The following is a 57,671-nucleotide window of genomic DNA, read 5'->3' as shown; positions in this document are numbered from 1 at the left end:
GGCTGACGCCCGAACAGTTCGGAGCCGAGATGGCGGCGGCCGGCGGGGACTTCGCCGTACTCTCCGACACCGTGGCCGCGCGCGACGCCGCCCTGCCGATCGCCGAACACCTGGACGCCCTGCGCTCCCCGCGGCTGCACGCATGGCAGCCGCCGGGCGGCGGCGCGGCCGGCGCGCTCAGCCACGCCGTCATCCACGCCCTCGACGTGACGATCGCGCTCGGTCGCCCGGCCGTTGCTCCAGAAGAGGCCGTGACCGCCATCCTCGACCAGCTCACCGCCGCGAACGGCGCGTGGTTCGGGCTCGACCTGACCGGTGTCCGTCTCGAGGCCACCGACACCGGCTGGAGCTGGGGCAGCGGCGAGGTCGTGCGTGCCGAGAGCGGTGCTCTGGTGGCGCTCCTGAGCAGCCGCACCCTTCCCGACGGCCGAGCCCTACCCCGCAGCTGACCCACCGAGGCCGACGACCGAGCGGCTGTAGCCGGACCCGATCAGCCTTGCTCACCTCCTGGAACGCTCCGCCGTTACGCTCGATCACCCGTCGCCGGCCGGGATCGGCATTCCGCAGACCAGCGCGGCACCCAGCCAGAAACCCAGAACGCCCCGGACCAGGTGGTCCGGGGCGTTCTGCCATTCTGCGAAGGGTCTCCGCACATTCTGCGAAGACCCCGACGTGGAGGTGCCGGGAATCGAACCCGGGTCCTTCGCCGTGTTGCCAGGGCTTCTCCGAGCGCAGCTCGCTGTGCCTCTACTCGGCCCTACCGATCACGCGAGCGAGTCGGTATGACGGGCCCAGTCGCGATTGATCTCGCCGCACGAGCCCCGCGACCGGGCTCGATTGGCCAGCCTTCTAGCTGATGCCGGTGAACCGGGGCGAAGGCGTCCCCGGACCGACAAGCTCGCTACCTAGCCTCAGGCGGCAAGGGCGAGCTGATCGCGCTTGATGTTGGCGCTTATTTTTTCCCGACGACTGATTCACGAGACAACGTCGGCTTCCTCGGCTCGCTTCACCTGCCTCGACGCACGAAGTCGAAACCAGTCACCCCCGTGTGCGTTGCAGTGCTGCTTGCGGCAGCTATACAAGTCTAACGCGCTCGCAGCCAAGATTCATCCCGTTAACCCGGGGCGATCTGGGTCACTCCATACCCTTGCCGCGCCGGCCGAACGACCGCTGGATCTCCCGCTGCGCTTCCCGCTTGGCCAGGTCCTGCCGCTTGTCGTAGGACTTCTTACCGCGGGCCAGGCCCAGTTCGACCTTGGCCCAGCCGTCGGAGAAGTACACCGACAGCGGCACCAGCGTCAGCCCGCTCTCCTGGAGCTTGCCGACGAGCCGGGTGATCTCCAGCCGGTTGAGCAGCAGCTTGCGGGTACGGCGCGGCTCGTGGTTGGTCCACGTGCCGTGGGCGTACTCGGGGATGTGCATCTGATGCAGGAAGACCTCGCCGTTGCTGACCTGACCGAACGCGTCCACGAGCGACGCCCGGCCGGCCCGCAGCGACTTGACCTCGGTACCGGTCAGCGCGATACCCGCCTCGTACGTATCGATGATGGCGTAGTCGTGGCGGGCCTTCTTGTTGGACGCGACCACCTTGCGACCCTTCTCGCGCGGCATCGCCTCCACCTTCCGTGACATTGCGCGTAGCCAGACAATGCTATCCGGAGGTGTCCCGCCCGGGCGAGCGAGATAATCGCCGCCCGGGCGGGCGTGTGGCCGGCGGAACCTGGACCGGGTCAGCAGAAGCAGCCGGGCAGCCAGGGCAGCGGGTTCTCGGGTGCGCCGTCGCGGCGTACCTCGAAGTGCAGGTGCGAGCCGGTGGACGCACCGGTCGAGCCGACCCGCCCGATGACCTGGCCGCGGTGGACGTACTGGCCGACCGACACGAGGATCGCCGACTGGTGCCCGTAGCAGGTGGATAGGTCCTTGCCCTGGTAATCGCCGTGGGAGATGCAGGTGTAGTTGCCGTACCCGCCGTTCCAGCCGGCGCGCACCACCCGGCCATCGGCCGCGGCGTAGATCGACTGGCCCATCGGCGCGGCGATGTCGACGCCGGCGTGCAACTGCCAGACCTTGTAGTACGGGTCGAAGCGGTAACCGAAGTCGCTGGACTTCCAGCCGGCCGTCGGCATGATGAAGAACGCGCCGCCGCTGGACGGCGGCTTGACGACCGGCTGACCGCCACCGCCTCCTCCCCCGCCGCTGCCGCCGCTCTGCTGCTGTCGCTGCTTTTCGGCGGCGGCGCGCAGCGCGGCCGCGATCTGGTCGCTCTCGGCCTTCAGCTGGTTGTAGCTGGCGAGCACCGCGGACCGCTCCGAGTTGGCGACGTCCATGGCCTGCTGCCGCTGGTTGATCAGGTTCTGCACGTCGGCGGCAGCCTGCGTGGCGGCGGCCTCGGCGGCCTGGGCCGCGCCGAGGGCCTGCTGGGCCTGGTCGCGCGCCTGGCCGGCGCGGTCGCTCGCGGCCTTGGCCGCGTTCTCGCGTACCTTGGCCTCCATGCGCGCCGACGTGAGCGCGTTGAGCGCCTGGGTCTCCCCCGCCGCGATCTGGTCGAGGTATCCGATCCGGATCGCGAACTCGGACGGCGAGCCGGACTCGAGGATCGAGTTGATCGCCAGCAGTCCGGAGCCCTTGTAGGACTGCGAGACGAAATCGCTGACGTGCTGGCGCTGCTGGTCGACCTTGGCGGCCGCGTCGTCGTACGCCTTGGTCGCCGCCTGCTCGGCCGCCTCGGCCGCCGCCGCGTCGCGCTCGGCCTGCCGCGCGACGACCTGGGCCGCCGCTACCTTGCCGTGCGCGTCGGCGAGCGCGTTCTGCGCCGCCGGCAGCAGGGCGTTCGCCTGGGTGTACGCGGCGACCGCCTGCTGGGCGCGGGCGGTGGCGCCCTCCAGTTCGGCGCCGGTCTGGGCGAGCTGGGTGTCCACCCGGTCCTTGTCGCCAGGCGTCGGATCGGCATGGGCGGGGGCCGCACCGAACAGCATCGTCGTCGCCAGCGCCAGCGCGATCACTGGAGCGGCGGCGCGCCTATGGTCGGGGCTTGTCGTATCCACGGTGACCCTCCAACAATGATCGAGAGCCACCGTACGCCACGAATCTGTCCTAAAGCCGCGTATCACGTCTAAAACGGACCAAATGCTACCCAGCTGCACCCGGGACCGGTCCCCGCTCCCGCCCCGGCAAAACGTGAGGGGTGGCACCGGATCCGGTGCCACCCCTCGACGATCGAGTGAGGCGGGTCAGACGCGTACGTAGAACCGCAGGGTGATCCAGCCCGCGATCGCGTTCACCGCGGCGCCGATGCCGGCCAGGATCGGCAGCATCAGCAGCACGTCCCCCGTCGGAATCGGGGGGAACACGGTCTGCAGCGACTTGAGCGCGCCCTCCAGGAAGAAGGTCTTCGCCACGAACAGGGCGGCGAACGCCAGGACCGCGCCGACCAGGCCCGCGAAGACCGCCTCCAGCACGAACGGCGCCTGGATGAACCAGTTCGACGCACCAACCAGTTTCATCACCGCGACCTCACGCCGCTTGCTGTACGCCGCGATCTGGATCATGTTGGCGACCAGCAGCAGCGCGGCGACCCCTTGGATGATCGAGACGATCAGCGCCACGTTCTGCATGGAGTTGAAGATCCCGAAGATCTTCGCGAGCAGCTTCCGCTGGTCGACGATCTCGCTGATGCCGTCACGGTTGTTGTACTTGTTGTAGATCGCCTGGAACTTCTCCGGGTTCTTCAGCTTGACCCGGAACGATTCCGGCAGCGAGTCCGGCTTGGTCGCGTTGACCAGGTCCGGCGCGTCCTTGAACTGGGTCTTGAACCGCTGCCAGGCGGTGTCGCGGCTCTCGTAGATGACGTTCTGGACCAGCGGGTCGCCCTTGAGGTCCGACTGCAGCGACGTGCGCTGGGCCTCGGTGACGTCGGTCTTCAGGAAGATCGAAACCTCGACCTTGCCGTAGAAGAACGACTGCATCCTGTCGACCTGCTTGTACACCAACATGCTGGCGCCGAGCATCGTGAGGGACACCGCCATCGTGATCATCATGGCGATGGTCATCGTCACATTGCGCCACAGTCCCGTGACGACCTCGGACAGGACGTACTTCGCGCGCATCCGGCGGGGTTCCTTCCCAGTTTGTTACGCGTTCGGCTGGGCTTACGACTCAGAGATACGAGCGACACCGCTCGGATCGTTCAGCCGTAGACACCGCGTGGCTGGTCGCGGACGATCCGCCCGCTCTCGATCTCGACGACGCGGCGCCGCATCTGATTGACGATGTTGGAGTCGTGGGTGACCATCACGACCGTGGTGCCGGTCCGGTTGATCCGGTCGAGCAGCCGCATGATCTCGATGGAGGTGTCCGGGTCGAGGTTTCCGGTCGGCTCGTCGGCGAGCAGGATCAGCGGCCGGTTGACGAAGGCGCGGGCGACCGCGACGCGCTGCTGCTCACCACCGGACAGCTCATGCGGGTACCGGTGCTCCTTGCCGCCGAGCCCGACCAGCTCCAGGACCTCGGGCACGACGCGGCGCGCCACGCCCTTGGATTTGCCGATCACCTCGAGCGCGAACGCCACGTTCTCGTACGCGGTGCGGTTAGGCAGCAGCCGGAAGTCCTGGAAGACACAGCCGATGGACCGGCGGAAGGTCGGGATCTTCCACGAGCGCATGGTCGTGACGTCCCGCTCGTTGACGTAGACCTTGCCGGAGTTCGGCGTGATCTCGTGCAACAGCAGTTTGATGATCGTTGACTTGCCGGAGCCGGACGGACCGATGAAGAAAACGAAGTCGCCCTTGTCGATCGAGACGGACACATCGTCCAGCGAGGGTCGGGACGCCTTGGGATACGTCTTCGTCACTTGCTCGAGCTGAATCACGGGTCGTGAGTCTACGCGGGGTGACCGAAACGCCAAAAGCGTCTGGGTACGACGTCGGGTCTTCGCCCGAAATACGTGCCCAAACGGTCAGTTTCGGCTATGCGAGAGCAACGAATCGATTACGTGCTGTAGTAGGCTCCCGATCCGCGGCGTGATCTACGGCACGCATTCCCCGCCCCGCCGACCGCAAACCTCCGCCACCGACAGCCGCCGACCACTGCCGCCGACAGCCGACGACGACAGCCGACGACGACAGCCGCCGACACCCGCCGGCGGCCGGCGGCGCTACTTGGCGGCCGACTCCGCGCTCGCCGCCATCTCGCGCTGCTTACGCCAGCGGATGCCGGCCTCGATGAAGCCGTCGATGTCGCCGTCGAAGACCGCCGACGGGTTGCCCGTCTCGTACTCGGTGCGCAGGTCCTTGACCATCTGGTACGGGTGCAGCACGTACGAGCGCATCTGGTCGCCCCAGGAGCCCTGCACGTCGCCGCGCAGCGCGTCGAGCTTCGCCGCCTCCTCGGCCCGCTTGAGCGCGAGCAGCTTGGACTTGAGCACCGCCATGGCGGTGGCCTTGTTCTGCAGCTGGGACCGCTCGTTCTGGCAGCTCACCACGATGCCGGTGGGCAGGTGGGTAAGCCGGACCGCCGAGTCGGTGGTGTTGACGCCCTGGCCACCGGGGCCGCTCGACCGGTAGACGTCGACGCGCAGCTCGTCCTCGGGGATCTCGATCTCGTCGGTCTGCTCCACGACGGGAACCGTCTCGACCGCGGCGAAGCTGGTCTGGCGACGGCCCTGGTTGTCGAAGGGGCTGATCCGGACGAGCCGGTGCGTACCGGCCTCGACCGACAGCGTCCCGTACGCGTACGGCGCCTTGACCGTGAAGGTGGCCGACTTCAGGCCGGCCTCCTCCGCGTACGACGTGTCGTAGACCTCGGTCGGGTAACCGTGGCGCTCCGCCCAGCGCAGGTACATGCGCAGCAGCATCTCGGCGAAGTCCGCGGCGTCGACGCCGCCCGCGCCGGAGCGGATCGTGACGACCGCCTCGCGGGAGTCGTACTCCCCCGACAGCAGCGTCCGGATCTCCAGCTCCTCGATGGCGCGGCGCAGCGCCTCGACCTCCGTGCCGACCTCCGCCAGCGACGACTCGTCGCCCTCGGCCTCGGCGAGCTCGAGCAGCACCAGGGCGTCGTCGAGGCGCGACCGCAGCCGCTCCAGCCGGTTGATCTCGCCCTGCACGTACGACAGGCGCGACGTCACCTGCTGGGCCCGCGCCTGGTCGTCCCAGAGGTCAGGCGCGGAGGCCTGCTGCTCGAGGTCGGCCTTGTCCCGGCGCAGCCGGTCGAGGTCCAGCACGGTTTCGATGTTGCGGAGGGTAGCGTCGAGCTGCTTGAGCGCGTCAGCGAAGTCGGCGGCGGTCACGTCGTCCAGCGTAGTCTGCTATTTCCCGGGGGCCGATTTCAGCCAGGACAGCGCCGCTCGGTGATAGCCGACCGCGAAGTCCAGGGCCGCCGCCCGGAACTCCTCGCCTTCCTTCCGGGCCTCGCGGGCCTGCTCCCGCGCCTCGGCGAGGGCCGCGGTGTGGTACTCCGTGGCCTGCTCGTAGAGATCACTGAGCTGGGCGGCCGACTGGTGGTCTCCGAACGCGACCCGCAGCGCCACCGGGTTGCGTAGCGCCTCCCGCCCCGACGGCTCCGCGAGCCAGCGCGCGAACGCGCGCTTGCCGGCCGGCGTGATCGCGTACGGCTGACTCGAGCGCGGCCCCGGCTTGCCGAGCCGCACGTAGCCCATGTCGGCCAGCGCGGGCAGCTCCCGATAGACCTGACTGCGGGTCATCGACCAGAACGGGCCGAGATCGCGAGTCGCGGCCGCCATCAACTGACCCCCGGTCATCGGGCCGTTGTGCAGCAAACCCAGCAGGGCAGCCGCTGTCGCATTGAGACCAGATTCCACCATGACTCAACGGTCGCATTTATTTGGGCTGGCGTCTAGGTTTTGGCTAAATCCACAAAGTACAGTTCTCGCGCGACTGTCGCCATAGGACAACGCTTATCGATGTATTCCCGTTTGTAGGGCAGGCGCTGTCGCCGTCCGGGCTGATCGCGTATCCCCCGATCGGGGGACAACGAGAGCGCCCCTCGCTCGGCGGGCCGCGACCGCACGATCCGGACGTCGCTTCCGGTGCCGCCTCCGTCGGTTCGACCCACCGAATTCCTAACCCCGTACGGCGCGGATATGCGGGCGGACGAAGAGCGGACTCTTGACAGGTCCGGCTGCCGGGCCTACGTTCCGACGCAACTGTTAGTCAGTCTTACTTACAGTTGGAGCGGTCGTGCCACGCCTCGCCGGTTCGTCCAAGCTGTTGCGCGCCATCAACGAGAGCGCCGCGCTGGCGCATCTCCTCGAGCGCGGTCCCCTCACGCGTGCTGACCTGCGCGAGCTGACCGGCCTGTCCAAGCCGACGATCTCCGAAGCGCTCCGGCGGCTCACCGACGCCGGGCTGGCCAGGGTCGTCGGCCACGTCAGCGCCGGCCCGGGCCCCAACGCCGAGGTCTACGCCGCCAGCCCCGACGCGGCGTACGCGGTCGCCGTCTCCGTACGCGACAGCGGCGAGACCGGCACCCCGTCCGTCGCGGCCGCCGTCGGCGACGTCTCCGGACAGGTACGGGCGCGCACCGAGGTGGCGGTCGACTTCCTGCGCACCGATCCGGTCGCCGCCGTGACCGAAATCGTGGAGCGGCTGCGGGCGGACGCCGGGGCGCCAGCGAGCCGGCTGGCACACGTCCAGCTCGCGGTCCCGGCCTCCTACGACCCCCAGACCGACTCGATCCACCACGTCGGGGTCACCGGCGGCTGGAACCGGCCGGGGCTGGTCCGCGAGCTCCGCGACCGACTCGGCACCAGCGTCGGCGTGGACAACGACGTCAACCTCGCCGCGGTGGCCGAGCGGCGCCGTGGCGCGGCGCGCGACGCCGACAGCTTCGCCCTGCTGTGGCTCGGTGACGAGGGCCTCGGCCTCGCCATCGACCTCGGTGGCACCCTGCTGCGCGGGGCGCGCGGCGGCGCCGGCGAGATCGGGTACATGCCGCTGTTCGCCCCCGACGGCGAAGACCGCAAGGTCGATCTCCAGGACCTGGTCGGCGGGCCGGCCGTGCTCGCGCTCGCCGCCGAGCACGGCATCCGCGCACGGACCCCGGCCGCCGCCGTCGCGGCCGCGGCGGCCGGGGCCGAGGACGCCGCCCCGTTCCTCGCCGCGCTCGCCGGCCGGGTCTCGGTCGGCCTCGCGGCGGTCATCGCGGTGCTCGACCCGCCGCTGGTCGTCCTGGCCGGTCAGGTGGGCCGGGCGGGCGGTCCGGCACTGCGGGACGCGGTCACCGCGGCGATGGCCCGGGCCGAACCACTCGAAACCACGATCGCGGTCACCGCGATCGACGACGACGCGGTGCTCCTGGGCGCCCTGGACGCCGGGCTCACCACGGTGCACGAAGCGCTCATCACCTCCGTACACGAATCCACAACCTGATCCGCACCCCCACACGTCCGTCGCTCCCGAGAGGAAGAACCGATGACCGGTCGACGGCGCGGTCACGCGCGCCTTCGTACGCTCACCCGGGCACGCGTCGTGCTCGCGGTGGCGAGCACGGCCGCGTTACTCGCGGCAGCAGCATGTACGCCCGCTCCCCGGCAGAGCGGGCCGGCGCCGGCAGGCGCGCAAGCCTCCGGGGCGGTCGAGTTCTGGCACCCGTTCACCGACCGCGAGAACGACGCCATGAACCAGGTCCTCGCCGACTTCCGGGCCAGCCACCCGAAGATCAAGGTGACGGTCAAGGGCGGCCAGGACGACGCCAAGATGACCCAGGCGATCGGCGCCGGCAACGGCCCCGACGTCGGGCTGTCCTACTCCACCGACATCGTCGGCAAGTTCTGCTCGTCAGGGGCCTGGATCGACCTCAACCCGTACCTCAAGCGGGACTCCGTCGACCTGGGCGCGTTCGCCGGCCCCGTCAAGCAGTACACCGAGTTCAACGGCAAGCGGTGTGCGATGCCGGTCCTCGCCGACGCGTACGGCATCTACTACAACTCCGACCTCTTCGCCGCGGCCGGGATCGCCAACCCGCCCCGGACCCTGGCCGAGCTGGCCGACGACGCCAAGAAGATCACCGTCTTCAAACCCGACGGCAGCATCAAGGTCGCCGGCTTCCTGCCGTTGTTCAACTTCTACGAGAACTCCCCCGCGCACCTCGCCCCGGCGGTCGGCGCCACCTGGCTGGCCAGGGACGGCAAGTCCGCGATCGGCTCCGACCCGGCCTGGAAGGACCTGCTGACTTGGCAGAAGAGCCTCGTCGACTGGTACGGCTACGACAAGCTGGAGGCGTTCCGGTCCAGCCTGGGCGATGAGTTCAGCGCCGACAACGCCTTCCAGAAGGGCCAGGTGGCGATCAACATCGACGCCGAGTTCCGGCTCGCCTTCCTCGCTGACCAGGCACCCAACGTGAAGTTCGGGGTCGCCCCACTGCCGACCAGGGACGGCGCGAACTACGGCGCCGGCTATGTCACCGGCAACGTCATCGGTGTGTCGAAGACCGCCAAGAACCCCGAGGCGGCCTGGGAGCTGGTCAAGTACCTGACGGCGAACACCGGCACGATCGTCAAGCTCGCCAACGGGCTCAAGAACGTACCGACGACGACCGACGCCCTGAGCTCGCCCGCCCTTGAGGCCGGACCCGAGTTCAAGACCTTCATCCAGATCTTCACCAACCCCCGGTCGTCGACCACTCCCCCGTCCCCGGTCGGGCCCGCGTACCAGGAGAAGTTCCAGGACTTCCTCAGCAGCTACCAGGCCGGCAAGGTCGCCGACCTGAACGCCGGTCTGAAGGACGTCGACAACCAGATCAACCAGCTCATCCAGCTCGGCGGCTAGCGATGGTCGCGCCCACCGTCAGGCTCGCGGACCGGCGGGTCACCCGCCGGTCAGCGGCCCCGGCCCGCCGCAGCCGGATCCGGCACACCCTCACCGTGCTGTCGTTCATGGCGCCCGCGGTCATCGGGCTGGCGGTCTTCCTGCTGTACCCGCTCGCGTCCGCCGTGTACTTCTCCTTCACCAAGTTCGACCTGATCTCGACGCCGCACTGGGTCGGACTGAGCAACTACCGGGCGATGGCGCACGACCCGACGCTGCGCAAAGCCGCCGTCAACACCCTGTACCTCGTCGTGGTCATGGTGCCGGCGCGCATCGCCGCGGCCATCGGGTCGGCGCTGCTGCTGACCCGTTTCAAGCGCGGCGGCGGCTTCTACCGCACGCTGTTCTACCTGCCGGCGCTGGCTCCGCCGGTGGCGGCCACCCTGGCGTTCGTGTTCCTGTTCAAGCCGGGGACCGGACCGGTGAACACGATGCTCAGGTCGGTCGGCATCCAGGGTCCGCTGTGGTTCAACGACCCCGGCTGGGCCAAGCCCTCGCTGGTCCTGCTCGGGCTCTGGGGCGTCGGCGACATCATGATCATATTCTTGGCGGCGCTGCTGGACGTGCCGCAGATGTACTACGAGGCCGCCGAACTCGACGGCGCCAACGCGTGGCAACGGTTCCGGTACGTCACGTGGGCATCCATCTCGCCGGTCATCACGTTCGTGGCGATCACCGGGGTCATCCAGACCCTGCAGTACTTCACCCAGGCCGCCGTCGCCGCCTCCGTCGCCAGCGGCCAGGCCACCACCGGCGGCGGCATCTCGTCCACCTTCGGCTATCCGCTGGGTTCGACGTTCACCTACCCGCTGTGGCTGTACATGGTCGGGTTCCGGTACAACGCGCTCGGCTACGCCAACGCCCTCGCGGTGGTGCTGTTCGTGGTCGCGTTCGCGGCGACCGCCGTACTGCTGCGCCGTACCTTCCGAGGGGAGACCACGCGATGAGCGCGAAGCTGTACTGGATCGCGCGGCACAGCGTGGCGATCGCGCTGAGCGTGGCGTTCCTGGCGCCGGTCGTGTTCATCGTCCTGACCTCGCTGATGAGCAGCAACCAGGCGCTCACGAGCGACTTCTGGCCGCGCACCTGGCACCCCGGCAACTACGCCGACGTGTTCCGCAGGACCGCCATGCCGCGGTACCTGCTCAACACCATCGTGTACGCGGGACTGGCCACCCTGTTCATGCTGGCGTCCAGCGTCCCGGCGGCGTACGCCCTCGCCAAGCTGCGCTGGCGCGGCCGCGGCGTCGTCTTCGTGCTCATCATCTGCATGATGATGCTGCCGCCGCAGGTCGTGACGGTGCCGCTGTACCTGATGTGGGCGCGGTACCACCTGACCGGCACGCTGTGGCCGCTGATCGTCCCGATGCTGTTCGGCGACGCGTTCTCCATCTTCCTGATGCGCCAGTTCCTGCTCACGATCCCCGAGGAGTACCTCGACGCGGCCAGGGTGGACGGTTGCGGTGAGTGGCGCGTGCTGCTGCGGGTGGTCGCGCCGATGGCCCGTCCGGGCATCGCCGCGGCGGCTCTCTTCCAGTTCTTCTACGCCTGGAACGACTACTACGGCCCGCTGCTGTACACCAGCGAGAACGAGCAGAACTGGACGCTCTCGCTCGGGTTGGCCTCGTTCCGCTCGTTGCACCACGTGGAGTGGAACCTGGTGACCGCCGCGACCGTGCTGACGATGGCCCCCATCGTCGTCGTGTTCTTCTTCGCGCAGAAGGCTTTCGTCCAAGGTGTCACGCTGACCGGAGTGAAGGGCTAGACATGAAGATCGCGGTGGTGGGTGGCGGCTCGACGTACACCCCCGAACTGGTCGACGGGTTCGCCCGGCTGCGTGACACGGGGCTGGAGGTCGACGAACTGGCCCTGATCGACCCGGCGGGCGACCGGCTGGAGATCGTGGGCGGGTTCTCCCGGCGCATCTTCGACCACCACGGACATCCCGGCCGGGTCACCTGGACCACCTCGGCCGACGCCGGGCTCGACGGCGCCGACGCGGTCATCGTCCAGCTGCGCGTCGGCGGGCAGGCCGCCCGGATCAGCGACGAGACGTTCCCGCTGGCGTGCGGCTGCGTCGGCCAGGAGACCACCGGGGCCGGCGGGCTCGCCAAGGCGCTGCGGACCGTACCGGTCGTGCTCGACGTGGCCGCCCGCGCCGCGAAGCGGGCCAACCCCGACGCCTGGATCATCGACTTCACCAACCCGGTCGGCATCGTCACCCGCGCCCTGCTCGACGCGGGACACCGCGCGGTCGGGCTGTGCAACGTGGCGATCGGGTTCCAGCGACGCTTCGCCCGCCTGCTCGGCGTCTCCCCCGACGCCGTCGTCCTCGACCACGTCGGCCTCAACCACCTGACGTGGGAACAGGCCGCGTACGTCGACGGGGTCGACCGGCTGCCCGAACTGCTCGCGGACCATCTCGACGAGCTGGCCGGGGAGGTGGGGCTCCCCGCGACCGTACTGTCGGCCCTCGGCTGCGTCCCGTCGTACTACCTGCGCTACTTCTACTGCCACGACCTCGTCGTACGCGAGGAACGCGGGGAGAGCACCCGGGGTCAGCGGGTCGCCGAGATCGAGGCGGAGCTGCTGGAGATGTACCGCGACGTTGGTCTGACCACCAAGCCGGAGCTGCTCGGCCAGCGGGGCGGGGCGTTCTACTCGGAGGCGGCGGTCGGCCTGATCGCCGCGCTGCGCGGCCTCGACCCCGACGGCGTGCACTCGGTGAACGTCCGCAACGACGGCACCCTGCCGTTTCTGCCCGACGAGTCGGTCATCGAGGTCTCCGCGCGCGTCGGCCCCGGCGGACCCGTCGCGTGTGAGGTCGCACCGCTGCCCGGCGACCTCGCCGGCCTCGTCGGCGCGGTCGCCGGGTACGAGCGGCTCGCCGTCGACGCCGCGCTGCGCGGCGGGCGGCAGCGGGTGTACCGCGCGCTGCTGGCGCACCCGCTGGTGGGGCAGCACGAGTACGCCGAGACGCTGACCGACGAGCTGCTCGCGGCGAACTCCCAGCACCTGGCGTGGGCCCGGTGACGCTTTTCGTGGCCGTCGACGGCGGCAACTCCAAGACCGACGTGGTGCTCGGCACCGCTGCCGGGGAGATCCTCGCGTTCGTCCGGGGTCCGGGCTCGTCGCCGCACCGGCTCGGCGTACCGGGTTGCCTGGCCCTGCTCGACCGGCTGATCACGCACGCGCGGACGACCGCCGGGGTGCCGGCGGGCGCGCGGATCGAGCTGATCTCGGTGTACCTGGCCGGCGCCGACCTGCCCGTCGAGGTCGACCGGCTGCGCGCCGCGGTCGACGACCGCGGGTGGGCGCGGGCCAGCGTGGTCGACAACGATACCTTCGCGCTGATGCGCGCCGGTACCGCCGAACCGGACGCCATCGCGGTGGTGTGCGGCGCCGGCATCAACTGCGTCGGTCGGGCCGCCGACGGCCGCACCGCCCGGTTCCCGTCGCTGGGCCCCATCTCCGGCGACTGGGGCGGCGGCCACCACCTCGCTCAGCTCGCGCTGTGGCACGCCGCGCGCGGTGAGGACGGCCGGGGCCGGCCCACCGCGCTGTCAATGGCGGTGGCGCGGCACTTCGGGCGGCCGACGGTGGAGAGCGTCAGCGCCGGCCTTCACCTGGGCGAGATCCCCGAGGAGCGGATCGCCGAGCTGAGCGCCGTGCTGTTCGCGGTCGCGGCCGCCGGCGACGAGGTCGCCGCGCGCGTCGTCGCCCGGCAGGTCGAGGAGATCCTGGCCCTGCACCGCGTCGCCTGCGACCGGCTCGGCCTGCGGGACGCCGGGCACCATGTCGTGCTCGGCGGCGGCGTCCTGCGCGCCCGGCATCCGCACCTGCACGAGCCGGTGCTCACCGGCATCCGGGCGTACGCCCCGCGTGCGCAGGTGGCGGTGGTGACGGACGCGCCGGTCATGGGCGCGGCGCTGCTCGCGCTCGACGCCCTCGGAGATCCGACGGACGTCGAGAGCGCGCTGCGCGCGGCGCTGCGCCGCGCCCCCGACTCCGTGCTGCCGCTGGCCGCCTGAAGGCGGCTGCGCAGTGTCGGTCGCCTACAGCCGGCTGCGCAGCTCCCACAGCTCGGGATAGAACCGCGTCTCCACGCGGGAACGCAGGTACGCCCCACCGGCGCTGCCGCCGGTGCCCGGCTTGGTGCCGATCTGGCGCTCGGCCATGAGGACGTGCCGGGCGCGCCACAGCGACCACGCCTGGTCGTGATCCACGAGGGCCTCCGCCAGATCCCACAGCTGGCCGTAGCGCTCCCGATCCCGCGCGATCACGGCGTACGCCTCGAACCGCTGCTCGGCGGTCTCCACGGCGAACCCGGCCTTCACCAGCACCGCGAGGAACGCGTCCCACAGGCTCGGCTCGTCGAGCCGCCGCCGCAGCCGCGCCTGCTCCGCCTCGCTGAGGCCGCGGAAGCGGCGCAGGTAGGACGGGTCCTTCAGCCCGGACAGGAACTCGATCTCCCGGAACTGGTTGGACTGGAAGCCCGACGCCGGCGCCAGCTTGTTACGGAACGCGAGGAAGTCCTGCGGCGTCATCGTGTCGATCACGTCGACCTGGCCGACGAGCACGCGCTCGATCGACCGGCAGCGCTCCAGCCGCACCCGGGGCAGGTAGCTCTCCCCCGCCAGCATCCGGTCCCGGGCGTCGGTCAGCTCCGACAGCAGCAGCTTGAACCACAGCTCGTAGACCTGGTGGATGGTGATGAACAGGAGCTCGTCGTGGGCGGCCGGGTCGGACTCGGGCACCTGCTGCTCCAGCAGCTCCGCGATCCGCAGATAGGTGCCGTACGTCAGCCGGCCGCCCTGCTCACCGAAGTTCGGCGCGGTCACCCCTCACACACCCATGTGCGGGTAGGTGTGCTCGGTCACCGGCACGAAGGTCTCCTTGATCGTGCGCGGGGACACCCAGCGCAGGAGGTTGTGCCAGGAGCCGGCCTTGTCGTTGGTGCCGCTGGCCCGCGCGCCGCCGAACGGCTGCTGGCCGACGACCGCCCCGGTCGGCTTGTCGTTGATGTAGAAGTTGCCGGCCGCGAACCGCAGCTCCTTGGCCGCCCGGTCGATCACGGCGCGGTCGGTGGCGAAGATCGAGCCGGTCAGGGCGTAGGGCGCCACCGACTCGGCCTGCCGGACGGTCGCGTCGAAGTCGCCGTCGTCGTAGACGTACACGCTCAGGATCGGCCCGAAGTACTCGGTGGTGAACACCTCGAACGTCGGGTCGGTGCACTCCACGATCGTCGGCCGCACGAAGTAGCCCACCGAGTCGTCGGCGGTGCCGCCGGCGATGACCGTGCACGAATCGGCGTTCTTGATCCGGTCCAGCGCCGCCGCGTTGCGGTCGAACGAGCGCTTGTCGATGACCGCGCCACCGAAGTTGGTGAAGTCCGTGACGTCGCCGTACGTGAGCGACTCGGCGATGCTGGCCAGCCGGTCGCGCAGCCCGCCGCGCCACATCGACGCCGGCACGTACGCCCGGGACGCCGCCGAGCACTTCTGCCCCTGGTACTCGAACGCGCCCCGGATCAGCGCGGTGGCCAGGCCGGCCGGCTCCGCCGACGGGTGCGCGATCACGAAGTCCTTGCCGCCGGTCTCGCCGACGAGGCGCGGGTACGTCCGGTAGGACGCGATGTTCTCCCCCACGGTTTTCGTCAGGTACTGGAAGACCTTGGTCGAACCGGTGAAGTGGATGCCGGCGAGATCGGGGTCGGCCAGCGCGACCTCGGACACCGCGATGCCGTCACCGGTGACCATGTTGATCACACCGGGCGGCAGCCCGGCCGCCTCCAGCAGACGCATCGTGAAGTGCGCGGCGAACTGCTGCGTCGGCGCCGGCTTCCACACCACGGTGTTGCCCATCAGCGCCGGGGCGGTCGGCAGGTTGCCGGCGATCGCCGTGAAGTTGAACGGCGTGATCGCGTAGACGAAGCCCTCGAGGGGCCGATGGTCCATCCGGTTCCACACGCCCGGCGACGACTTCGGCTGCTCGGCGAGGATCTTCTCCCCGAAGTACGCGTTGTAGCGCAGGAAGTCGATGAGCTCGCAGGCGGAGTCGATCTCGGCCTGGGCGACGGTCTTCGACTGGCCCAGCATCGTGGCGGCGTTCAGCGTGTCCCGCCACGGACCCGACAGCAGGTCGGCGGCGCGCAGGAAGACTGCCGCCCGCTCGGCGTAGGGCAGGTCGCGCCACATCGGCGCCGCCTGCTTGGCGGCCTCGATCGCGGCGGCGGCGTCGGAACGGGTGGCGTTGCGGGTGACTCCCAGCACGTGCGAGTGCCGGTGGGGCTGCACGACATCGATGGGGTCACCGGCGGCGAAGCGCTGCCGGCCACCGATCGTCATGGTCAGATCGAGCCGGTCGCCAGCCAGCTCGTCGAGCTTGCGCTGCAGGCTCGCCCGTTCGGGGCTGCCCGGCACGTAGCCGTGCACCGGCTCGTTTCGCGGCTCCGGGACAGCGAACACAGCATCCATGACACGCTCCTACGTCGAACTCGACACCATTGGCGAGGCGGGTTCATCCTCGCACGCCGGTAGCACACAGATCAGCCCGACTATGACGCGGCCGACCCCATTCCGAGCCAACCTTGTCACAAACACTGCGTCACCGGCGACGGCCGGACGGTCAGGCTGCCCGCGTACCCTTGCCGGTGGCCTACCTGGGAGAGCTGACATGACCCATCCCCGCAGCCTGACGCCCGCCGACGACGCCACCGGTCCGGAGGCCGACGTGGCGTCCGCGTCCGGGCGCCCCGAGCCGGCCACGGACGAGCCGGTGGCCGAGGGCGCCCCGCGGGGCGGGCGGGCCGCCGCGGTGCTCGCCGTACTCGGGGTCGCCTGGCTGGCCGCCACGCTGTGGTCGGCGCACGCCACCCTCACCCGATCGGGCGGCCTGCAGGCACTCAACGAGGCGGCCCTCGCCCTGCCCGCGATCTTCACCGCGAGCCTGGTCGCCGGTGTGGCGGTCGGCTTCGCGGCGGCGCAGCTGTCCGGACCGCGCGTGCCGCGCGCCGTGGCCGGCCTGGGCGGCGGCCTGGTGATCGGGCTCGCCGTCGCCGCGTTGATCCTGCTCGGCTACGGCTCCACCTCGGCACTGGTCGTGCTCGCGGCGGCGATGGCCGCGACGAGCCTGATCGGCGGGGCGGCCAGCATCGTCCGCCCACCGGCCATCGTCGGCGCGACGGTGGCCGGCAGCCTGGCCTGGGTGGTGCTCAGCCTGCTGGAGGCCGGGCTGTACAACCGGCTGCTCAAGCTCCTCGGCGCGGGTACGAGCGTGGCGTCCCAGGTCACCGCGACCCACCGGCTGGCCCTGGCCGCGGCGGTGTGCGGCGGGATCGTCGCCGGCGTCGTCGCGTACCGCTACCTGCGCCGGCGCCCGGACGGGCTGGGCTGGCCGGCGTACCTGGCCGCCGGCGCGGGACCGGGCGTACTGCTGCTGGTGGCCGACCTGGTGACGCTCATCGCCGGCGGCCGGCTGCGGTCGCTGGCCGCGGCGTCGAGCGAGGCGGACCGGGCGGCACTGACCTGGGCGAGCAACGTCGGTCTCAACACCGCGCTGGTGGTGCTGTTCGTCGGGGCGATCACGAGCACGATCGCGTTCGGTCGGACGCTGGGGCCGTCGGCCCCCGAGGCCGAGCCGGCGGCCGCGACGCCGCAGTCCGGGTCGCAGGCGCCGGAGGCCGGACCGGATCAGACCAGCTGACCCAGCTCGGAGGGGTCGTACCACTCCAGCTCGTGGTCCTCGGCGCTGTCGACGGTGAACTGCGCGTCGGGGTCGCCCGCCAACGCCTCTTCCACCACGTCCGCCGCCGCCGCGACGTCCGGTTCGGCCTCCCGCCCGTCGACGTGGACGGCCGCCACCGCCGACAGCGGCACCGTGTCCGGCACCGCGACGAGGCTCGACCCGAGCTCCTGATCCGCCGGGCGACGGATGCCGCTCACGGGGACGTCGACCGAGACCACGACCCGCCGGCGGGCCGCTGCGGGGTCGCGGCGAAGCAGCCGCAGCGCGCCCTGCGCGGCGCGGGTGAAAGCGACGTACTCCAGCTCCTCCTCGTCGCCCTCGGCGTACCACTCCCGGAGGGCCGGCGTGACCGCGTGCGCCTCCGGCGGTGGCTGAAGCTCGCCGCGCTCCTTGAGAGTTGCCAGCGCCGCAAGGGTGGCGGGCACGTATACCCGTACGTGGTCGATCACCGCAGAACTCCAGTTGGCCGGTCGTGGGCGCCGGTGGCTGCGCCGCTCCCTTTGGTACACCCTGCCCTGCTCGGGCGGAAGTCTTTCCCGGCAAATCGGATCACTACCCGGGAAGGAACCGGGAAGTAAGCCGACGCCGCCGGAGCGCGGCGGAGGCAACCGGTGGCAAACTTAGCCGACAACACACCGGCCGACAGTCCTGGAGACCCCCGCATGGAGCCACGGTTCCTGCTCATGTCCGACGTCGCTGAGCAGCTCAACGTATCGATGTCGCAGGTGTACCACATGGTCCGCAGCGGCGAACTGCCCGCGATCAAGATCGGCGGCCGGGGTCAGTGGCGGATCGAGCGCAGCAAGCTGGAGGAGTACATCCAGCGCAAGTACGACGAGACGGCGGCGTGGGTCAGGGAGAACCCGCTGACCGAGTAGGCGGCCCTTTGCCGAATCTTGGGGAGTTTGACATCACGGGTGATGTCAAACTCCCCAAGATCTTTTTCGGGCATGTGGAAGCCCGTTGGGGGCATGCGACGGCTTGACGGGTGGCCTAAGCTGACCGCATACCGTCGTAGGCAAACGTAAGCAAACGCAAGATCGAATCCTCGACCTGCGGAGGCGCACATGGCCGCCACTCTCGTTTCGCCCGCACCACCCCACAGCCGGCCCGCACGGTCCCCGTGCCAGCCCGCACCGCCGGGGACCCGGTCCGCACCGCCAGGGACCCGACCCACACCGCCGGAGACCCAGCCGACACCGCCGGAGACCCAGCCGACACCACCGGAGACCCGACCCGCACCACCCCACAGCGAGCCCGCGCCGCAGCCGCCGGTCCGGATCCGCCGCGCTCCGGCGCTCGAGCCACCGGCGGACGAGGACCGGCCCGCCGACGACCACCCGATCTGTGTCGGGCAGTTGGCGCTGTTCACCTCGGTCAACGCCCGCACCTCCGGCGGCGCGCGCCCGTCGGCTCCCCCGCGTCCGGCGGCGGTGTCACGCCGACCACCCGGCCCCGGTCCGCTCGGCGCCCGCGCAGCCGACCAACAGGTCCCGTCAGCGCGGACAGGTCGGCCGCCCGGATCGGCGGCCGATCCGCGCGCACCTACCGCTGATCCGCCCGCCACGGCCGCCGACGCGCGAGCGAATCGCGCGCGGCGGATGCGGGCACAGATCGCGGCTGCCCGGTTCGTGTCCGCCTGCGTCGAGGTGCTCAACGGCTTCCGGCCGGTCTCCCACCTGCGGGCGCTCACCACCCCCGTCGAGTTCGCCGACGTCGCCACCCAGCTGACCCGCCGGACGGTTCGGGTACGCATCCCCGACCGTTCCCGAGCCGGCCAGGAGCGGGTACGGCTGCGCCGGCTCCAGGTGTTCGATCAGCCCACCGGGGTCGCCGAAGCCGTCGCGGTGCTCCGCCACGGCGACACCGCGTGGGCGATGGCCCTTCGGTTCGAGCAGCACGGCGGCAGCTGGTTGTGCACGCTGCTGGAGGTGATCTGACCGAAGGAGCCCTGAAGACGACGGTGGCCGCCCCGGAACCCGTCCGGGGCGGCCACCGTCGTGCTATGAACCGTTACGCGCTGGGCGCGCCGTGGCAGCGCTTGTACTTCTTGCCCGAGCCGCAGGGGCACGGCGCGTTGCGGGACGGCCCGTTGCTGGACGACGACTCCTTGCGGGCACCGGCCGCGGTCGGCGACGCCGGCCCCGAACGCCGTGCACCGTCGGACCCGGCCCCCAGCCCGAGCGCGGGCGCCTGCTGCTCGATCATGACGCCACCCGTACCGGCCTCACCGTCGATCGTCGGCGAGGAGTACTGCAGGGCCTGCGGCGCGCGCTGGCCCAGCCCCTTGGCGCGGATCTCGACATGCGACTGGGTGTCGGGCAGCGGCACCGCCGGGGCGGCCTCGGCCGACTCGGCCTCCACGCCCTCGGGCGCCGGGGCCTCCTCGATCTGCACCTTGATGTTGAACAGGAAGCCGACCGCCTCTTCCTTGATGCCTTCCAACATCTGGGCGAACATGTCGAAGCCCTCGCGCTGGTACTCGACCAGCGGGTCGCGCTGGGCGTAGGCGCGCAGGCCGACGCCCTCCTGCAGGTAGTCCATCTCGTAGAGGTGCTCGCGCCACTTGCGGTCAATCACCTCGAGCAGGACCCGCCGCTCGAGCTCCCGCATGACCTCGGGGCTCAGCTCCTCCTCACGCCGCGCATACGCCGCGTGAGCGTCCTCCTTGAGCTTCACCTCGAGGAACTCCTTGTCGAGCCCCTCGATCCCGCCGACCTCCTCGACCAGGTCCTCGAGGCTGGTGCCGATCGGGTAGAGCTGCTTGAGGCTGGTCCACAGCAGGTCGAGATCCCAGTCCTCGGCGTACCCCTCGGCGGTCGCGCCCTGCACGTACGCGCTGATCGTGTCGTCGATCATGTGCTGGACCTGCTCGTGCAGATCCTCGCCGTCGAGCACGCGCTTGCGCTCGGCGTAGATCACCTGGCGCTGCTTGTTGAGCACCTCGTCGTACTTGAGGACGTTCTTTCGAATCTCGGCGTTCTGCGCCTCGATCTGGGTCTGCGCGCTGCGGATCTGGCGGGTGACCATCTTCGACTCGATGGGCACGTCCTCGGGGATGTTGAGCCGGTCCATCACCGCCTCGACCGCACCGGCCCGGAACCGGCGCATCAGCTCGTCCTGCAGCGACAGGTAGAAGCGGGACTCGCCCGGGTCGCCCTGCCGGCCGGAACGGCCGCGCAGCTGGTTGTCGATGCGGCGGGACTCGTGGCGCTCGGTACCCAGCACGTACAGGCCGCCCGCCGCGATGACCTCCTCGGCCTCCTCGTCGCACAGCTTCTTCCAGCGCTCGCGGGCCTCGTCCCAGGCGGCGGCGTACTCGTCGGTCTCCGGCTCCAGGCCGCGCTGGCGCAGCTCGGCCGCGGCGAGGAACTCGGGGTTGCCGCCGAGCAGGATGTCGGTGCCGCGGCCGGCCATGTTCGTGGCAACGGTGACCGCGCCCTTGCGGCCCGCCTGGGCGACGATCTCCGCTTCCTTCTCGTGGAACTTCGCGTTCAGGACCGAGTGCGGGATGCCCCGCCGCCGCAGCATCTGCGACAGCATCTCGGACTTCTCGACACTGACCGTACCGACGAGCACCGGCTGGCCGATCGAGTGCCGCTCGACGATGTCCTCGACCACCGCGTTGAACTTGGCCTTCTCGCTCTTGTAGATCACGTCCGGGCGGTCGGCGCGGATCATCGGCCGGTGCGTCGGGATGCTCACGACGCCGACGTTGTAGACCTTGTTGAACTCGCCGGCCTCGGTCTGCGCGGTACCGGTCATGCCCGCGAGCTTCTCGTACAGCCGGAAGTAGTTCTGGAGGGTGATCGTGGCAAGAGTCTGGTTCTCCTGCTTGATCTCCACGCCCTCCTTGGCCTCGATCGCCTGGTGCATGCCCTCGTTGTAGCGGCGGCCGTGCAGGATGCGACCGGTGAACTCGTCGACGATCAGGACCTCGCCGTCGGCGACGATGTAGTCCTTGTCGCGCTTGTACAGCTCCTTGGCCTTGATGGCGTTGTTGAGGTAGCCGACCAGCGGGGTGTTGACCGATTCGTACAGATTGTCGATGCCGAGACGGTCCTCGGCCTTGGCCACGCCCCGCTCGGTGACCGCGATGGTGCGCTTGCTCTCGTCGACCTCGTAGTCGCCCTCGCCGTCGGTGCCGCGCTGCATGCGCTCGACCAGGCGGGCGAACTCCTGGTACCACCGGGCGGACTGCTCGGCCGGGCCGGAGATGATCAGCGGCGTACGCGCCTCGTCGATCAGGATGGAGTCGACCTCGTCGACGATCGCGAAGTTGTGGCCGCGCTGCACCAGGTCATCGGCCGACCACGCCATGTTGTCGCGCAGGTAGTCGAAGCCGAACTCGTTGTTGGTGCCGTACGTGATGTCGCAGGCGTACGCCGCCTTGTGCGCCTCCGACGGCTGGTTGGGCAGGATCACGCCGACGGTCAGGCCCAGGAACCGGTGGATGCGCCCCATCCACTCCGCGTCGCGCTGGGCGAGGTAGTCGTTGACCGTGATGATGTGCACGCCCTTGCCGCTCAGCGCGTTGAGGTAGGCGGGGAACACGCCGGTCAGGGTCTTGCCCTCACCGGTCTTCATCTCGGCGATGTTGCCGAAGTGCAGCGCCGCGCCGCCCATGATCTGCACGTCGTACGCCCGCTGGCCGAGCACCCGCCGGGCGGCCTCACGGGCCGTGGCGAACGCCTCGGGCAGCAGGTCGTCGAGCGTCTCCCCGTCGGCGAACCGTTCTTTGTACTGGTCAGTCAGCTCCCGCAGCTCAGCATCGGTCAACTCCGTGTAGCTCTCCTCGATCGAGTTCACGGCGTTGGCGATGGCTTGGAGCCGGCGGACCATACGGCCTTCACCGGCGCGAAGAATCTTCTCGAAAATTGACACGGGTCAGCGCTCCCTCAACAGCCTGCGGACCTATCGTAGGCGCCCGGTGGCAAAAGCCGCCGCCCGCGTATGTGCAAGCGGCACCCTTGACGGCCGATTCGCGACGTTTTCCGCCGCAGGCGAACAGGTCGGGCAGAATCCTTAGACATGGATTCGATCGAGGCGGGATCGGTGGTCTTGCGCCAACTGGGGCCCGGCGACATCGCCGACATCACCGCCGCCTGCAACGATGCCCTGATTCGACGATTTCTGCCACTCCTGCCCCAGCCGTACACCGAGGCCGACGCGCGGGCCTTCGCGTGCGAGTTCGCGCCGGGCCAGTGGACCGCCGGCGGCGCGCAGTTCGCGATCGCCGACCCGGACACCGACCGGCTGCTCGGGTGCGTCGGCGTCACACCGCGCGGGCGCGGCGTCGCCGAGGTCGGGTACTGGGTGGCCCCGTGGGGCCGCCAGCGCGGAGCGGCCACCGAGGCCACCCGCGCCGCCTCCGGCTGGGCGTTCAAGCAGGGGTTCGCCCGCCTGGAGATCCGCACCGAGCCGGCCAACGGGCCGAGCCAGCGGGTCGCGCTCGCCGCCGGGTACCTCCGGGAGGGCATCCAGCGCGGCGGCGGGCTCGGCGGCGACGGCGAGCGCTGCGACCTGATCGTGTGGGCCCGCCTGCCCGACGACCCGCCGGGGCCGACGCCGCGGCTGCTGCCGGACCTGCCCGGCGGGGAGCTCAGCGACGGCACGGTCACGCTGCGCCCCATCGGGCCCGAGGACGCAGAGGACGTCTACCGCACCCATCAACTGCCCGAGGTCATCGCGGCACAGGTGCCGCCGGAGCCCTTCAGCCGGGACCGGGCGGCCCGACGCTGCGCGCACGCCGAGTCCCACTGGCTCGCCGGGGCACAGGCGGCGCTGTCGATCCGCGACGCCGTCACGGACACCTTCGCCGGCGAGATCGGGCTGTACTACACGGAGCCGGCGACCGGCCAGGCGATGATCGGCTACGACCTGGACCGCGGCTGGCGCGGCCGCGGGTACGCCAGCCGCGCCGTGCGGCTGCTGTCGACCTGGGCGTTCGAGCGCGCCGGGATCGCGCGACTGATCGCCGGCACCGCTCCGGAGAACGTGGGCTCCCAGCGGGTCCTCGAGGCGGCCGGCTTCCGGCGGGAGGGCTACCAGCGCTCCCGGCTGCCGGGGGTGTCCGGCGCCCGCATCGACGACCTGCTGTACGCGCTGCTGCCCGACGACCCGGTCGTCAGCCCCACCAGAACACCGTCGCAATGATCATGTAGAGCGCGATCAGGGTGGCGCCCTCCAGCCAGTTGGACTCCCCGTCGTACACGATCAGGGAGACCGCCAGCACGCTGACCACCACCGCGATGACCAGCATCGGGGCGAACACCAGGGTGAGCGCGGTGGCTGTCGTGAGGCTCAGCAGCACCAGCACCGGCGCGAGCACCAGCGCGATCTGCAGCGGGCTGTTGACGATCACCGAGACCGCGTAGTCGGCCTGGCCGCGCGCCGCGAGCTGGATTCCGACGAAGTTCTCCACCGCGTTGCCGGCGATCGCGACCACGATGAGGCCGGCGAACGCCTGGGACATGTGGAGCGCCCCGATCGCCGGCTGTAGCGCGTACACGAACCAGTCGGAGACGAGCGCGGCCAGTACGCCGGACGCCGCGAGCAGGCCGACGGCGAGCCAGACCGGCCAACGCGCCGCTTCCGTGGGCTCCGCTTCCGTGGAGCCGGCGCCCACGGAAGCGGCCGGGGCGCCGTCGGTCGCGGTGGCCGATGCCGGGGTCGACCCGCCGTGCCCGCGGCGCAGCGAGGCCGGCAGCGACAGGACGAACAGCACCAGCAGCACGACCGACACGATCAGCGAGAGCTGACGCTCGTGCGGCTCGGCCGGGGTGTGTACGTACGACGCGACGCTCGGCAGCACCAGCGCGGCGGTCGCGAGGAACAGCAGCACCGTGGTGGTACGCGCCCGGTGCGAGCTGAACTCCAGGGTGCCGTGGCGCACGCCGCCGACGACGAACGCCAGTCCGAGCACGAGCAGGATGTTGGCCAGGATCGACCCGATGACCGCCGCCCGGACGACGTCGAGCAGGCCGGACCGCAGCGCGAAGTACCCGATGAACAGCTCGGGCAGGTTGCCCAGCGCGCTCTGCAGCACCCCGGTGGCGCCCGCGCCGAAGCGGTCGCCGAGCTGGTCGACGCAGCGCCCCACGAGCGAGGCCAGCAGCGCGACCGCCACGGCGGCGACGACGAAGGGTAGGACCGCGCCGGCGTGCGTGTACCGGGTCACACCCGCGAGCACGACGGCGATCGCGCTGCCCGCGAGGACGACCAGGTCTGACCTGTTCAAGGTGCGGCTCGACACGAGCCGATCATCTCAAGGCATTGATCGAACCGCTCGCCGGCGCGGTCGCTGGGTCAGGTGGCGAGGCTGATGACCCCGTAGTCGTAGGCACGCCGCCGGTAGACGACGCTCGGCCGGCCGGAGTCCTTGTCCATGAACAGGTAGAAGTCGTGGCCGACGAGCTCCATGTGGAACAGCGCGTCGTCGACGGTCATCGGCTCCGCCGGGTGTTCCTTCTCCCGGACGATGTGCCACGGCTGGTTGTCGTGCTCCGACGCGCCCTCGTCGAGCAGGGGGTCGTCGAGCGAGATGGGCGAGGTGGCCGCCGCCGCGGCCGTCTCCAGGGGCGATTCCGCGCCGATCCGCGCGAGCGGCGCGGTGGCCGCGGCCACCGAGACCGGCGCGCGGCGGCCGCGGTGCACCCGCCGGCGGTCAGCGGTCCGGCGCAGCCGGGCGTTCAGCTTGGCCAGCGCCGCATCGAGCGCCGCGTAGAAGTCGGCGCAGCAGGCTTCGGCCCGTACGACGGGCCCCCGTGACACACAGGTGATCTCAACGCGCTGGCAGTGGTCAGACTGTCGCGGATTGCGCTCGTGGAACAGTTCGACGTCGACTCGAATGATTTTCTGGTCGTACCGCTCGATCTTCTGCAGCTTGTCGGCTACGTGCTGGCGGTAGTGATCGGGCACTTCGACGTTAAGGCCTTTGACAACAATGTCCACGTTTGACCTCCACCACGGTGAGTACGGTGCACCGGATGACCGGTGACATTCGGTGGGTTTTCGTCCGGCGGGACGCATGGAACCGGCGCGCGACGCTGGCGCGGGCGACCGGTGAAACGTGTCTCGCGCTCACCTCCCTCACGCGGCGACCGGCGGTCGCGGGACCGTCCGGGCGGCGTGCCCTTCCGGGCGGTGTTGCCGTGCCTCTTTCTCGACACTACTGGTGAATGTCGACGCTAGCCCGTGTACACCCGTACGTCACTCCATCGGCGACAAGCACACCGGAATAACAACCAAGAGTTACCGAACGACTGCGCGTCGCTGGGTGGCCGCGAGCACGGCGGCGACCCCCGCCTCGAGCGCCGCCTCGCGGAGGCGGGCTGCCACCGCTGCGAGCGTCGCGCCGGTGGTCACCACGTCGTCGACCACGACGAGCCGTGCCCCGCCCCGCACGGCCGCGCGGACCGCCGGAATCCGGCCCGGTACGAGCGCGAAGGCATCCTCGGCCACGCGCGTCCGGTCCGCGCCGGACAACTGCGCCGAATCCGGCCGTGGCCGCGCGCGCAGTGGGCAGACCACCCCCGCCGGCCGGCCACGCCGCGCCAGCGTCCGCGCCGCCCGGCGACTCAGTCGCAGCATGTGGTCGCCGTACCGGTCCCGGGCCGCCGCGGCCGTCGCGGGCACCGGTACGAGCAGCACCGGGTCGGTGGTCTCCCCGAGCGCCGCGGCGACCACGTCGGCCAGCCGGTCACCGAGCGGGCCGGCCAGGGTGTGCCGGCCCCGCTCCTTGTACGCCAGGATCGCCTCCCGCAGCGATCCCGCGTACGCCGCGAGCGCGACGCAGCGCGGCAGCCCCGGCGGCTCGGGGCACGGGCGTACCCGCTGCGGGCGCGCCGCCGCCAGCGCCGCGGCGCAGTCACCGCACAGGCCGCCACGGCGCTCGGCGGACCGGCCACAGCCGGCGCATCCGGCCGGCAGGACCAGGTCGACCAGCGCCGGCCAGATCCCCGTGGGCTCGCTCGACCGGGCGGTCACCGGGCTCAGTCCAGGAAGAACGGCGCGGACGGCAGCGACTGCTTGGCCGGCGCGCCCGACGGGGACGCCGACGCGGACGTCGACGGCGCCGGTGACGCCTCCGGCGGGTACTCGTCCACGCTGCCGGAGAAGACCCGGTAGACGCGGCCGTTCGCCTCGATCATGATCGGCCCGCGCTCACCGCGCAGCGGCGCGTCCGGGCGTACCGACGGATCGGCGACGATCCGGGTCACGGTCAGCCCGGTCAGGCCACGTAGCTGCATCTGTTCGACCAGTGCGCTGTCGACCGTCACCTCGACCAGCGCCGACTGCCCCGCCGAGCGCCCCGCGACGACCAGCCACTCCTCGCGGCTCCAGGCCACCCCGACCGCGTCGCTCAGCGTCGTCTGCACCTCCACCAACTGCGACACTGACGGGATCGAGCCCTCGAACGTGAGCATGCCGATGTACACGCGGCCGTCGGCGACCAGCGCGACGCGCCGCCCGTCGCGCGCGACCGACACGTTGGTCACCGCGCCGATGCCCGGCGGCGTCCGGTCCACGCACTGTCTGATCGCCGCGGACACCGCACACAGCCGGCCGTCGGCCGCCAACAGGAACGCCGGATCGCTGGGGACCGCCGTGAGCACCCCGACCGGCCGGCTCATCACGTCGCCTTCCAGGTCGGTCGCGACGTACTCCGCCGCCTTCGCGCCCTGGTTGTAGCTGCCTAGCCACAGCCGGAGCCGCCCGTGCGCCTCCTCCCGGACCAGCGCGACCTCCTGCACGGGGCCGCGCAGGATCGCCGCGCTCACCACGTTGTTGTTGTCGTCGCTGCCCAGCGCGGGCACCGTGACCGGGTCCCCGTCGAGCTGGCGGACCCGCCCGTCGACCACGCCGAAGCGGGGCGCGTCCCGCTGCCCGTCCGGCACGGCGGCCGGGTTCGACCACGCGACGTCCCGGCTCAGGTCCTGGCGCTGGCCCTCGATCTGCAGCTCGACGCTGCTGGCCAGCGAGCGCAGCGACCATCTCAGCTGGATGGCGAACTTCGCGAGCTGGTTCTGCACGTTCGCGGCCTTCGCCGCCAGGTTGATGCGTACGCTGCCGGGCGTGGCGTCGAGTACCGGCCGGTCCTTGAACTCGATGGCGGCCGGCAACGGGCTGACCCCGGGCCGGAGGTAGTCCGACGGTCCGTCGCGCAGCCACCCGGTCACCTCGGCGACGCGGGTGGCCGGCGACAGCGACCGGTTGATGTAGCGCAGGTCCGGTACGAGGCTGCGGTTGGAGCTGTCCCAGAAGTAGATCGGCTCGACGTTGTACAGGTTGTCGAGCCCTTCGGTGCTCAGCAGCATCCCGTTGGGCGCGTTGGCGATGCGCAGGCCCCGGCCGCGCTCCTCGGGCACGACCGTGAACGCGTAGGTCGACGGAACGCCGGTGGCCTTCGGCTCGATCGAACCGTGGCCGTCGAGCACGCCCACCGGCTGCATGGCCACGTCGACCCGGATGCCGTTGGCCGTGGTCACCGGAAGCAGGTTGAACTGCACCCGGACGACCGTGATGTCCTGGCCGCGTACCCAGTTGGCCTGCGCCTCCGGGGTCAGGAACGCCTTGGCCGACTCGACCGCCTTGTCCGTCGCGTTGGGGTCCTGGCTGGTGTCGTTGCCCCAGGCCATCGCCTGCAGGTAGCGGCGGACCAGCTCCTGTGGATCGGTCACCCCGAGCGGCGTCTTCTTGGTCACCGCCGCGTCCGGGTTGCTCGGCACGCCGTTACGGGGGGCGGCCTTGACCACGACGGCCGGCCCCGAACTGGGCACGCCGCAGCCGACCAGCGGGAGCGGCAGCCCCGCGACCAGCAGAGCGACGATCAGCCAACGGCGGACGATCACGGCGTGACCCGCCCTTCGTCACCCGGGTCGCCGCCCGCCACCGGCGTCGCCGCCGAGGCGGCCACGCCGACCACGGCGGGGGTACCGGCGGGTTCGGCCGATCTCGCCGGCGGCGCGTCCGCCGGTACGAGCGCCAGCGGCGAGGAGACCAGGCGTTCACCGGCGCGGACGGGCAGGGTCAGCCGGAACTGCGCGCCCTGGCCGGGCGCGCCCCACGCCTCCAGCCAGCCGCCGTGCAGCCGGGCGTCCTCCAGGCTGATCGACAGCCCGAGCCCGCTGCCGCCCGTCTGCCTGGCCCGCGACGGGTCGGCGCGCCAGAACCGGTTGAACACCAGCTTCTCCTCCCCCGGACGCAGGCCCACCCCGTGGTCGCGCACGGTCACGGCGACCGCCGAGTCGTCCGCGGCCAGGGTGACCCGGACAGGCTTGCCCTCGCTGTGCTCGATCGCGTTGCCGATGAGGTTGCGCAGGACCCGTTCGATGCGGCGGGGGTCGATCTCGACGATCACCGGGGCACCGGGAACGCTCACGTCGACCGCGCAGCCGGCGCGCTCCGCTACGGACGTGAGCCCGTCGGCGGCGCGTCGCACCACGGGTACCAGGTCCGTGGCCTCCGCGTCGAGCATCGCGAACCCGGCGTCGAACCGGCTGATCTCCAGCAGGTCGGTCAACAGCCCCTCGAAGCGGTCCAGCTCGGCCTGCAACAGCTCGGCGCTGCGGGCCACGGCCGGCTCGAAGTCCTCGCGGGCGGAGAAGATCAGGTCGGCGGCCATCCGCACCGTGGTCAGCGGCGTCCGCAGCTCGTGCGAGACGTCCGAGGTGAACCGCCGCTGCAGCCGCGACATCTCCTCGAGCCGTACGATCTGGCGCTGGAGGTTGCCGGCCATCTGGTTGAACGAGGCGGCCAGCCGGGCCAGGTCGTCCTCGCCGCGCACCTCCATGCGCTGGTCGAGCAGGCCGGCGGACAGCCGCTGCGCGGTCCGGGCGGCGATGCGCACCGGCCGGACGACCAGCCGGGTGACCAGCGCGGCGACCATGGCCAGCAGCACCACCAGCGCCGCGCCGGTCGCGATCAGGGTGGTGCGCACCAGGTCGACCGTGGCGACCTCGTTGTCGAGCGGGAACAGGTAGTACAGCTCAAGCTGGCCCCCGGCGCCGCTGCTGTTGATCGGGGTGCCGAAGACCAGGTACCGCCGCTCGCCGTTGCCGTCCGGGTTGGCCGTGGCGTACTGCCGGGCCATCTTGCCGCGTCCGACCTGGCGGCGCAGGTCGGCGAGCCGGCCCGACGTCACGACGTTGTACGCGTCCGCCTTCGGCCAGGCCAGCGACTGGGCGGGTAGGGAGCTCAACGAGGAGTCGCTGGCCCGGATGATCACCTGGACCTGGCCGCTCTGTTCGGCGTTGCCCAGCGCGACGACGACCGCCGGCACGGTGGTCAGCAGCGCCGGGTCGCCCGGCTGGGTCACGCCCTTGAGCTGGCTGGCCGCGTACGCGGCGCCCTGGTCGACGGTCTTGCTCGCCGATCTGACCCGGGCGTCGAGCAGGCCGCCGGTGATCGCGGACGCGACCACGAAGCCGAACACCCCCACCACGAGCAGCGACAGCACGAGCGTGATCGACACGATCCGTACCTGCAGCGAGCGCCGCCAGGCGCGGCGGCCGCGGTGCCAGAGCCGGACGGCGTGGCGCAACGGCACCCGGGCCAACGGCGACCGCCACCCGGCGAGCAGTCCCGCGAGGACCAGCCGGACCAGCGCACGGCCGGCACGACCCGGAGGGCTGACGGCCAGCCGGGCCGCGATCGACGCCGATCGCCGGCGGACGGACGCGGGTACGCGCAGCCGGACGGTTCCGGTCAGCGGCCGGGGCCGGGCGTCGTCGACCGGCCGACGGAGCCGGCTGGATCCGTCGCCTGCGACGTCCGAGGGGTCGGGCTCGGGCACGACCTAGCCCGTACCGGCCTTGTAGCCGACGCCGCGCACCGTGAGGATGATCTCCGGCCGCTCCGGATCGGGCTCGATCTTCGCCCGCAGCCGCTGCACGTGCACGTTGACCAGCCGGGTGTCGGCGGCGTGGCGGTATCCCCACACCTGCTCCAGCAGGACCTCGCGGGTGAACACCTGGCGGGGCTTGCGCGCCAGCGCGACGAGCAGGTCGAACTCCAGCGGAGTCAGCTTGACCTCCTCGCCGTTGCGGGTGATGGTGTGCGCCGGCACGTCGATCGTGATCTGGTTGCCGGGCGGCCCGATCGTGAGCAGCTCCGGGGTGACGTCCTCGCCCCGGCGCAGCCGGGCCCGCATCCGCGCGACCAGCTCCTTCGGCTTGAACGGCTTGACGACGTAGTCGTCGGCGCCGGATTCGAGGCCGAGCACGACGTCGACCGTATCGCTCTTGGCCGTCAGCATCACGATCGGCAGCCCGGACTCGGCGCGGATCGCCCGGCACACGTCGATGCCGCTCATCCCCGGCAGCATCAGGTCGAGCAGGACGATGTCGGGCCGGGCCTCGCGGAACGCGGTGAGGGCGCGCTCGCCGTCGGCGACGAAAGACGGCAGGAAACCTTCGCTGCGCAGCACGATGCCGAGCATCTCGGCGAGCGCGGGGTCATCGTCGACCACCAGTACACGGGCCCTCATGGGGCCCAATGATTCCACCAATGCGCCGCGACGTGGGCGAGGTGTCCCCGGACCGGCCGAACGTTGGGGGTTTTAGACCGTTTTAGTCCGACATTGGCGCCGCTGGAGTGACAGGGACGCGCACGAACATCCAGACATGCCACCATGAGTCCCCGTCCTCATCGACAACAGTGCCCAGGAGACCTCGTGCCGCTGCCACCCCCACCGGGAGTGATCCCACTGCGGCCACTCACGCTGGGCGAACTCCTCGACACCGCGGTGGCGCTGCTGCGCCGCGGCGCCACGCCGCTGCTGCTCGCCGGCGCGGTCCTGGGAGTGGCCGAGCAGGCCGCCCTCCGCCCGTTGCGGACGGCGGCCGACGTCAGCGTGCCCGGCTACCTGCCGCACTCCGACCGCCTCGGCCAGTACTGGGTGCTCCTCGCCGCCGGCCTCGCGGCCGAAGCGGTGGCGATCGCGCTGCTCGGCGGCCTCGCCGGCCACGTCGCCACGGCCGACCTGCTCGGCGAGCGCCCGACCCCACGGCAACTGCTTTCCCTCGGCGGTTCCCGGTGGTTCGCGGTCACCGTCGTCGCCCTGATCACCGGCCTGGTGGTCGGTATCTGCGCGCTCGCCGGTCTGCTGCCCTGGATCTTCGGGTACGGACTGGCCGGGCTCGCCGTACCCGCCGTCGTGATCGAGCGCCGTGGTCCGGGCGGCGCGCTGCTGCGCTCGCTCGCACTGTCCGTCCGCGCGGGCCTGCGGGCCGCGGCGTTCCGGCTCGTCGGCTACGGCGCCTGGCTGGCTGTCCGGGTCACGCTCGCGCTCGGCGGTCCGCTGGTGCTGTACCAGTTCTTCGGCCTGCGCCCGTGGCTGCCCTGGGCCGCCATGGCCATCGCCGCCGGCGTCAATGCGGTCGCCTATCCCGCGCTGGCCTGCGTGGACGCGGTGCTGTACGTGGAGGCCCGGATCCGTACCGAGGGCCTCGACATCTGGCTCGGGCGCGCACTGCGCCGCGACGCCGGTTCCCGGCCCGACCTGTCCCGGGTGGCCCCGTGAGCCGATGGTGGACCGACCTGGTCGCGGCGGTCTCGGACGTGATTCCGCTGCCGCTGCTGCTGGTGCTGTCGCTGATCGCCGCCGGCCTCCTCGGCGCCGCCTGGTACTGGTTCCCCGCCTGGGTCCCCCGCCGGCTACCGCGCCTGCGCCGCCCGCGCTGGCGGCTGCGCCGGCCGCGCCCGCGCCTGCCCCGCTGGCGGAGGCCGCGGCTGCCGCGCCTGCGCTGGCGGAGGCCGCGCCTGCCCCGGCTGCGCTGGCCGCACCTGCGCTGGAAGCGTCGCCGCGGCGACAGCGCCCCGCCGCCACCACCGGTCCCCGCGGACGAACTGCCCGCCGTGCCGGCCGACGACCTCGCCTCGCTGGCCGACCGGCTCGCGGCGGCCGGGCGCTACGCCGAGGCGGTCCGTGAGCGGCTGCGCGCGATGGTCCGGCACCTGGTGGAACGCGGCGTCATCGAACACCGGCCCGGCTGGACCGTCACCGAACTGGCCCGGGCCGCCGGCCACGCGCTGCCCGCGGTCGGCGCGCCGCTGTCCGAAGCGGCCGCCCTCTTCTCCGAGGTCTGGTACGCCGGCCGCCCGGCCGGCGCCGAAACGGACGCCCGGATGCGCGCACTGGCGGACGCCGCACGGGAGGCGCTCGCGCGGAGCACGGCGGGGAGCCGAGGATGAGCGTGATCGCCCCGCGACCGGCCGCCCCGACGCCGGCCACACCGACGCCGGCCGGGGTCCCGGGCGCGCCGCCGCGCCGGCGGCGGCTGCGCTGGCTGCGCCTGGTCACCCCGCTTGCGCTGGTCGTCGCGCTGGTCGCGGTCTCGGCCGTCGCCTACGCGCTGCAACAGCCCGACCAGTCCGACCCGGCCTACCTGTCGCCGGCCAGCAGCGCCCCCACCGGAGCGGCCCGGCTGGCCCGGCTCGTCGAGCGGCGCGGTGTCCGCGTCGAGCGCGCCACCAGGACCTCCGACGCGCTGGTGTCGGCGTACCGCGGCGACGCCACCCTCCTCGTCCCGGCGCCCGCCCTGGTCCACCCGTACTACCTGCGCATGCTCAAGCTGATGCCGGCGTCGACGCGGATCGTGCTCGTCGCGCCGAGCGACCGGGCCCTGGCCGCCGGAAACCTGCCGGTCGCCGTCACGAGCCGGCGCTGGGCCACCGCGGTCGGGCCACCCGGCTGCGACCTGCCGGCGGCGGCGAACGCCGGCGCGGCGGCCGTCCGGCGGGCGGTGCTGTTCACCGTGCCCGCCCCGGACACGACCGAACTGCACCGCTGCTACGCCGGCGGGCTGGTCGAGCTGAGCTGGCACGACACGCGGCTCACCGTGATCGGCGCCGACGACGCGTTCCGCAACGACCGCATCGGCGAGCACGGCAACGCCGACCTCGCCACCGCCCTGTTGACCGGCGCCGACCGGCTGGTCTGGCTGGACGTGCACCGGTTGGAGCCGCGGCCCGGCTTCAACGCGGGCGGCGCGCCGGACAACGCCCCGCCGTCGCTGGGTCCGAACGGCTCACCCGACCCCGACTTCCCGCTGCCGGGTACGGCCCACCCGGCGCCCGGGACCAACCGCGACAGCGGTGGCGGCGGTCCCTCGCTGTGGTCGGCGTTCCCGGCCGCCGCTTGGGTCACGCTGGCGCTGCTGCTCGCCGCCGGGGCGCTGCTGGCGGCGGCCAGAGCCCGCCGGCTGGGCACCCCGATCCCGGAGCCGCTGCCGGTCAGCGTGCCGGCCGCCGAGACGGTACTCGGCCGCGGCCGGCTGTACCGGCGGGCCAAGGCCCGCGACACGGCGCTGGAGACGCTGCGCGCGGCGACCGACGAGCGGCTACGCCGGCTGCTGGACCTGCCCCCGGACGCGCCGGCCGAGACCCTCGAGGCGGCCGCGGCCGCGCGGTCCGGCTGGACCGCGACCGACGTGCGCACGGCGCTGCGGCCGCCGACCCCCGACGACGACGAGCAGTTCGTCGCGGCCGCCGCGAACCTGGACCGCCTGCTGCGCGCCGTGCGCGCGTACCCGATAGAGGAGAGCCTTCGGTGACAGACCCATCAGCCCCGAACACAGTGGACACCGACCCGGACAGCGCGGCCCGCGTGGCGCTCGGCCGCCTGCGCGCCGAGGTCGGCAAGGTCGTCATCGGGCAGGACGCGGTGGTCACCGGCCTCGTGATCGCCCTGCTCAGCCGCGGCCACGTGCTGCTCGAGGGCGTACCCGGCGTCGCGAAGACGCTGCTCGTACGCGCCCTCGCGGCAGCGCTCGACCTGGACGCCAAGCGGCTGCAGTTCACCCCCGACCTGATGCCCGGCGACGTCACCGGGTCGCTGATCTTCGACAACCGCACCGCGGAGTTCCAGTTCCGGGAAGGGCCGGTCTTCACCAACCTGCTGCTCGCCGACGAGATCAACCGCACTCCCCCGAAGACCCAGGCCGCGCTGCTGGAGGTCATGGAGGAGCGGCAGGTGTCGGTGGAGGGCGCGCCCCGGGCGCTGCCCGAGCCGTTCGTGGTCGCCGCCACCCAGAACCCCGTCGAGTACGAGGGCACCTACCCGCTCCCCGAGGCCCAGCTGGACCGGTTCCTGCTCAAGCTGACCGTCCCGCTGCCCAGCCGCGAGGAGGAGCTGGGCGTCCTGCGCGCCCACCACAACGGGTTCGACCCCCGTGACCTGCGCGGCGCCGGGGTCACCGCCGTCGCGAACGCCGCCGACCTGGCCGCCGGCCGGCGCGCCGTCCAGCGGGTACGGGTCGCCGACGTCGTACTCGGCTACGTGGTCGACCTGTGCCGCGCCACCCGGGTCTCGCCGTCGCTGGAGCTGGGCGCCTCGCCGCGCGGCGCCACCGCCCTGCTCGCCGCCGCCAAGGCCTGGGCGTGGCTGAACGGCCGCGACTACGTCACCCCCGACGACGTCAAGGCGCTGGCCCGGCCGGCGCTGCGGCACCGGGTACGGCTGCGGCCCGACGCCGAGCTGGAAGGCGTGACCGTCGACAGCGTGCTGGAGTCCGTCCTGGCCACGGTGCCGACGCCACGATGATCACCGAGCGGGTACCGCTGCTGCTGGTCGCCGGCGCCCTGGTGGTGCCGTGGACGCCCGCGCCCTGGCTCGGCGCGGCGGTCGTGGTCGGCGCGCTGCTGGTGCTGGTACTGGCCGACCTCGCGGTAGCCGCTCCCCTCACGACCGTGGCCCTGGCGCGCGACGGTGACCGGGTGATGTGGCTCGACGAGACGGCCACCGTCCGCCTCACCCTGACCAACGGCTCGCCCCGGCGGCTGCGGGCCCGCGTCCGGGACGCCTGGGTGCCGTCGGCCGGTGCCGGCCCGTACTCCCACCGGCTCGATCTGGAGCCGGGCGCGAGCGGCACGGTCGAGACGACGCTGCGGCCCACGCGGCGCGGCGACCGGCCGTGCGTCCGGGTGAGCCTACGGTCGTACGGGCCGCTGGGACTGGCGTACCGGCAGAGCCGGCAACGGACCGACGACCGCCGCACCCCGCCGTGGACGATCCGGGTGCTGCCACGCTTCACCTCCCGCCGGTACCTGCCGGAGAAGCTGGCCCGACTGCGGGTGCTCGACGGCGCGGTGGTGACCCGTGGGCGCGGGCAGGGCACCGAGTTCGACGCCTTGCGCGAGTACGTGGTCGGCGACGACGTGCGCTCGATCGACTGGCGGGCCAGCGCCCGCCGCTCCGACGTGGTGGTCCGTAGCTGGCGGCCGGAACGGGACCGGCGCGTGCTGTGCGTGCTCGACACCGGGCGTACGTCGGCGGTGCGCGTCGGCGACGAGCCCCGACTGGACGCGGCCATCGACGCGGCGCTGCTGCTGTCCTCGCTGGCCGCCCGCGCGGGCGACCGGGTCGACCTGCTGGCCGTGGATACGGCGGTACGCGCGTCGGTGGCGGGCGTCGGCCAGCAGGCGCTGATGTGGCGGCTCGTGTCGGCGCTCGCACCGCTGGAGCCGGCCCTGGTGGAGACCGACTTCGGTCTCGTCGCCGGCGAGGTGCTGCGGCGGGAGCGCAAGCGGTCCCTGGTGGTGCTGTTCACCGCCCTGGAGCCGGCGGCGCTGGGCGAGGGGCTGCTGCCGGTCCTCGCCCGCCTGGCCGCCCGGCACAAGGTGGTCGTCGCCGCCGTCCACGACCAGCAGTTGGCCCGCCTGACCGATACGGCCGGCTCCGGCTCGGTCGACGATCTCTACACCGCGGCGGCCGCGCACCGGGCGCTCGCCGAGCGCGACCGGGTACGCGCCGCGCTGACCCGGCACGGTGTCGAGGTCGTCGACGCGCCCGTGGAGCTTTTCGCCTCCCGGGTGGCCGACGCGTACCTGGCGATGAAGGCGACCGGCCGCCTCTGAGGCCCCCACTCCCCCATGATCGCGGAACTTTTTCCGTGCTGAGACACGGAAAAAGTTCCGCGATCATGACGAAGGATCGGTGCGTGCGGCGCGACGGCCCGCCACCACCACGTAGGTCAGGAAGGCCAGCCAGACCACCGCCCCGACACCGACGCGCAGCACGGTCGGCAGCCCGGACGGCGTCACGAACGCCTCCAGCAGCCCGCTGACCGCGAGTACCCCGACCAGCCCGAGCGCGACCAGCATGCCGGACCGGGCGGCCCGCGTGAGCGCCTGTCCCCGGGTCCGACCCGGGCCGGGCGCGATCCACGCCCATCCGACGCGCAGGCCGACGCCCGCGGCGATGAACACCGCGGTCAGCTCCAGCAGGCCGTGCGGCGCGAGGTAGCCGAAGAACACGTCCGCCCGGCCGGCCGACACCATCACCCCGCCCATGACGCCCGTGTTGAGCGCGTTCATGGCCAACAGGTACAGCACCGGCACGATCAGTACGCCGGAGGCCAGACACTGCGCCGACAGCCAGGCGTTGTTGGTCCAGACCTGGAACGCGAAGTTCTGCGGCTGGTAGGCGCTGTAGTAGCCGACGAAGTCGGTGTTGACGACCTGGTCGATCTCGTCTGCGCTCATGAAGACGTGCGCCGCGTCGGGATGGCCCGCCACGTACCCGATGAGCGCGCCCGACAGGGCGACGAAGCCGGCGGCCACCGCCGTCCACCACCGCCACGCCCGGTACGTCTCCAGCGGGAACGAGACGGTGAAGAAGCGCCCGATCGACCGCCACGAGAACACGCCGGGCCCGGTGATGGCCGACCGGGCCGCGAGTACCAGGTGCGACAGCCGCGCCACCAGGACGGGGTCGGGTGAGCGGCTTCGGATCAGGGACAGGTGCGTGGCGGTCCGCTGGTAGAGCTCGACCAGCTCGTCGGCCTGCGCCGCCGACAACCGCCGCCGCTGGGCGAGCCACTGCAGCCGGCGCCATTCGCCGGCGTGCTCAGCGACGTACGCGTCCAGATCCACAGCGTTGACTGTAGTGCCCCGCCCGGCCGGCGGATGGTGTTCACTGTGGCGATGGATCCACTTTCCCCGCCCGCGGGCGGGTCCGGCCGGCTCGTCAGCGGCGAGGCGGTGGAGTTGGACGTCCGGATCGCCGGCATCGGCTCCCGCGTACTCGCCGTCATGGTGGACCTTGTCGTACAGGCGGTGGCGTTCCTAGTCCTGGGGTGGGCCACCGGCCTGGTTGTAGCGCTGGCCGGCCCGACCGCCGACGCGGCGCTCATGGCGGGGCTGACCGTCGTCCTCACCGTCGTGGTGCTCGTCGGCTACCCGGTCGCGATGGAGACGCTGGCCGGCGGCCGTACGGTCGGCAAGCTCGCGCTCGGTCTGCGCGTGGTGCGGGCCGACGGCGGCCCCATCCGGTTCCGGCACGCGCTCACCCGCCGCCTCGTGGCGGTGGCCGTGGAGTGGCCTGGGCTGGTGTTCCCCATTCTGACCTGGATCGTCAGCCTGACCACGATGCTCGCCCACCCCCGCGGCGAGCGCCTCGGTGACCTCACGGCCGGCACGATCGTGATCCACGAGCGCACCCCGTCGGCCTGGGGATGGGCGCCGGCCATGCCGCCCGGGCTCGGACCGTGGGCCGCGCTGCTCGATCTGACCGGCCTCGACGACGACCTGGCGCTCGCGGTGCGGCACTTCCTGGCCCGCAACAGGCACCTGCGGGAACCGGCCCGCAGCCGCCTCGGACACGCGCTGGCCGCCGAGGTAGCCAGCCGCGTCACGCCGCCTCCCCCGCCCGGCGTGCCCGGCTGGGCCTACCTGGCGGCGGTGCTCGCCGAGCGGCACCGGCGGGCCGCCGGTCGGCTGGCCGCGGCCAGGGCCGCCACCGCCTCGGTGTGGCCGGGCCTCACGCCGAAGCCCGACCACACCCCGACGGGCGATCGTCAGACCAGCTTCATCGCCTCCGCGTAGTGGCACGCCGAGGCGTGCCCCTGGCCCCGGTCGATCAGGGCCGGCTCCTCGTTCACGCACTTCTGCCGCTCGTCCTCGCTCAGCACGTCGGCGAACTTCGGGCAGCGGGTACGGAACCGACAGCCGCTGGGCGGGCTGACCGGGCTCGGCACGTCGCCGGTCAGCGTGATGCGCTGACGGCTGCGCTCCTTGCGCGGGTCCGGCAGCGGGATCGCCGAGATCAGCGCCTGCGTGTACGGGTGAGCCGCCCGGGTGAACAGCTCCTCCTTGTCGGCCAGCTCCACGATCTTGCCGAGGTACATCACGGCGACCCGGTCGGCGATGTGCCGCACCACCGACAGGTCGTGCGAGATGAACAGGTACGACAGGCCCAGCTCGTGCTGCAGGTCATCGAGCAGGTTGATCACGCCGGCCTGGATCGACACGTCCAGCGCCGAGACCGGCTCGTCGAGGACGAGCGCCTTGGGCCGCAGCGCCAGCGCCCGGGCGATGCCGATGCGCTGCCGCTGGCCGCCGGAGAACTCGTGCGGGTACCGGTTGCCGTGCTCTGGGTTGAGCCCGACCATCCGCAGCAACTCCCGGACCTTGTCCCGCGCCTGCTTGCCGGAGCCGAGGAGCCCGTGGATGCGCAGCGGCTCGGCCACGATCTCGTTGACCGTCATCCGCGGGTCGAGCGAGGCGAACGGGTCCTGGAAGACGATCTGCAGGTCCCGCCGCAGCGGCCGCATCTGCCCGGGCGAGAGCTCGACCAGGTTGCGCCCGCCGTAGACGACCTCGCCGGAGGTCGCCGGGATCAGGTTGAGCAGCAGCCGGCCCGTCGTCGTCTTGCCGCAGCCGGACTCACCGACCAGGCCCAGCGTCTCGTTCTCGAACAGGTCGAACGAGAGGCCGCAGACCGCGTGGACGTCGCCGACCCGGCGGCGGACGAGGCCGCGCGAGCGCACCGGGAAGTGCTTGACCAGGTCGTGTACGGCGAGTACGGGTTGGCGGTCGGTGCTCACCGCCGGTTCCGCCACGTTCGGGGCCGTCATTGCTGTGTCTCCAGGTTCGCAGGCGCGACCGACCCGGTGTCCGCCGAGGTCGGCCGGAACAGCTGACCGGGGGTCACCCCGACCAACCGCTCGTGGAAGTGGCACGCCGCCACGTGGCCGGGCTGATCCGTGCCGTACAGATCCGGCTCCCGCTCCTCGCAGATCGGCTGCGCGAGCGGGCACCGCGGCGTGAAGGGGCAGCCCGGCGGCAGGTGCATCAGCGACGGCGGCGAACCGACGATCGGGGTGAGCCGCTCGCGACCGGCCTCGTCCAGGCGCGGCAGGCTGCCGAGCAGGCCGAGCGTGTACGGCATCCGCGGCTCGTAGAACACCTCGTCGACGGTGCCCTTCTCGACCAGCTTGCCGGCGTACATCACGCAGATGCGGTCGGCGTGGCCGGCGATGACGCCGAGGTCGTGGGTGATCAGGACGAGCGCGGCGCCGGTGGCGGCGCGGGCCGCCTCGAGCGCCTCCAGCACCTGGGCCTGCACCGTCACGTCGAGGGCGGTGGTGGGCTCGTCGGCGATGATGACGTCGGGGTCGTTGGCCATCGCGATGGCGATGACCACCCGCTGCCGCATGCCGCCGGACATCTCGTGCGGGTAGTTGTTCACCCGCTGCTCGGGGAACGGGATGCCGACGGTGGCGAGCAGTTCGACCGCCCGGTCGTTCGCCACCTTCTTGGAGACGTCGTTGTGGGCCAGGATCGCCTCGGCGATCTGCCGACCCACCGTGTACACCGGATTGAGCGACGTCAGCGGGTCCTGGAAGATCATGGCGATCTTCTTGCCGCGGATCTCGGCGAACCCGTTCTCGCTGCGCCCGAGCAGCTCCTCGCCCCGGAAGCGCACCGACCCCGTGATCTTCGCGGTCTTCGGCAGCAGCCCCATGACCGCCATCGAGGTCACGGACTTTCCGGAGCCCGACTCACCGACGATCCCCATCGCCTCGCCCGGCGCGAGCCGGTAGCTGACGCCGCGGACGGCCTGCACGACGCCGTCCTCGGTGGGGAACTCGACGGTGAGGTTCTCGACCTCGAGAACGGCGTCGCCGTCGGCGGAACGGCGGTCCAGTTGGATGTTGCTCTCTGCGGTCATCGGCGTTGCCTCGTCTGTCGGGGGTCGAACGCGTCGCGCAGGCCGTCACCGATGAAGTTGACCGTGAGCGCGATCAGAATGATGAACAGGCCCGGGAAGTAGAACAGCCAGGGCCGGGTCTGGACCGCCGACTGCGCCTGGTAGATAAGCAGCCCGAGCGAGGTGTCCGGCGGGTGCACCCCGAAGCCGATGAACGACAGCGCGGTCTCGGACAGGATGCCGGTGGCCACCAGCAGCGTCGCGTAGACGATGACCACCGCGAACGCGTTGGGCACCAGGTGGCGCAGGATGATCCAGCGGTCCGAGGCGCCGAGCGCCCGGGCCGCCTCGACGAACTCCTGCTCACGCAGGGACAGCACCACGCCGCGCACGGCGCGGGCCACCAGCGGGGCGGACAGCCCGCCGAGGACCAGTGCGATCATCCACCAGGTGCCGCCGCCGATGTTGCCGAGCGCCGCGGCCAGCGCGATCGCCGGAATCGTCAGGATCAGGTCGGCCAACCGCATCAGCACGGAGTCGGAGATGCCCCGGTAGTAGCCGGAGACGCCGCCCCACACCACTCCGAGGGTCGACGCGACGATCGCGATGCACAGCGCCACCTTCACCGACTGCTGGAGCCCGCGCAGCACCTGGGCGAACCAGTCGTGCCCGAGGCTGTCGGTGCCGAACGGGTGGGCCGGCGACGGCGGCTGCGAGTTGTCCGGGGTGATGTCGGTGTACTTGTACTTCCAGATCAGCGGCCCGACGAACGCCAGCAGCACGATCAGGATGAACAGCACCAGGCTGAGCACGGCGAGCCGGTGCCGCAGGAAGCGGCGGAACGCCTGCTGGAGCTGGCTGCGCTCCTTGACCGTGAACTCCCGGTCGGCCGCACCGGTCGGCGACGTCGGCTGTGGGGCGCCCGACGTCGTCACCGAACTCGCGCGAATCTCACTCATGCCGTCACCTCGCTGCCATGCCGTGGGCTCAAGACTCGCTGACTTCGCCTACTCATAGCGGATCCTCGGGTCCAGCACGCTGTACAGCAGGTCGGCGATCAGGTTGAAGACGATGACGATGATCGCGGAGACCAGCAGCCAGCCCATCATCGCGTACGCGTCGTGGTCCCGGATCGACCTCAGCAGGTAGTCGCCGAGCCCGTGCCACTGGAACACCATTTCGGTGATGACGGCGCCGCCCAGCAGCGCCGCGATATCGAGCGCGGTGACGGTGGTCAGCGGGATCAGCGCCGTCCGGAGCGCGTGACGGACCAGCACCTGGCGGCTGCGCAGCCCCTTGGCCCGCGCCAGGCGGACGTAGTCGCTGTTGAGCACCTCCAGCATCGATGCGCGCTGGAAGCGGCTCCATGCCGCGTAGCTGATGAGGGCCAGCGAGATGGTCGGAAGCACCATGTGCCCGGCGATGTCCTTGAACTGCCCCCACCCCGAGTCGTCGGTGAGGAGGACCGACTTCTCGCCGATCGTGAAGAATGCCTCGGTACCGGTGGCCTGGTTGTACGCGATGCCGGCCGACTTGAGCAGGATCGCGAACCAGAAGGACGGCATCGCCAGGAACAGGAAGCCGAGGAAGGTGAAGCTGTAGTCGGTGGCCGAGTACTGCTTCACCGCGCTCACCACGCCCGTGATGACCGCGAAGATGAGGGCGATAAGCACCGACAGCACGACCAGCCGGAGCGTGACGAAGAGCCGGTCACCCAGTTCGTGACCGATGTTGATGTTGCCGTGCACCGAGGGCCCGAAGTCACCGTGCAGGACCAGGCCCTTGAGCCAGAGCCAGTACTGCTCCCAGACGGGCTTGTCCAGCCGGAGGCGGTGCTCCTCGTTCAGAATGGTCTGCCGCGGTGGCGGCGGATTGCGCATCTTCAGGCCCTCGAGCGGGTCGCCCGAGAACTTGACCATGATGAAGACCAGGATCGTGGATCCGATCAGGATCGGGATCGAGACGAAGATGCGTCGTATGACGTATGCGAGCACGCATTCCTCCCAGCTGTGCCCACTTAGTGAAGGATCCCGGACACTGACGTCCGGGATCCGACACTACCCACTGTAAAAGAAGCGGTTACTGACTACTCGGTGCGCGTCACTTGGCAGAGGCGCGCAGACCCCACTCCCCGTCGTTGTACGCCGGGCCGACGTTGGTCGCGTTGTCGCGGATGTTCGCGAACTGCGAGTACACCGCGAGGAAGGTCGGCTTCTGGAACAGCGGAAGCGAGTAGTAGTCGTTGGACAGCATCTGGTCGGCCTGGTTGAGCAGGTCCGTCGCCTTCTTGAGGTCGGACTCGCTCGCGGCCTGCTTGGTCAGCGCGTCGGCCTGCGGGTTCGACCAGTGGCCGTAGTCGCTGCCGCCGGCCTCGGTCCAGATCTGCACCGCGCCCGCGAACGGGAACGGCGTGCCCACCCACGCGTAGATGATCGCGTCGAAGTCGCCCGCGCTCAGCGTCTTGCCCAGGGACTGGATCGGCGTGATGGTGACCTTGATGCCGAGCTGCTGCATCTCGTTCTGGAACAGTTCGGCGCTCGCCTGACGCAGCGTGTTGCCGATGGTGTAGCTGATGCGCATCGTCACCGGCTCGCCGGCCGCGGTGGTCAGCGCGGTGCCGACACCCTTGTAGCCCGCGTCGGTCAGCAGCTTCTTGGCCTTCTCGATGTCGCCGTTACCGGCGCCGGACGCCGTGACGGTGTCCTTGTAGCCGGCCTGGCCGGGCATGAAGTTGTGGTTGTTGAGCGGCTTGATGCCCGGCGCGAACTGACCGACGGTCTTGTCGATGATCGCCTGGCGGTTGACCGCCGTGAAGACCGCCTGGCGCAGCGTCTTGTCGGCCAGGAACTTGTTCTTCAGGTTCAGGTCGAGGTGCTCCCAGGTCAGGCCCTTGCCCAGGGTGTACTGCACGTTGGGGGCCAGCGCCTTCACCTGGTTGACGAGATCCTGGTTCGGCTGCGGGTAGATCGCCTGCACCTCGTTGTTCTGGAGGGCGGGGACTTCCTGGTTCTGGTCGGTGATGATGCGGAAGACCAGCTTGTCGAGGCTCGGCTTCTTGCCCCACCACTTCGGGTTCGGAACCTCGGTGACCGAGACGTCCTTCTGGTAGTCCGAGATCTTGTACGGACCGGCCGAGTAGTTCACCGGGTTCTCGCCGAACCACTTCCAGGAGGCGGCGAGGTCACCGTGCTGCTGGGCGATGTGCGCCGGGTAGAGCGGGCCGAAGGGCTGCTTCCAGTCGGTGAACGGCGTGTCGTACACCACGGTCACGGTCTTGCCGTTGTCCGAGCCGGTGACCGACTTCATCTGGTCGTACCCGGACGTGCTGGCCGCGTTGCAGTCCTTGCAGTCCTTGCCGTTCTGGGTCTTCCAGGCGTAGACGAAGTCGTCAGCCGTGACCGGCGTGCCGTCGTCCCAGACCGCCTTCGGGTTGATCTTGTAGACGATGGTCTGCGGGTTGGCGCTCGTCTGCTGCGCCGACGTCACCAGGTCGGTGTTCAGCGCGGGGCCGAGGTCAGGCTGGCCGTTGAACACCGAGGGCAGGACCCCGTCGAGCACCTCCCCGAAGTCCTGGGTGTTCCCGTCGCCGTCGTTCTGGTTCCAGTTGTCGATCGTCTTTTCGATCGTGAATGTGAACGTGCCACCGCTCTTGGTGTCGCCACTGTTGCAGGTGTTCGGCTTGGTGGCGCAGTCGGCGAAGCTCGACGAGACGGTCTTGCCGTTGTTCGAGCTTCCGCCACTACCGCACGCCGAAACCACCAGCAGTGAGACGCCGGCGGCGACGACGGCGCCCGCCAACCTCTTACCTGTGTGCATCTTCCCTCCAGTCAGCTACCACAACAGCGTCGAGCCACCGGTAGCACGGCACGACGCGTGCACGGGGCTGAGACAGGCTGCGATGTAGTGCCTAAAGCAAACGTCGCCCGCGGTCCCGTGCAAAGAGGCCGCTGAATTTCGTGACTGTCCCGTTATGCGGACGCCGCGCGGCGTCTACTTACATCATCCGTACGGTCGGGCCCGGACGGCGAATGTCGTATTTTTGCCGTCCAGTTGCGAGCCTATTGCGTGATTTATCCGGTATATACCCGCCCACAACATGCCGCTAAACGCGACACCCACCGGACCTGGCCTCCGTGGTTGCGCAACCGGATTACGCCATGGCGGGCGGCGGCACGAAAAGGGGCACCCCACAGCACAAGGGTGCGCTGTGGGGTGCCCCTCGGATACGTGAGCCGGAATCAGTACCGGTAGTGGTCCGACTTGTACGGACCCTCGACGCTGACGCCGATGTAGTCGGCCTGCTCCTTCGTCAGCCGGGTGAGCTTGACCCCGAGCGCGTCGAGGTGCAGCCGCGCCACCTTCTCGTCCAGGTGCTTGGGCAGCGTGTAGACGCCCACCGGGTACTGGTCGGTCTTGGCGAACAGCTCGATCTGCGCGATCACCTGGTTGGTGAACGAGTTGCTCATCACGAAGCTCGGGTGCCCGGTGGCGTTACCGAGGTTGAGCAGCCGCCCCTCGCTGAGCACGATGATCGCGTGGCCGTCGGGGAAGACCCACTCGTCGACCTGCGGCTTGATGTTGACCCTCTTGACACCGGGCGTCCGGGCCAGGCCGGCCATGTCGATCTCGTTGTCGAAGTGCCCGATGTTGCCGACGATCGCCTGGTGCTTCATCCGGGCCATCTGCTCGGCGGTGATGACGTCCTTGTTGCCGGTGGCCGTGACGAAGATGTCCGCCCGGTCCACGACGTCGTCGAGGGTGGTGACCTCGTAGCCGTCCATCGCGGCCTGCAGCGCGCAGATCGGGTCGACCTCGGTGACGATCACGCGGGCCCCCTGACCGCGCAGCGACTCCGCGCAGCCCTTGCCGACGTCGCCGTACCCGCAGACCACGGCCACCTTTCCGCCGATGAGCACGTCGGTGGCCCGGTTGATGCCGTCGACGAGCGAGTGCCGGCAGCCGTACTTGTTGTCGAACTTGCTCTTGGTCACCGAGTCGTTGACGTTGATCGCGGGGAACAGCAGCGTCCCGTTGTTGTGCATCTCGTACAGCCGGTGCACGCCGGTGGTGGTCTCCTCGGTCACGCCCTTGATGCCGGCCGCGATCCGGGTCCAGCGCTGGTCGTCCTCCGCGAGGGAGCGACGCAGCACGTCGAGGATGACGCCGTACTCCTCGCTGTCGTGCTCGGACACCGCGGGCACCGCGCCGGCGCCCTCGAACTCGGCACCCTTGTGCACCAGCAGGGTCGCGTCCCCGCCGTCGTCGAGGATCATGTTGGGCGCTGCCCCGTCGGGCCACACCAGCGCCTGCTCGGTGCACCACCAGTACTCCGGCAGCGTCTCGCCCTTCCAGGCGTACACCGGCACGCCCTGCGGGTTGTCCGGGGTGCCGGTCGGGCCCACGACGATCGCCGCGGCGGCGTGGTCCTGGGTGGAGAAGATGTTGCAGGACGCCCAGCGCACCTGCGCACCGAGCGCGACCAGCGTCTCGATCAGCACCGCGGTCTGGATCGTCATGTGCAGCGAGCCGGTGATCCGCGCGCCGCGCAGCGGCTGCGCCTGCGCGTACTCGGCGCGGATCGCCATCAGGCCCGGCATCTCGTGCTCGGCGAGTTGGATCTCCTTGCGGCCGAACGCCGCGAGCGACAGGTCCGCCACCTTGAAGTCGCCCTCGGCGACCGTCTGCGGGCGGCCGGGCGTCGACGCGCCTGCCGATGACTGAATCGTGCTCGTCATGAAGTCTCCAAGATCTGCCAGGTGCATGAGCGGACGGCAACAATTCAGCGTACGCGCGATCAAAAGCGCGTGGGGCGGCGGCATCGAGCCACCGCCCCGCGCATCCCCCCGGTTAGGCCTGGCACGCCGCGCTGGAACCGTGATCACTTAGCGCTGCGTAGCAGTAAAACTACCGGCCACCTTTTTTCAGTCAACGCAAAATAGGGCAATTCAATGCACCGAACGGACGTCCCCGACTCAGGCGATCAGAGTAGGACGACTCGGGCGATCAGCGCCCGGCCCCGGTGATTCAGCGCCCGGTCCCGGTGATTCAGCGCCCGGCCTCGGCGACCGTCGCCTGGTACACCTCGCCGGAGCCAGCCACGCTGGCGGTCCGGCCGGCGGCTCCGAACGCGGCCTGCCCGCCGGTCAGCACGACCTCCCCCGACCCGTCGTCGACCCGGACCTCGCCGCGCAGGCAGAACACGATGCGCGGGCCGTGGCCGGGAAGCGTGACGCGGCCACCGGCGAGCTCGGCCCGGTGCAGCGCGAAATCCTCGACCGGCGTCGGCCAGGTCACCAGCCCCGGTCCCAACGGCCGGGGGCGCACGACCGGATCGGCGAGCACCTCGAAGCGCAGCACCCGCAGCAACTCGGCGACGTCCATGTGCTTGGAGGTCAGACCACCCCGGAGCACGTTGTCGCTGCCGGCCATGATCTCCACGCCCGTACCCCGCAGGTAGGCGTGCATGTTGCCGGCCGGCATCCAGATCGCTTCCCCCGGCTCCAGCCGCACATGGTTGAGCAGCGTGGCGAGCACCACGCCGAGGTCGGTCGGGTACCGCTGCCCCAGCGTCACGATCAGGTCGGGCCCGGACCCCGCCCGGGCCGCGGCCACGACGTCGGCGACCAGCGCCTTCCGGTCCGAGTCGCCCAGCGCCAACAGGCCGGTGACCGCGTCGCGCAGCGCGACGCCGGGTTCCCCGGCGCGCAGCGCGTCCACGGTCGGCGCGAGCGCCGCCACCCGCAGCCCGGCCAGCACGTCCGCGGAGACGGCCGGGTCGCGGAACCCGCACAGCGCCTCGCACGGCTCCACCGCGACCATCAGCTCGGGCTTGTGGTACCGGTCCCGGTAGTTGCGGTCCGCCGCGTCGCGCGGCTTGCCGGCCGCCTCCTCCGCCTCGAACCCGGCCGCGGCCTGCGCGCTGTCCGGGTGGGCCTGCAGCGACAGCGGCTCCGCCGCCGCGAGCACCTTCAGCAGGAACGGCAGCCGGGGCCCGAAGCGGGCGACCGTGTCGGCGCCGAGCACGCCCACGGGGTCACCCTCGATCCTCGCGGTCAGCGCCACGCCACCGACCGTCGAGGGGCTGTCCGGGTGGGCGCCCATCCACAGCTCCGCCTCGGGCTGCTCGGTCGGAGCGGGCCGCCCCTGCAGCTCGGCGATGGCCGTACGCGAGCCCCAGGCGTACGGCCGGATCGGGTTGTCGAGCGGCTCCACCGGTCAACCTTCCGTGAGGGCCGGTTCCGTCCCGCGCCCCGCGGCCGGCGTCCGGTCGATGTCCGGCTCAAGGAAAATCATCTTCGCGATCGGCACCGCGGCGCGGATGCGCCGCTCGATCGCGTCGATCCCCCGGGCCACCGCGGCGGCGGTCTCGTCGTGCCGAACCGCGATCTTCGCGGCCACCAGCAGGTCCTCCGGCCCCACGTGGACGGTGCGCATGTGGATGATGCGCTCGGCCTCGTCGCCGGCCAGGATCGCCCGCTCGATCGCGTCGACCGTCTCGGGCGTGGCCGCCTCGCCCAGCAGCAGGCTCTTGGTCTCCACCGCCAGCACGAAGGCGACGGCGACCAGCAGGAGACCGATCGCGGCCGTGCCGACGCCGTCCCAGACGCCGTTGCCGGTCAGGAGCGTCAGCCCCACACCGAACAGGGCGAACACCAGGCCGATCAGGGCGGCGGTGTCCTCGAGCAGGACCACCGGCAGCTCGGGGATCCGCGACCGCCGGACGAACTCGACCCAGGACACGCCGCCCCGGATCTCGTTCGTCTCGCCGACCGCGGTCCGCAGGGACAGGGACTCCAGCACGATGCTGATGACCAGCACCAGGACCGGCACCCACTGCCAGCTGGTGATCGGCTCCGGGTGACTGATCTTGTGGTACGCCTCGTAGAGCGCGAGCAGGCCGCCGACGAAGAACAGCATGATCGACACGATGAACGCATAGATGTAGCGTTCCCGCCCGAACCCGAAGGGGTGCTTGGCCGTCGCCTTCCGGACGGCCTTCCGGCCGCCGATCAGCAGCAGCACCTGGTTGCCGGAGTCCACCACCGAGTGGATCCCCTCGGCCAGCATCGACGACGAACGTGTCAGCGCGAAGGCGACGAACTTGGTCACCGCGATGCCGAGGTTGGCCGCGAGCGCCGCGACCACGGCCTTGTTGCTTTCCCCCGCACTCATACGATCGCCTCGCTTCGCTCAGCGATGCTTTCGCGACACACTGAGCCCCTGATTCGCTCGCTGCGCTCGCTCATACGATCGCCTCGCTCCGCTCGGCGACGAACGGTCCGGACCAGTCGCTGATTCGCTCGCTCACCGGTTCGACAGTTCCTTCATCTCGGAGACGGCCGGTACAGCCATCGGATCGAGGCCGTGGGCCAGGCCCAGGTAGATCGACGCGAAATCGGGAACGGCGACAAGAGAGGCCAGCCGTTCCAGCGGCGAGCCGCCCTCGGCGGTGACCACGCTGACCCGTACGCCCCGCCGTTCGGCGAGCGCCTGCACCGCGTCGGCGCGCCGCTCCTCGAGCGCGAGCGGCTCGCCCTGGTCGTCGGACTCGTCCGACAGCCCGCCGTCGCGTAGCAGCACCAGCCGCAGCCGGGTCGGGTCCGCAGCGCCCTCGTCCGGGTCGGCGAAGATGTCCCGGGCGGCCTCGGCCAGGCCGCCGTACACCCCGTCGAGCAGCCCGACCCGGCCCCGGTTGGCCTCCCCGAGCGAGCCCGCCACCGCCGGGTAACGGGCGTTCGAGCTCAAGGTGTCGGCGAAACGTCGGGCCGCGACCGTGGCCAGCGACGACGAGCCCCAGATGATCGGCACCGAGTTGCCGAGATCGAGCGCGAGCGACTTGGCCGGGTTGACGAAGGACTCCAGGCTCGGTCGGCACCGGTCGGCGTCGAGGTCCAGCCGCGCGGCGGTCTCCGCCAGGTCCGCCTCGTTGACCTTGACCAACCCGAGCGTACGGGCGGCCAGCAGCACCGGCACGGTCAGCGCCCAGAGGCTGGCGCGGGCCGGGGCGCGCCGGGGCACCGGGATGAACGGCGCCCGCGCCCGGTCGGCCAGCAGCTCCAGGTCGGAGTCGGGCGCGCCGATCGCGACCAGACGGGCGCCCCGCCGGGCGGCAGCCTCCGCCGCGGCGAGCGCCTCGGGGGAGCGCCCCGACGCCGACACGGCGAGGACGACGTCCCCCACGCCGACCCAGCCGGGGATGCCGGCGCTGCGGTGCGAGAGCACGGGCACCGGACAGCGGGCGCCGGCGACCGTGGCGAGGATGTCGCCGGTGCGCCCTGCGGTGCCCACGCCGGCCACCACCACGGCCCGGGGTCGGCCCTCGTCGGCGATCGCCTCCAGGTTGGCCTCGGCCGCGAGCGCGGCGGACTCGCGTACCTGCGCGCCGGCCGAGGCGGTGGCGCGCAGCATCCCGCCGGGGTCGGCGTCGGTCAGCGCGCTGGCGTCGTCGATCAGTTCGAGATCGAGGTGACGGTGTCCGCGCACGCCCGCCTCGCCGTTGAACGGGCCGGTCATCGGGGTGGCTCGGGCTGGTCGGCGCCGCCCTGCGTGGCCTCGTCGAGCAGCAGGACCGGGATGCCGTCGCGGATCGGGAAGACGCGGGCGCACTGCGTACAGGTCAGCGTCTGCGCTTCCGCGTCGAAGTCGAGGGTGGCGTGGTGCTCGTCAGGACAGCGGAGGATGTCGAGCAGTGCCGGGTCGAGTGCCACGGGTGGTTCTCCTTATTCTCTTCCGCTCAGCCCCGCACGATCGCGAGGACCTGGTCACGAAGCTGAGCCATCCGCGCGGGCGTCGGTGCCTCCACGTTGAGCCGCAGCAGCGGCTCGGTGTTGGACGGGCGCAGGTTGATCCAGCTGCCGTCGGGGAGATCGACGGTCAGCCCGTCGAGGGTGTCGAACCGCGCGCCGGTGATGCCGGCGAACGCCGCCTCGACCTCGGCCGTCTTGGACTTCTGGTCGCGCACGGTCGAGTTGATCTCGCCCGAGTCCGCGTACCGGACGTACCGGCCGACCAGGCTCGACAGCGGTTCGTCCTGCTCGCCGAGCGCGGCGAGGACGTGCATCGCGGCGAGCATCCCGGTGTCGGCGTACCAGAAGTCGCGGAAGTAGTAGTGCGCGGAGTGCTCCCCGCCGAAGACGGCGTTGGTGCGGGCCATCTCGGCCTTGATGAACGAGTGCCCCACCCGGGTCCGAACCGGCTCGCCACCGTTCTCGGCGACGATCTCGGGCACCGCGCGGCTGGTGATCAGGTTGTGGATCACCGTGCTGCCCGGGTGCTTGGCCAGCTCACGCACGGCCACCATGGCCGTGACCGCCGACGGGGAAACAGCCTCGCCGCGCTCGTCGACGACGAAGCAGCGGTCGGCGTCGCCGTCGAACGCCAGGCCGAGGTCGGCGCGGTGCGCGCGGACGGCCTTCTGCAGATCGAGCAGGTTGGCCGGTTCGAGGGGGTTGGCCTCGTGGTTGGGGAAGGTGCCGTCCAGCTCGAAGTACAGCGGAATGATCTCCAGCGGCAGCGGGTCGAGCTTCGCGTCACCGAGCACGGCCGGCACGGTGTACCCGGCCATGCCGTTGCCGGCGTCCACGACCACCCGCAGGGGCCGGACCTTGGAGAGGTCGACGAGGGAGCGCAGGTGCGCCGCGTACCCCGTGAGCAGGTCCCGGCGCTCCGTGGCGCGCTGTCCGCCGGCGCCGGCGGACAGCGCGCCACTCAGGATGCGCTCCGCCCGGTCGCGGATCTCAGCCAGCCCGGTCTCCTGCCCGATGGGGCGGGCGCCGGCCCGGCACATCTTGATGCCGTTGTACCGAGCGGGGTTGTGGCTGGCGGTGAACATGGCGCCGGGGAGATCCAGGGCCCCGGACGCGTAGTAGAGCAGATCGGTCGAGCCCAGGCCCGCGTCGATGACGTCCACCCCGGCGCGCTGGGCGCCCCGGGTGAACGCCGCGGCGAGCGTCGGAGACGAGTCCCGCATGTCGTGCGCCACGACGATCCGGCCGGCGTCGGCGTCGCCACCTGCGCTCAGGGTCTGCACGAAAGCCGCACCGAGCGCTTCGGCGGTCGCCTCGTCGAACTCTTCGGGGACCGTGCCGCGGACGTCGTACGCCTTGACGATGCGACTCAGGTCTGACACGGGTGTGGGCTCCTCGCGAGAGAGTCGTAATTGTACCGAGCAGCCTACCGACGACGGTCGAGCGCCGCAGACAGCCCCCGCGCGCGGGCGGCGCCGCGCCGCCGTCGGCGCGCCGGCCCGCCACCGCTCGTGGCGCGCGGCGCCCGGCGCACCACGTCCGCCCCGGGGCACCGGTGCCGACTGTCCCCCGCTTTCCAACGGAAACGGTCGCAGTAGGCCCTTGTCACCTGCGGAATCAATGGGAAGATGTGACTCCAGAACCGTTATCAGTGCTGGAGGCTAGGAATGCCTGACAAGCGTGTACTCAATAACTTCATCGACGGAGCCTCGGTACCGCCGGCTGAAGGGCGGTACGCGGACCTGATCGACCCGTCCACCGGCGAGGTCTTCGCGGCCGCACCGGTCTCCGACGCCGAAGACGTCGACCGTGCGATGCGGGCGGCGGAGAAGGCGTTCGAGACGTGGCGCGACGCCACGCCGGCCGAGCGGCAGCGGGCGCTGCTGAAGCTGGCCGACGCCATCGAGGCCCGGGCCGACGACTTCATCGCCGCGGAGTCCCAGAACACCGGCAAGCCGCTCAGCATGATGGCCTCCGAGGAGATCCCGCCGGCGGTGGACCAGATCCGGTTCTTCGCCGGCGCCGCCCGGCTGCTCGAAGGCCGCTCGGCCGGCGAGTACATGGCCGGGCACACCAGCTACGTGCGGCGCGAGCCGATCGGCGTGGTCGGGCAGGTCACGCCCTGGAACTACCCGCTGATGATGGCGGTGTGGAAGATCGCCCCGGCGCTCGCCGCCGGCAACACCGTGGTGCTCAAGCCCTCCGACACCACGCCGGCCTCGACTCTCCTGCTGGCCGAGGTCGCCGGCGAGTTCTTCCCGCCGGGCGTGTTCAACGTGGTGACCGGCGACCGCGACACCGGCCGCGCCCTGGTCAGCCACCCCACCCCCCAGCTGGTGTCGATCACCGGCTCCACCCGCGCCGGCATGGAGGTGGCCCAGGCCGCGGCCGCCGACCTCAAGCGCACCCACCTCGAGCTCGGCGGCAAGGCCCCGGTCATCGTCTTCGACGACGCCGACATCGAAGCGGCCGCCGAGGCGATCGCCGTCGCCGGGTACTTCAACGCCGGCCAGGACTGCACCGCCGCGACCCGGGTCCTCGCCGGCCCCGGCATTCACGACGACTTCGTCGCCGCCCTCGCCGAGCAGGCCCGCAACACCAAGACCGGCGCTCCGACCGACGACGTCCTGTACGGGCCGCTCAACAACGCCAACCAGCTCAACCGGGTCAGCGGCTTCGTCGACCGGCTGCCCGACCACGCGACGCTGCAGGCGGGCGGCGCCCGCGTCGGCGACCGGGGCTACTTCTACTCCCCCACCGTCGTCTCCGGCCTCCGCCAGGACGACGAGGTGATCCAGGAGGAGATCTTCGGCCCCGTCATCACCGTGCAGCGCTTCAGCGACGAGGAAGAGGCGGTGCGGTGGGCCAACGGCGTCCGGTACGGCCTGGCGTCCTCGGTCTTCACCCGTGACCACGGCCGCGCGATGCGGATGACCCGTCGGCTGGACTTCGGCTGCGTCTGGGTCAACACCCACATCCCGATCGTCGCCGAGATGCCGCACGGCGGGTTCAAGCACTCCGGCCACGGCAAGGACCTGTCGATGTACAGCCTCGAGGACTACACCCGCGTCAAGCACGTCATGCACAACTTCGAGATCTAACGGGGCGACCCTGGAGTTGTGGCGCCGCCGCCCGCCCTCGCGGTTGCGGTGCCGGCGCCACAACTCCAAGATCTACTGGGAGCCGCTGGAGCCTATCGCGTCCAGGTTGGTTATCCAGGCAACGACAAGCGCCACGCGCCGGCCCGGCGCGTGGCGCTTGTCTGTCAGGTGGTCCGGGGACGGGTCAGGCGCTCCGCCGACGCAGCGAACGCAACTGTCCGGCGAGCACCAGCAGGAACGAGATCGCGAACATCGCGGTACCGATCACGTTGATCTGCGGCGGGATGCCGCGCTGGGCCGCGCCCCAGATGTACATCGGGAACGTCACCAGGCTGCCGGAGTTGAAGTTCGTGACGATGAAGTCGTCGAACGACAGCGAGAACGACAGCAGCGCGGCCGCGACGATGCCGGGCATCACCAGCGGCAGGGTCACCCGGAGGAACGTCTGCCGCTCGTCGGCGTACAGGTCCATCGCCGCCTCCTGCAGCCGCGGATCGAGGCCGGCCAGGCGGGCCTTGACGGTGACCACGACGAACGACAGGCAGAACATGATGTGCGCGATGACGATCGTCCAGAAGCCGAGCGGGACGCCGGCTGCCACGAACAGCGCCAGCAGCGAGGAGCCCATCACGATCTCCGGCGTCGCCATCGGCAGGAAGATCAACGCGTTGGTGGCCGACCGGCCGCGGAACGTGTGCCGGGCCAGCGCGAACGACATGAGCGTGCCGAGGATCGTCGCGCCCACCGTGGACAGCGCCGCGATCCCGATGCTCAGCAGGAACGCGTCCTGGATGCCACCGGCGCCGAACGGATGCGCCCAGTTCCGCAGGGTGAAGTGGTAGTTCTGCAGGGTGTACGGCGCGTTGTGTCCCGATTCGCGGAACGACATCGCCGCCACCACGCCGATCGGCACGAACAGGTACGCCAGGACGAGCAGCCCGATCACCAGTACCCAGTGGTCGGCCACCCAGCGCCAGAGCCGGTGTGCCATCTACAGCACCTCCTCGGTGCCGGCCCGGCGCACGTACACCAGGACCAGCACCAGGATCGCGGCCATCAGGGCGAACGACAGCGCCGCCGCGCCGGGGTAGTCGCCCACCTTGAGGAACTTCGACTCGATGACGTTTCCGATCATGTACTGACGCGTGGTGCCCAGCAGTTGCGCGTTGATGTAGTCACCCGCGGCCGGGATGAACGTCAGCAGCGTGCCGGCCACCACGCCGGGCATCGACAGCGGCAGCGCCACCCGGAAGAACCGCGACACCGGCCGGGCGTACAGGTCACCGGCCGCCTCCAGCAGCCGGGGGTCCAGCTTCTCCAGGCTGGCGTACAGCGGCAGCACCATGAACGGCAAGAAGTTGTACACGAGCCCGGCGATGACGGCGGGCCCGGTGGCGAGCAGCCGCCCGTCGGGCAGCGGCACGTGCAGCGCGTTCAGCGTGGACACGACCGGCCCGTCGTCGGACAGGATCACCTTCCACGCGAGGGTCCGGATGAGGAAGCTGGTGAAGAACGGCGCGATGACGCCGACCAGCATCAGGTTCTTCCACCGCCCGCCCTTGAGCGCGATCGCGTACGCGAGGGGGTAGCCGATCAGCAGCGTGATCAGGGTGGTCAGGGCGGCGTAGCCGATCGAGCGCCCGAAGTGTCCGGCGTACTCCCTGACCGCGTCGGAGTAGTTGGCGAAGTGCCAGGTCATCGCGTAGCCCGTCTCCAGCGACCCGCTCGGGTCGTAGAGGCTGGTGGCCAGGAGCTCCAGGCACGGGATCGCGAAGAACAGCAGCAGCCAGAGGATGCCGGGCAGCAGCAGGACGTACGGCACCCAGCGTCGCCGGCGGCCGCCGGCGACCGGCTGGTCCGACGGCGTCGCGGAGGCGACGCTGCCGGTTCCCAGGTGACCCAGAGCGCTCACGTACCGACCCCCACCGCGTCCTCGGGCTCCGGCATCGGCGCGACCGTCTCGTCGGGGGCGCGTTCGATCAGGAACGCGTGCTCGGGCCGCCAGTGCACGACCACCTCGCTGCCGACCGCGAGCGGCGCGGCGATGCCCGAGTTGGGTACGAACACCGTCAGCTCGTCGCCCCACGGCGCCCGTACGAGGTACTGGGTGCTCACGCCCACGTACGAGGAGTCGGTCACCTCTCCCCGGACCGCCTGGTGCCCGGTGGGCACCGCGTCGGGTGTCGGCGCCAGGTGCAGCTTCTCCGGCCGTACCCCCAGCCAGGCGGTGCCGGCGGTGAGCCGGCAGCGGGCAGCGGGCAGCGAGAACCGCTCGCCGTACGCCTGCACCAGCACGTCGTCGCCGCTGACCCCGGTGACGGTGGCGGCGAGCAGGTTGGACTGTCCGAGGAAGTTCGCCACGAACGCGGTACCCGGAAACTCGTACATGTCGGTGGGCGCGCCGAGTTGCTCGATGCGCCCGGCGTTCATCACCGCGACCGTGTCGGCCATCGTCATGGCCTCTTCCTGGTCGTGGGTGACGTGCACGAACGTGATGCCGACCTCGGTCTGGATGCGCTTGAGCTCGATCTGCATCTGCCGGCGCAGCTTGAGGTCGAGCGCGCCGAGCGGCTCGTCCAGCAGCAGCACCTGCGGCTGGTTGATGAGCGCGCGGGCCAGCGCGACCCGCTGCTGCTGGCCGCCGGACAGCTGTGCCGGCCGGCGGGAGCCGTAGCCGTCCAGCTCGACCAGGTGGAGCATCTGCTCCACCTGCTTGGCGTGGTCGCGTATGCCGCGCCGGCGCAGGCCGAACGCGATGTTGTCGAAGATGCTCAGGTGCGGAAAGAGCGCGTAGCTCTGGAACACCGTGTTCACCGGCCGCTTGTACGGGCGCAGCCTGGTCACGTCCTGCGTGCCGAGCAGGATGCGGCCCGCGGTCGGCTCCTCCAGGCCGGCGACCATCCGCAGTGTGGTCGTCTTGCCGCAGCCCGACGCGCCGAGCAGGGCGAAGAACGAGCCCTGCGGGACGGTGAGGGTGAGGTCGTCGACCGCCGTGAAGGTCCCGAACCGCTTGGTGACGCCGACGATGTGCAGGTCGGCGTCGGTATTGCCGTGATCTTGTTCAGTCATCGCTGTCAGGCTCCGGCCACCGTTTGGAACTTCTGCTCGTACTTGCGGCTGTCGGCCTCGCTGAGCGCCTTGAACCCCTTGGTCTTGGCCAGGGTCGCCTCGTCCGGGAAGATCAGCTGGTTGTCCACGAGGTCGGGGCTGATGTCCTTCATCGCTTCCCTGGCCCCCGCGACCGGGCAGATGTAGTTGACGTACGCGGCCACCTCAGCGGCCACCTTGGGGTCGTAGTAGTGGTCCATGAGCTGCTCGGCGTTGGCCTTGTGCGTGGCGGTGGACGGCACCAGCATGTTGTCCGACCACAGCATCAGGCCCGACTCCGGCGCGACGAACTTGATCTGGTCGTCCTTCGACTGGAGCTGGATGATGTCACCGGACCAGGCGAAACAGGCCGCGAGGTCGCCCTTGGCCAGGTCTTCCTTGTAGTCGTTGCCGGTGAACTTGCGGATCTGACCGTCGCTGACGGCCTTCTTCAGCTTCTCCAGCGCGGCGTCGAAATCCGCCTCGGTGAAGTCGAGCGGGTTCTTACCCATCGACTGCAGCAGCAGGCCCATCGTGTCGCGCATCTCCGTCAGGACCGCCACCTTGCCCTTCAGGTCGGGGCGGGTGAGCAGTTCGTCGACGGTACGGATCTCCTTGGTGACGTGGCCGTTGTACGCCAGGCCGGTGAGGCCGGACTGCCACGGCGCGGCGTACTGCATGTCCTTGTCCCACGGCCGGTGTTGCAGCGTGGGCAGCAGGTTCTTGGTGAAGTTCGGCATCTTGGTGCTGTCGATCTTCTGCAGCCAGCCGAGGTCGACGAGCTTGGCCGCCATCCAGTCGGTCATCACGATGACGTCCCGGCCGATGTCCTGGCAGGCCTGCAGCTGGTTGCGGATCTTGCCGAAGAACTCGGTGTTGTCGTTTATGTCTTCCTGGTACGTGACGGCGATGCCGGTCTTGGCGGTGAACTCGTCCAGACTCGGCCGCTTCTTCGCGTCGTTGTCGTCCACGTCTATGTAGAGCGGCCAGTTCGAGAAGACCAGCTTCTTGTCGGTTGCGGAGATGTCGGTCGCGGTACATGCCTTGGCCTGGCTCTTCTTTGCCGGCGCGGTGCCGCACGCGGCCAACGCACCGCCCGCGGCGACAAAGGCGCCGCCGGCCAGCAGGCCGCGCATCAGGGTCCGCCGGGACAGGCCGCTGGCGGACAGTACGGCGGCCGCCTCCGGGGAAAGCGGTGGGCGCTGGTGGTGTCGCATCGGTGCTCCTACGAAAC

General features: G+C 71.0%; 50 protein-coding genes and 1 other RNA gene (1 of these 51 only partly in view). 18 read left to right on the top strand and 33 right to left on the bottom strand.

The genetic code is table 11. The annotated features are described in order from the left end of the window. On the top strand, window positions 1-449 hold the 3' portion of the coding sequence (locus tag HC031_RS17875; protein WP_167926478.1) for a maleylpyruvate isomerase family mycothiol-dependent enzyme. The gene continues 148 nt to the left of window position 1, outside the view; the window shows 449 of its 597 coding nt (coding positions 149-597); its start codon lies beyond the left edge, outside the window; it ends in the stop codon at window positions 447-449. 221 nt (window positions 450-670) lie between these two features. Here the strand turns inward: HC031_RS17875 and ssrA are convergent. From ssrA to HC031_RS17840, 7 genes are all read right to left on the bottom strand, one after another. Next, window positions 671-1,046, bottom strand: a transfer-messenger RNA (tmRNA) gene (gene ssrA, locus HC031_RS17870). Between the two features lie 88 nt (window positions 1,047-1,134). After that, window positions 1,135-1,611 (bottom strand): SsrA-binding protein SmpB, encoded by a 477-nt coding sequence (smpB, locus tag HC031_RS17865; protein WP_167926477.1) that lies wholly within the window; start codon window positions 1,609-1,611, stop codon window positions 1,135-1,137. A gap of 119 nt (window positions 1,612-1,730) precedes the next feature. Beyond that, window positions 1,731-3,044 carry a peptidoglycan DD-metalloendopeptidase family protein gene (locus HC031_RS34430; RefSeq protein ID WP_167926476.1) on the bottom strand — a complete coding sequence of 438 codons (1,314 nt, stop codon included), beginning with the start codon at window positions 3,042-3,044 and terminating at the stop codon, window positions 1,731-1,733. A gap of 186 nt (window positions 3,045-3,230) precedes the next feature. After that, the gene (ftsX, locus tag HC031_RS17855) at window positions 3,231-4,106 is read right to left on the bottom strand and encodes a permease-like cell division protein FtsX (RefSeq protein ID WP_167926475.1); all 876 of its coding nucleotides are present in this window, start codon (window positions 4,104-4,106) and stop codon (window positions 3,231-3,233) included. Window positions 4,107-4,186: 80 nt separating this feature from the next. Continuing rightward, a complete protein-coding gene (gene ftsE, locus HC031_RS17850; RefSeq protein ID WP_167926474.1) occupies window positions 4,187-4,867 on the bottom strand; it encodes a cell division ATP-binding protein FtsE in 681 nt (226 codons plus the stop codon). A 285-nt stretch (window positions 4,868-5,152) separates the two neighbouring features. Continuing rightward, window positions 5,153-6,286 carry a peptide chain release factor 2 gene (gene prfB / locus HC031_RS17845; protein ID WP_167926473.1) on the bottom strand — a complete coding sequence of 378 codons (1,134 nt, stop codon included), beginning with the start codon at window positions 6,284-6,286 and terminating at the stop codon, window positions 5,153-5,155. 18 nt (window positions 6,287-6,304) lie between these two features. Beyond that, the gene (locus HC031_RS17840) at window positions 6,305-6,820 is read right to left on the bottom strand and encodes a PadR family transcriptional regulator (protein WP_167926472.1); all 516 of its coding nucleotides are present in this window, start codon (window positions 6,818-6,820) and stop codon (window positions 6,305-6,307) included. A 376-nt stretch (window positions 6,821-7,196) separates the two neighbouring features. On the opposite strand from HC031_RS17840, the gene HC031_RS17835 reads away from it, so the two are divergent. From HC031_RS17835 to HC031_RS17810, 6 genes are read left to right on the top strand one after another with little or no spacing between them, the layout of a single operon-like run. Next, window positions 7,197-8,387: an ROK family protein gene (locus HC031_RS17835; protein ID WP_167926471.1), complete on the top strand. Its 1,191-nt coding sequence runs from the start codon at window positions 7,197-7,199 to the stop codon at window positions 8,385-8,387. 42 nt (window positions 8,388-8,429) lie between these two features. Beyond that, complete coding sequence (locus HC031_RS17830; RefSeq protein WP_167926470.1) at window positions 8,430-9,785, top strand: ABC transporter substrate-binding protein; 1,356 nt, start codon at window positions 8,430-8,432, stop codon at window positions 9,783-9,785. 2 nt (window positions 9,786-9,787) lie between these two features. Then, a complete protein-coding gene (locus HC031_RS17825; protein WP_167926469.1) occupies window positions 9,788-10,771 on the top strand; it encodes a carbohydrate ABC transporter permease in 984 nt (327 codons plus the stop codon). Continuing rightward, window positions 10,768-11,589, top strand: a complete 822-nt coding sequence (locus HC031_RS17820; protein ID WP_167926468.1) for a carbohydrate ABC transporter permease — start codon at window positions 10,768-10,770, stop codon at window positions 11,587-11,589. Before HC031_RS17825 ends, HC031_RS17820 begins: the two co-directional genes overlap by 4 nt. A 2-nt stretch (window positions 11,590-11,591) precedes the next feature. After that, entirely contained in the window at window positions 11,592-12,857 is a 1,266-nt protein-coding gene (locus HC031_RS17815) for a 6-phospho-beta-glucosidase (RefSeq protein ID WP_167926467.1), read from the top strand. Beyond that, window positions 12,854-13,855, top strand: coding sequence for an N-acetylglucosamine kinase (locus HC031_RS17810; RefSeq protein WP_338090713.1), 1,002 nt, complete (start codon window positions 12,854-12,856; stop codon window positions 13,853-13,855). The genes HC031_RS17815 and HC031_RS17810 overlap by 4 nt, the downstream gene beginning before the upstream one ends. Window positions 13,856-13,879: 24 nt before the next feature. Here the strand turns inward: HC031_RS17810 and HC031_RS34425 are convergent, their stop codons facing one another. Together HC031_RS34425 and pruA are read right to left on the bottom strand one after the other, a co-directional pair. Then, a complete protein-coding gene (locus HC031_RS34425) occupies window positions 13,880-14,665 on the bottom strand; it encodes a tryptophan 2,3-dioxygenase family protein (protein WP_167926465.1) in 786 nt (261 codons plus the stop codon). A 3-nt stretch (window positions 14,666-14,668) separates the two neighbouring features. After that, complete coding sequence (pruA, locus tag HC031_RS17800) at window positions 14,669-16,300, bottom strand: L-glutamate gamma-semialdehyde dehydrogenase (protein WP_167926464.1); 1,632 nt, start codon at window positions 16,298-16,300, stop codon at window positions 14,669-14,671. Window positions 16,301-16,499: 199 nt separating this feature from the next. Here pruA and HC031_RS17795 point away from each other — a divergent pair, with 199 nt between their 5' ends. Next, on the top strand, window positions 16,500-17,528 hold the full coding sequence (locus HC031_RS17795) for a hypothetical protein (RefSeq protein ID WP_167926463.1): 1,029 nt from the start codon (window positions 16,500-16,502) through the stop codon (window positions 17,526-17,528). Here the strand turns inward: HC031_RS17795 and HC031_RS17790 are convergent. Beyond that, a complete protein-coding gene (locus tag HC031_RS17790) occupies window positions 17,516-18,019 on the bottom strand; it encodes a DUF6912 family protein (RefSeq protein ID WP_167926462.1) in 504 nt (167 codons plus the stop codon). The two genes, HC031_RS17795 and HC031_RS17790, sit on opposite strands and share 13 nt — an antisense overlap. Before the next feature lie 213 nt (window positions 18,020-18,232). Between HC031_RS17790 and HC031_RS17785 the strand changes: the two genes are divergently transcribed. Both HC031_RS17785 and HC031_RS34420 read left to right on the top strand, forming a co-directional pair. Next, window positions 18,233-18,448 carry a helix-turn-helix domain-containing protein gene (locus tag HC031_RS17785; RefSeq protein ID WP_167926461.1) on the top strand — a complete coding sequence of 72 codons (216 nt, stop codon included), beginning with the start codon at window positions 18,233-18,235 and terminating at the stop codon, window positions 18,446-18,448. A gap of 723 nt (window positions 18,449-19,171) precedes the next feature. Beyond that, the gene (locus HC031_RS34420; protein WP_167926460.1) at window positions 19,172-19,510 is read left to right on the top strand and encodes an Rv3235 family protein; all 339 of its coding nucleotides are present in this window, start codon (window positions 19,172-19,174) and stop codon (window positions 19,508-19,510) included. Window positions 19,511-19,583: 73 nt separating this feature from the next. On the opposite strand, the gene secA is transcribed toward HC031_RS34420, so the two are convergent. Then, window positions 19,584-22,454, bottom strand: coding sequence for a preprotein translocase subunit SecA (secA, locus tag HC031_RS17775; RefSeq protein ID WP_167926459.1), 2,871 nt, complete (start codon window positions 22,452-22,454; stop codon window positions 19,584-19,586). A 147-nt stretch (window positions 22,455-22,601) separates the two neighbouring features. On the opposite strand from secA, the gene HC031_RS17770 reads away from it, so the two are divergent. Next, window positions 22,602-23,726: a GNAT family N-acetyltransferase gene (locus tag HC031_RS17770; protein WP_167926458.1), complete on the top strand. Its 1,125-nt coding sequence runs from the start codon at window positions 22,602-22,604 to the stop codon at window positions 23,724-23,726. Here HC031_RS17770 and cax read toward each other — a convergent pair. The 6 genes from cax to mtrA form a co-directional block, all read right to left on the bottom strand. After that, the gene (cax, locus tag HC031_RS17765) at window positions 23,698-24,825 is read right to left on the bottom strand and encodes a calcium/proton exchanger (RefSeq protein WP_167926457.1); all 1,128 of its coding nucleotides are present in this window, start codon (window positions 24,823-24,825) and stop codon (window positions 23,698-23,700) included. The genes HC031_RS17770 and cax overlap by 29 nt on opposite strands. Before the next feature lie 53 nt (window positions 24,826-24,878). Next, the gene (gene hpf, locus HC031_RS17760) at window positions 24,879-25,523 is read right to left on the bottom strand and encodes a ribosome hibernation-promoting factor, HPF/YfiA family (RefSeq protein ID WP_167926456.1); all 645 of its coding nucleotides are present in this window, start codon (window positions 25,521-25,523) and stop codon (window positions 24,879-24,881) included. Between the two features lie 300 nt (window positions 25,524-25,823). Further along, window positions 25,824-26,558, bottom strand: a complete 735-nt coding sequence (locus HC031_RS17755) for a ComF family protein (protein WP_167926455.1) — start codon at window positions 26,556-26,558, stop codon at window positions 25,824-25,826. Window positions 26,559-26,563: 5 nt separating this feature from the next. Further along, complete coding sequence (locus HC031_RS17750; RefSeq protein WP_167926454.1) at window positions 26,564-28,423, bottom strand: LpqB family beta-propeller domain-containing protein; 1,860 nt, start codon at window positions 28,421-28,423, stop codon at window positions 26,564-26,566. Continuing rightward, a complete protein-coding gene (mtrB, locus tag HC031_RS17745; RefSeq protein WP_338090723.1) occupies window positions 28,420-30,120 on the bottom strand; it encodes an MtrAB system histidine kinase MtrB in 1,701 nt (566 codons plus the stop codon). The genes HC031_RS17750 and mtrB overlap by 4 nt, the downstream gene beginning before the upstream one ends. A 249-nt stretch (window positions 30,121-30,369) precedes the next feature. Further along, a complete protein-coding gene (mtrA, locus tag HC031_RS17740; RefSeq protein WP_167926453.1) occupies window positions 30,370-31,059 on the bottom strand; it encodes an MtrAB system response regulator MtrA in 690 nt (229 codons plus the stop codon). 186 nt (window positions 31,060-31,245) lie between these two features. Here mtrA and HC031_RS17735 point away from each other — a divergent pair, with 186 nt between their 5' ends. Genes HC031_RS17735 through HC031_RS17715 form a run of 5 tightly spaced genes read left to right on the top strand, consistent with a single transcriptional unit; the run spans window position 31,246 to window position 36,428 of the window. Next, window positions 31,246-32,094 carry a hypothetical protein gene (locus tag HC031_RS17735; protein ID WP_167926452.1) on the top strand — a complete coding sequence of 283 codons (849 nt, stop codon included), beginning with the start codon at window positions 31,246-31,248 and terminating at the stop codon, window positions 32,092-32,094. Continuing rightward, window positions 32,091-32,765, top strand: a complete 675-nt coding sequence (locus HC031_RS17730) for a DUF4129 domain-containing protein (protein WP_167926451.1) — start codon at window positions 32,091-32,093, stop codon at window positions 32,763-32,765. Before HC031_RS17735 ends, HC031_RS17730 begins: the two co-directional genes overlap by 4 nt. Continuing rightward, a complete protein-coding gene (locus HC031_RS17725) occupies window positions 32,762-34,126 on the top strand; it encodes a DUF4350 domain-containing protein (RefSeq protein WP_167926450.1) in 1,365 nt (454 codons plus the stop codon). The genes HC031_RS17730 and HC031_RS17725 overlap by 4 nt, the downstream gene beginning before the upstream one ends. Beyond that, complete coding sequence (locus HC031_RS17720; protein ID WP_338090712.1) at window positions 34,123-35,115, top strand: AAA family ATPase; 993 nt, start codon at window positions 34,123-34,125, stop codon at window positions 35,113-35,115. Before HC031_RS17725 ends, HC031_RS17720 begins: the two co-directional genes overlap by 4 nt. After that, a complete protein-coding gene (locus tag HC031_RS17715) occupies window positions 35,112-36,428 on the top strand; it encodes a DUF58 domain-containing protein (protein ID WP_205862861.1) in 1,317 nt (438 codons plus the stop codon). The genes HC031_RS17720 and HC031_RS17715 overlap by 4 nt, the downstream gene beginning before the upstream one ends. A 63-nt stretch (window positions 36,429-36,491) precedes the next feature. Here HC031_RS17715 and HC031_RS17710 read toward each other — a convergent pair whose 3' ends face one another. Beyond that, a complete protein-coding gene (locus HC031_RS17710) occupies window positions 36,492-37,445 on the bottom strand; it encodes a stage II sporulation protein M (protein WP_167926449.1) in 954 nt (317 codons plus the stop codon). Between the two features lie 51 nt (window positions 37,446-37,496). On the opposite strand from HC031_RS17710, the gene HC031_RS17705 reads away from it, so the two are divergent. Continuing rightward, complete coding sequence (locus tag HC031_RS17705; protein WP_240942636.1) at window positions 37,497-38,396, top strand: RDD family protein; 900 nt, start codon at window positions 37,497-37,499, stop codon at window positions 38,394-38,396. Here the strand turns inward: HC031_RS17705 and HC031_RS17700 are convergent. From HC031_RS17700 to HC031_RS17650, 11 genes are all read right to left on the bottom strand, one after another. Beyond that, window positions 38,369-39,427 carry an ABC transporter ATP-binding protein gene (locus HC031_RS17700; RefSeq protein ID WP_167926447.1) on the bottom strand — a complete coding sequence of 353 codons (1,059 nt, stop codon included), beginning with the start codon at window positions 39,425-39,427 and terminating at the stop codon, window positions 38,369-38,371. The genes HC031_RS17705 and HC031_RS17700 overlap by 28 nt on opposite strands. Beyond that, entirely contained in the window at window positions 39,424-40,524 is a 1,101-nt protein-coding gene (locus HC031_RS17695) for an ABC transporter ATP-binding protein (protein ID WP_167926446.1), read from the bottom strand. The genes HC031_RS17700 and HC031_RS17695 overlap by 4 nt, the downstream gene beginning before the upstream one ends. Then, the gene (locus HC031_RS17690; protein WP_167926445.1) at window positions 40,521-41,462 is read right to left on the bottom strand and encodes an ABC transporter permease; all 942 of its coding nucleotides are present in this window, start codon (window positions 41,460-41,462) and stop codon (window positions 40,521-40,523) included. The genes HC031_RS17695 and HC031_RS17690 overlap by 4 nt, the downstream gene beginning before the upstream one ends. Window positions 41,463-41,510: 48 nt before the next feature. Next, window positions 41,511-42,497 (bottom strand): ABC transporter permease subunit, encoded by a 987-nt coding sequence (locus HC031_RS17685; protein ID WP_167926444.1) that lies wholly within the window; start codon window positions 42,495-42,497, stop codon window positions 41,511-41,513. 106 nt (window positions 42,498-42,603) lie between these two features. After that, window positions 42,604-44,319 carry an ABC transporter family substrate-binding protein gene (locus tag HC031_RS17680; protein WP_167926443.1) on the bottom strand — a complete coding sequence of 572 codons (1,716 nt, stop codon included), beginning with the start codon at window positions 44,317-44,319 and terminating at the stop codon, window positions 42,604-42,606. Window positions 44,320-44,741: 422 nt separating this feature from the next. Beyond that, window positions 44,742-46,238, bottom strand: coding sequence for an adenosylhomocysteinase (gene ahcY / locus HC031_RS17675; protein WP_167926442.1), 1,497 nt, complete (start codon window positions 46,236-46,238; stop codon window positions 44,742-44,744). Window positions 46,239-46,548: 310 nt separating this feature from the next. After that, complete coding sequence (manA, locus tag HC031_RS17670) at window positions 46,549-47,715, bottom strand: mannose-6-phosphate isomerase, class I (RefSeq protein ID WP_167926441.1); 1,167 nt, start codon at window positions 47,713-47,715, stop codon at window positions 46,549-46,551. A gap of 3 nt (window positions 47,716-47,718) precedes the next feature. Continuing rightward, window positions 47,719-48,675 carry a cation diffusion facilitator family transporter gene (locus tag HC031_RS17665; RefSeq protein WP_167926440.1) on the bottom strand — a complete coding sequence of 319 codons (957 nt, stop codon included), beginning with the start codon at window positions 48,673-48,675 and terminating at the stop codon, window positions 47,719-47,721. A gap of 132 nt (window positions 48,676-48,807) precedes the next feature. Beyond that, a complete protein-coding gene (locus HC031_RS17660) occupies window positions 48,808-50,016 on the bottom strand; it encodes an SIS domain-containing protein (RefSeq protein WP_167926439.1) in 1,209 nt (402 codons plus the stop codon). Beyond that, window positions 50,013-50,210: a Trm112 family protein gene (locus HC031_RS17655; RefSeq protein ID WP_167926438.1), complete on the bottom strand. Its 198-nt coding sequence runs from the start codon at window positions 50,208-50,210 to the stop codon at window positions 50,013-50,015. The genes HC031_RS17660 and HC031_RS17655 overlap by 4 nt, the downstream gene beginning before the upstream one ends. Window positions 50,211-50,236: 26 nt before the next feature. Next, window positions 50,237-51,631, bottom strand: a complete 1,395-nt coding sequence (locus HC031_RS17650; protein WP_167926437.1) for a phosphomannomutase/phosphoglucomutase — start codon at window positions 51,629-51,631, stop codon at window positions 50,237-50,239. Window positions 51,632-51,916: 285 nt separating this feature from the next. Between HC031_RS17650 and HC031_RS17645 the strand changes: the two genes are divergently transcribed. Further along, window positions 51,917-53,350, top strand: coding sequence for a gamma-aminobutyraldehyde dehydrogenase (locus HC031_RS17645; RefSeq protein WP_167926436.1), 1,434 nt, complete (start codon window positions 51,917-51,919; stop codon window positions 53,348-53,350). 184 nt (window positions 53,351-53,534) lie between these two features. Here the strand turns inward: HC031_RS17645 and HC031_RS17640 are convergent, their stop codons facing one another. From HC031_RS17640 to HC031_RS17625, 4 genes are read right to left on the bottom strand one after another with little or no spacing between them, the layout of a single operon-like run. Next, window positions 53,535-54,341 (bottom strand): ABC transporter permease, encoded by an 807-nt coding sequence (locus HC031_RS17640; RefSeq protein ID WP_167926435.1) that lies wholly within the window; start codon window positions 54,339-54,341, stop codon window positions 53,535-53,537. Beyond that, complete coding sequence (locus tag HC031_RS17635; protein WP_167926434.1) at window positions 54,342-55,262, bottom strand: ABC transporter permease subunit; 921 nt, start codon at window positions 55,260-55,262, stop codon at window positions 54,342-54,344. Further along, window positions 55,259-56,419, bottom strand: a complete 1,161-nt coding sequence (locus tag HC031_RS17630) for an ABC transporter ATP-binding protein (protein WP_167926433.1) — start codon at window positions 56,417-56,419, stop codon at window positions 55,259-55,261. Before HC031_RS17630 ends, HC031_RS17635 begins: the two co-directional genes overlap by 4 nt. 5 nt (window positions 56,420-56,424) lie before the next feature. Then, on the bottom strand, window positions 56,425-57,654 hold the full coding sequence (locus HC031_RS17625; protein ID WP_167926432.1) for a polyamine ABC transporter substrate-binding protein: 1,230 nt from the start codon (window positions 57,652-57,654) through the stop codon (window positions 56,425-56,427). Between the last annotated feature and the right edge of the window lie 17 nt (window positions 57,655-57,671).

The sequence above is a fragment of the Planosporangium thailandense genome, assembly GCF_011947195.1.
In the GTDB taxonomy this organism is placed as follows: Bacteria; Actinomycetota; Actinomycetes; order Mycobacteriales; family Micromonosporaceae; genus Planosporangium; species Planosporangium thailandense.
This window is presented reverse-complemented; position numbering and strand designations above follow the sequence as displayed.

Bases quoted from the DNA above. Each gene is read 5' to 3' on its own strand.
- HC031_RS17660 (WP_167926439.1), bottom strand. From the start codon at position 50,016: ATGACCGGCCCGTTCAACGGCGAGGCGGGCGTGCGCGGACACCGTCAC.
- HC031_RS34420 (WP_167926460.1), top strand. From the start codon at position 19,172: ATGCGGGCACAGATCGCGGCTGCCCGGTTCGTGTCCGCCTGCGTCGAG.
- smpB (WP_167926477.1), bottom strand. From the start codon at position 1,611: ATGCCGCGCGAGAAGGGTCGCAAGGTGGTCGCGTCCAACAAGAAGGCC.
- pruA (WP_167926464.1), bottom strand. From the start codon at position 16,300: ATGGATGCTGTGTTCGCTGTCCCGGAGCCGCGAAACGAGCCGGTGCAC.
- HC031_RS17625 (WP_167926432.1), bottom strand. From the start codon at position 57,654: ATGCGACACCACCAGCGCCCACCGCTTTCCCCGGAGGCGGCCGCCGTA.
- HC031_RS17645 (WP_167926436.1), top strand. From the start codon at position 51,917: ATGCCTGACAAGCGTGTACTCAATAACTTCATCGACGGAGCCTCGGTA.
- HC031_RS17830 (WP_167926470.1), top strand. From the start codon at position 8,430: ATGACCGGTCGACGGCGCGGTCACGCGCGCCTTCGTACGCTCACCCGG.
- HC031_RS17815 (WP_167926467.1), top strand. From the start codon at position 11,592: ATGAAGATCGCGGTGGTGGGTGGCGGCTCGACGTACACCCCCGAACTG.
- HC031_RS17680 (WP_167926443.1), bottom strand. From the start codon at position 44,319: ATGCACACAGGTAAGAGGTTGGCGGGCGCCGTCGTCGCCGCCGGCGTC.
- HC031_RS17725 (WP_167926450.1), top strand. From the start codon at position 32,762: ATGAGCGTGATCGCCCCGCGACCGGCCGCCCCGACGCCGGCCACACCG.
- HC031_RS17770 (WP_167926458.1), top strand. From the start codon at position 22,602: ATGGATTCGATCGAGGCGGGATCGGTGGTCTTGCGCCAACTGGGGCCC.
- HC031_RS17840 (WP_167926472.1), bottom strand. From the start codon at position 6,820: ATGGTGGAATCTGGTCTCAATGCGACAGCGGCTGCCCTGCTGGGTTTG.
- HC031_RS17715 (WP_205862861.1), top strand. From the start codon at position 35,112: ATGATCACCGAGCGGGTACCGCTGCTGCTGGTCGCCGGCGCCCTGGTG.
- ahcY (WP_167926442.1), bottom strand. From the start codon at position 46,238: ATGACGAGCACGATTCAGTCATCGGCAGGCGCGTCGACGCCCGGCCGC.
- ftsX (WP_167926475.1), bottom strand. From the start codon at position 4,106: ATGCGCGCGAAGTACGTCCTGTCCGAGGTCGTCACGGGACTGTGGCGC.
- HC031_RS17785 (WP_167926461.1), top strand. From the start codon at position 18,233: ATGGAGCCACGGTTCCTGCTCATGTCCGACGTCGCTGAGCAGCTCAAC.
- HC031_RS17820 (WP_167926468.1), top strand. From the start codon at position 10,768: ATGAGCGCGAAGCTGTACTGGATCGCGCGGCACAGCGTGGCGATCGCG.
- HC031_RS17825 (WP_167926469.1), top strand. From the start codon at position 9,788: ATGGTCGCGCCCACCGTCAGGCTCGCGGACCGGCGGGTCACCCGCCGG.
- HC031_RS17705 (WP_240942636.1), top strand. From the start codon at position 37,497: ATGGATCCACTTTCCCCGCCCGCGGGCGGGTCCGGCCGGCTCGTCAGC.
- HC031_RS17630 (WP_167926433.1), bottom strand. From the start codon at position 56,419: ATGACTGAACAAGATCACGGCAATACCGACGCCGACCTGCACATCGTC.
- HC031_RS17640 (WP_167926435.1), bottom strand. From the start codon at position 54,341: ATGGCACACCGGCTCTGGCGCTGGGTGGCCGACCACTGGGTACTGGTG.
- HC031_RS17700 (WP_167926447.1), bottom strand. From the start codon at position 39,427: ATGACGGCCCCGAACGTGGCGGAACCGGCGGTGAGCACCGACCGCCAA.
- mtrA (WP_167926453.1), bottom strand. From the start codon at position 31,059: ATGAGGGCCCGTGTACTGGTGGTCGACGATGACCCCGCGCTCGCCGAG.
- HC031_RS17690 (WP_167926445.1), bottom strand. From the start codon at position 41,462: ATGAGTGAGATTCGCGCGAGTTCGGTGACGACGTCGGGCGCCCCACAG.
- HC031_RS17665 (WP_167926440.1), bottom strand. From the start codon at position 48,675: ATGAGTGCGGGGGAAAGCAACAAGGCCGTGGTCGCGGCGCTCGCGGCC.
- HC031_RS17695 (WP_167926446.1), bottom strand. From the start codon at position 40,524: ATGACCGCAGAGAGCAACATCCAACTGGACCGCCGTTCCGCCGACGGC.
- HC031_RS17795 (WP_167926463.1), top strand. From the start codon at position 16,500: ATGACCCATCCCCGCAGCCTGACGCCCGCCGACGACGCCACCGGTCCG.